This window comes from Metabacillus sp. RB-C-LZQ-3-1 (assembly GCF_058315175.1).
In genome coordinates this window covers 115,344-173,014 of record NZ_JBZFLI010000006.1, presented here as the reverse complement: position 1 = coordinate 173,014, position 57,671 = coordinate 115,344, and the positions used below count along the sequence as shown (strand labels likewise).

Genomic DNA, 57,671 nt, shown 5'->3' with positions numbered 1-57,671 from the left:
TCTATTGAAGAGTATGAAGAAAAACGTAGAACAGCTCAAGAATCCACCTCTTCAACTACACAAGAAATGGAAGAGGAATTATTACGTGTGAACACAGAAATATCTGCCATATTGGGTGAAATTAGTTTATTAACTCCTAATTCTGAGAAATATCATGTACTTGATCAAGCTTTCAAAAGCTTAACAAAGAAAAAACGAGAATTATTAAATAAAGCGGAGATCTAATTTCTCCGCTTTTTTATCCCACTCTTTGCGGCAGTAAAATCCCATTTCAAGCTTCTGAGTTGATAAGAAGGTAGGTGGGGGATAACTGCCCGTTATAAAAGTCCGATTGGTTCAACTAACTGTCAGTGGGGATGAAGAACCCCCACTGATGGAAGTTTCCCTTTATTATTATTTCGTTAATTCTTGTTCCTCTTGATATGGATGAGCCACCCATCCTTCTGTTTCAATAAACAAGCGTACAGCCACAACTTGGCGGTCTTCCATTAATGTAAAGAAATGTGGATTGCCTTCTGGTACAGAAATAACATCGCCAGCTTCTAATTCTACATCAAAGTATCCAGTTTGATCATCACCTTTAATAATGAAAATCCCATGTCCTGCTGTAATCGCACGAACTTCATCTTCAGTATGTGTATGAACATTTTCAAACTTCTTTAAAAGCTCTTCAAGATTAGGAGTTGCATCAGATAAAGCAACGATATCCCATGTTTTATAGCCTCTTCTTTCTGCTAAATCTTCAATTTCAGCTTTGTAGGTTGTTAGAATTTCAGATTTTTCCTCATCACTAAGAACAAACTTTTCAACTAAATGTGATGGGAGCTTGCTCATATCCCAGTGTTCATAAAGTACACCTTGTTTCTCTAAGAATGATGAAACCTGCTCTTGACCTTCAATTACTTCATTTGTGTTTCTAACTTTAATGACTGCCATTATTTTCTCCTCCAATTTATATTTGATTTTTGAATTTCTATCTAGCGATATGCCTTCAATGTCATTAGTTTCAAATGATAAGAAAATAAGAATTCGCTAGCCTCTAAATATTTCTTTGCCTCCAAAGCATCTCTTCCCCATACAGTAATTCCGTGATTACGAATGAGGACTGCTCCTGCATCCGCTTTAACAAATTCACTAAAATCACTTGCTAGTGTAGGGATATGGGCATGATTGTAAATAATCGGAATTGTAAACTCAGCATCTTCATCCCACAATCCGTAGGCTTTAATAATTTCTTGACCTTTAAATGTTATCTTTCCTTGATCTCCATAAAGTTCTGAAATCACATTGTTATCAACGGTATGAACATGAAGACTGCACCCGGCATTGGTTTTATTAAAGATTTCAACATGTAAAAGAGTTTCTGCTGATGGCTTTAAATGTGTGTTATTAACAGGCAGTCCCTTTCCATTGACTAGTAAAAAGTCTTCATTTGTCTCTTTTGTTTTATCCTTTCCACTTGCCGTTACAAGAAATGAAATAGGATCATCCTCCACTTTGATCGCCAAGTTACCACTTGTCCCTGGGAACCACTCTCTCTTTGCCAGCACTCTCTTAATGTCTGCTAATTCTCCCCATCGTTGCTCTAGTAAACTCACACACTTACCTCCTCTAGATGATCAAGAATGTCCATTACATCAAAAAATGTTGTAAACGACTGATGTGGCAACTGTAACTCTTTGCATTTTTCTAATAACAGATCTCTAGCAATCACAAAATCAGCTAATTTGGCGGCCTGTAAATCTGTAATTGAATCTCCAATAACAATTTTCTTTTGATTCGTATTTGTAAGCTGTCGAATGAGTGACGGCTTACAGCATCCACATTCATTCGTGCATTGTTCGTCACAACTGTTTGGCCATTCAATCTTGATTTGCTCATTTGAGAAATTAGCCACATTACAGTAAATCTGGTCTTCATTAACCAGACCTTGAAGTAGAGGATATACAAAAAAGTCAATTCCCCCACTAACAATATAAAGCGGGATATTGTTTTCCTTTGCGTATCGCACAAAATCTTGAAAACCTGGACGAATCTCAGCATGCTGAAGGATAAACTCCACAATTTGTGTTTTTGATGAAGAGGGAAGTAATTGAAACATCTTCCCAACTCCTTCTTTAATGGAGATCTCCTGTGAGAGAACTCCATTTTTAAGAGCATCCCATTCTGGTGGTGCAAACTCTTTCATGATCGCAATAATATTATCTGTCTCGGTAATTGTTCCGTCGAAGTCACAAATAATTACTTTGTCACTCATTTGCTCACCTCTTTGGCACCCCATAAATCAATGGCAAGCTTAAGATCTTCACTCTTTTCAGCTGCTTCTTTTAGTGTGATACCGGAAAGAGTGGCATCAATAGCAGCACGGAATGCTTGTCCTCCCCCAATTGCTCCATTTGGATGACCATGAACTCCGCCACCAGCATTAATGACTGAATTCACCCCAAAATCATTTACTAATATTGGAACTAATCCTGGATGAATACCAGCAGATGGAACCGGGAATGCTTGCTTAAATCCATCTTCATTTAAGCAGTTTTCGGCAATCCCAAGTGCTACATTTCGATCTAATGCAACACTTCCATATGGTGATGGGAATAAAGAGAAATCAGCACCAGACATACGAACTAGCTTCCCTAATAACAATGAGTTTGAGAATCCGTATAAGCTTGATGCTGTTGATGCACCACTAACTGCTGGATGCGCCATTATTGGGACAGCTATCTCTGGATCTTCCACTAAGCTTTGCATCACGTCTAAACCATATGCAAATACATTAAATAGCAATACACTGGCTCCGAGCTCAGTTGCTCTTTTCGCTTTTTCTTTTAAGTCAAAGGTTTTCCCTGTTAAGTTAACCGCATATAACGCTTTATGACCTGTTTCTTCAAATACTTGCCTCAATACTTCTTTACCAACTAAAATGCGGTTTTCAAAAGGTGTTAAAGGATTATCAAAAAGAATCTCATCGTCTTTTACTAAATCTACTCCACCTAAAATCTGCTGCTTTAATTGGTCCTTTAAATACGAAATATCTCTCCCGATGACACCCTTAAAAATACTCATTAAGAGTGGTCGATCGTTGACTCCAACTAATTCACGGATACCTGCTACACCGAATTTGGGTCCCGGAAAAGTTTTTTTCATCTCATCCGAAAACTCTAAATCAAGCAGCTTTACCTCACCATCAAGAGATAATTTACCGAAAACAGTCGTTAAGATTGCTGGCAGATCGTGGCTATAATTTAAGCTTGGATAAGCAATCTTGATTTCCCCTCTTGTAACAGGCTTTCCAAGATATCGGTTTGTTTTCTCACAGCTTTCTAGTTGACTGACTTCTAATACACGACCTTTATGTGCTTTTAATTGCTCTTGTTCAAGTAAAGGGAGTTCTGTCCAAGAGCCAACTGTTAGACCTAATGCAATACCCTCAGCTTTTTTGTGTAAATCACCTTTTGCATCGTGTACAAGATATGTAGCAATAACTTCACTCACTAAATAACCCTACTTTCTCAATACATATGACATTTTCTGAATCTTTCTATTTATCATACTAATTTTAACATCATTTATTTGCTAATGCATTTGATTCCTTTAGTCAATCTTGAACATTTCGTTTCAACATCGAGCCTTCTCTCTTAATTTAAGATCATGTTTAACTAAAGCGAAAAAAAAGCCCCTTTGAATAGATCAAAGGGGCTTTTTTACGCACATAAGTAATAAGCAATCTCCCTTATCTATCAGCATATGCTGCAAGAATTAGCACCGTGCTTAACAGGATGTCAAGTCGGTTGCCGGGCTTCATAGGGCTAGTCCCTCCACCTGCTCTTGATAAGAACGAAACGTTCATTTTTTGAAATTAATAAGAATTATGACAGATCACATATAGCATGTCAAGGCTAAAAGAATAAAGTAAGATACATGGTAAATTAGAAAATGTTTAATCGTTTTATTCTTTCAACTGCTTCTTTAAGTCTTACTTCTGTTGTTAATAATCCAACCCTAACATACCCTTCACCAAATTCTCCAAACCCAACACCAGGAGCTACGACAACATGAGCATTCTCAAGCAAATAATCTGAAAAAGCCTGTGAAGATTCAAATTGACTTGGGACTGGGAGCCATGCGAAAAATGATCCGGCTGGTGCAGTTACTTTCCACCCAATTTCATGACAAGCAGATATAAGTGCATTTCGTCTAGACTCGTACATAGCATTTAGTTCCTTAACGCATGTTTGCGGGCTTAAAAGTGCATGTGCAGCTGCTTCTTGGATTGCGCTAAATACACTCACATACATATGATCCTGTAACAAATTAAGTGCCTCTATTACAGACGGATTACCGACAGCAAACCCAATTCTCCAACCTGCCATATTATAGGTTTTTGAAAATGTGTAAATTTCAATTCCGACATCTTTTGCTCCATTCGTCTCCAAGAAGCTCACCGGCCTTTTTCCGTCAAATCCAATCGCGCCATACGCGAAATCATGAACAACACAAATATCGTGTTTTTCTGCAAACTGAACAGTCTCTTCAAAAAACTCTTCGGTTGCCGTTGCCCCAGTAGGATTATTCGGATAATTAATAAACATCAATTTCGCTTTATCGATCACTTCTTTTTGCAGGCTTCCGTAATCTGGTAAAAATTGATTTTCCTCTAATAATGGCATGAGTTCCATTTTTGCACGAGCTAATTCCACTCCAGACCAATAATCAGGATAACCAGGATCTGGTACAAGCACAACATCTCCTGGATTCAACAAACATTGCGGAACTTCTACTAGACCTGCTTTTCCTCCAAAGAGAATGGCTACTTCTGACTGTGGGTCAATATTAACTCCATATTCTCTTTTATAAAATGTAGCGACCGCTTCCTTCAAAAATGATTGGCCACGAAACGGTGAATATTTATGATAGTTTGGATTTTTTACTGCTTTTTCCATTGCTTCAACAATATGTCCCGGTGTTGGCTGATCGGGATTCCCTTGACCTAAATTAATGACATCGTGACCTTGCTCAATTATGTTATTCACTTTTGCAACAAGGCTCGCAAAAAACTGCTTCGGTAATGTATTTAATAATTCCGATTGTTCAAATATTTTCATTTTCGACACCTTCTCAAAAAATTCTTGAAATTCTAGTCACAAATCATATATTGTTAGTAACAACTTGTAAAGTAAAAAATTTTAAAAATGAAGGTGTGAACCAAATGAAACCTATCATTACGTGTATTCAATTAGATATCAAATTCGGTGATCCGGACTTAAATTACCAACAAGTTGAAGAGAAGATTGCCTTAGCTGTAAACCGGGAAAAATCAACGACGATCGTTCTGCCAGAACTATGGACAACAGGATATGATCTGACACGATTAGATGAAATTTCTGATCAAAATGGTGAGAAAACAAAAATGTTTTTAAGCGGCCTTGCACAAAAATATTCTGTTCACATCGTTGGCGGTTCCATTGCTAAAAAAAATGAAGGTCACGTCACAAATACAATGTTTATTGTCGACAATACTGGTCAAGTTATCCACGAATATAGCAAACTTCATTTATTCAAACTGATGGACGAGCATCATTACTTAACAGCAGGAAGTGAAAAAGGACTATTTGAACTTGGCGGAATAAAAAGTGCGGGTGTTATTTGCTATGATATTCGTTTCCCAGAGTGGATTCGTACTCATACAACCCAAGGTGCAGAAGTGTTATTTGTTGTAGCAGAATGGCCAATGCCCCGTCTACATCATTGGAAAACACTTCTACTCTCAAGAGCGATAGAAAACCAATGCTATGTTGTGGCATGCAATAGAGCAGGCACTGATCCTAATAATGAATTTGCGGGACATTCCATTATCATTGACCCTTGGGGAAATATCCTAGCTGAGGCAGATGAAAATCCAGGCATGATATCAACTGAATTGGATATTGAGTTAGTTAAGCAAGTTCGCAGTCAAATTCCAATCTTTGATGATCGTCTTCCTGAATATTATTAGAAAATGGCGAAGGCGCTTAGCTTAGTATTAGGCGACAAGTATAGGAGAAGCAGGAATAGAAGGTGTTCTTTACCTTCAATTTCTTATAGTCAAAACATTGGTTTTTTACTACTACCCTTAAATTAAATACATTTTGATCACACAAATAAATTCACAAATATTTAGGCAATTCTATAGATTTTCTATTGACAAAATCTTAGGAACATTGATAATATGCTAATCAAGCGTTATATTTTTCTAGGAAAGCATTAAAACCTAAATAAAATAAAAAAATCTATTATTTTTAAAAATAATCTCTTATCAAGAGTTGGCAGAGGGACTTGGCCCAATGACGCCGCAGCAACCGACCGTATTTCAACCGTTATGAAATAAATCTGGTCTATGACCAGTAGGGCACGGTGCTAATTCCACCAGAAAGGAAACTTTCTGAAAGATGAGAGGTGCGAAGCTATGACTTCAAGCCTCTTTCAATCTGGAAAGAGGCTTTTCTTATTTTAGAAAAGCCTCCAATCATAATATTACTTGGAGGTCATTCAAATGTGCGCAAATAAAAAATCTTCAGCTTATGAACCATTAAATGAAAACGGAGCAATCGCTTTAGCAAAAAAGCTGCAGCTTTTTGATGAGAACAGTCAATTAACTTGTAATGAAATAGGGGACGGGAATTTAAACCTAGTTTTTAAAGTGACACATAATGAAAATGGTGAAAGCATCATCATTAAACAGGCTTTACCGTATGCAAAGGTTGTTGGTGAAAGCTGGCCATTAACGTTAGATCGTTCAAGAATCGAGACAAATGCTCTTCTTAAGCAAGCAGAATTTGTTCCACAATATGTACCAAAAGTGTTTTATTCAGATGAATCCCTTGCCATCACCATTATGGAAGATCTGTCACACTTACAAATCGCTCGAGCTGCTTTGATAGAAGGTAAGGACTTACCACTTTTATCTCAACATATTGGAGAATTTTTAGCTAAAACATTATTCTATACATCTGATTATGGGGTAAATCAACATTATAAAAAAGCTTTGGTCAAACAATTCATTAACCCTGACCTATGTAAAATAACAGAAGACCTTGTCTTTACAGATCCCTTCTTTGATCATGAAACAAATGAATATGAGACAGAACTTCAACAAGATGTGGAAAAGCTTTGGGAAGATCAAGCCTTAAAATTAGAAGTAGCAAAGTTAAAGCAGCTTTTTCTAACAAAGGCTGAAGCACTCGTTCATGGTGACCTACATACGGGTAGTATTTTTGCCGATGAAAACGAAACAAAAGTTATTGATCCAGAGTTTGCTTATTTTGGGCCTATTGGTTTTGATGTGGGGCAAGTATTTGCTAACCTTCTCTTTAATGCACTAGCTCGTGATCCAGAGAATCAAGAAGTCATTTATAACCATATTGAAACAACGTGGAATGTATTTGTGGCAGAATTTTCTCTAGCATGGAACAAAGATGCCCTTGAAATTTTCACCAAAGTAGATGGCTATTTAGAATATGTTTTAACTGAAATATTTGAAGAAGCCGTTGGATTTGCCGGTTGCGAAATTATTCGTCGTACAATCGGATTAGCACATGTTGCTGACTTAGATACAATCGAACCACGTGAAAGAAGAATTGCAACAAAGCAGGTTGCTCTCTCTTTAGGAAGTGAATTAATCAAAAACCGAAAATCGATTACATCTCCAAAGCAATTTAAAGAATATGTTAAACAAACCGCCGTACAAGTCAACTAATGAAATAGCAAACTAAAGGAGTTTTTATAAAAATGACTGCACAAAATTTCGTTATACCTCGTTCTGTTCTTTGGAAGGGTGAGTATATTTCATTATTAAATCAACAAAAAATCCCTAAGGTTACTGAATACCTCGAACTAAAAACAGTTGAAGATGTTTGGGAAGCTATTCAGTCTTTAAAGGTTAGAGGAGCTCCTGCAATCGGCATTACTGCAGCATATGGTTTAGCATTAGCAGCTAAGCTTGATTCTTCACATACTTATGAAGGTTTTCTTCGTAATCTAGAAAAACATCGTAATTATCTAGCTAGTTCAAGACCAACAGCTGTAAACCTTTTTTGGGCATTAGATCGATTGATGAATAGTGTTAAAGAAGTAACAGATATTGATAAGGCAAAGGCAACACTCCTAAGCGAGGCAAAAGCAATTGAAGCTGAAGATGAACAAGTATGCCAATCAATTGGTGAACATGCTCTATCTGTTTTTAAAGATGGAGATCGAATTATGACGATTTGTAATGCAGGTTCTATTGCAACCGCTAAATATGGAACAGCTCTCGCACCTTTTTATCTTGCAAAGGAAAAGAATATACATTTAAGTGTATTTGCATGTGAAACCAGACCTGTTCTTCAAGGAGCTCGCCTCACCACATGGGAGCTGATGCAAGCAGGTGTTGATGTCACATTAATTACGGATAATATGGCGGCACACACTATTAAATCAAAGAACATCTCTGCAATGATCGTTGGTGCTGATCGAATTGCTGCTAATGGTGATACAGCAAATAAAATTGGAACCTTTAATCTTGCACTACTCGCAAAAGCCTTTAACATTCCGTTCTATGTAGCAGCACCATTATCAACGTTCGACATAGCCATTACAGACGGAAATCAAATACCAATTGAAGAACGTCACTCAGAAGAAATTACGCATATTCATGGAGTTCAAGTAGCCCCAGAAGGTGTAAAAGTATTTAATCCAGCATTCGACGTCACACCGAATGAATTAATTGCTGGGATTATTACTGAAAAAGGTATTTTAACTGGTGATTATACGAAAAGTATTTCAACATTATTCCAAAAGTAACTAGTAAGTGAAAGTTTGTTGCGAAGTCCTAACAATTCTAAAATAAGATAAAAAGAACAAAGTGTTCACTCCTGTCTCGTGCCACTTTGTTCTTTTTGATTATCTTACAATCAGTTTTCGGGATTTTTTTGAAGAAGATTGCTTTTTTCTTGCTCTGTTAAGACGTGTAGCTTTGACAACAGAATAGAATAAAAATACACTTTTTGATAACGTTTGTTTGGCCAAAACATATGACTTGCCCCTTTCTTTACCTTACGCAACTTTTTTCTCTTAATGACATAATATGTTACGAAGTCAATAATGTGACAAGTCATGAGTTACTCTTGAAATAATACCTTTTCATGAGTTAGCAAAATAGCTTTTAACTCGGTTTTTGTCCCAGCATATCCCGTTAACTTTTTGTTTTTACCAATGACTCGGTGACATGGAATCAAAATAGGAAGTTTATTTGCTTTATTTGCTTGTCCAATTGCTCGAACGGCATTTTTTTGACCGATACCAATCGCTATATCTTGGTAGCTGCAAACCTTCCCAAAAGGAATATCTCTTAGTTTATCCCAGATCCTTTTTTGAAAGTCTGTTCCAATAAGCTCCAATGGTAAATCAAATTCTTTTCTCCCTTCATGAAAGTACTCATGTAATTGTCTGATCGCATTCTGTAATACATTACATCGCTTTTCATGATCAAAGAGACAAGTTTTTCCTGACCGAAAAGAATCAAATTTTTCTGTTGTTAAAAACAAATTCGTTATTTTTTCACCATTAGAAACAATAGTTAATTTTCCTAATGGTGAATCATAAAAACCATAATAAATCATAAAAACCCTCATTTGTCTTTTTCTTATTCTATAAGCTCACGAAAAAATAACCTATTAACATGTTATTGTCTAATAGGTAACGTTATATGAAAAGTTGTTCCTTTTCCTTCTTCACTTTCTACATCTACTTGCCCTTGGTGCTCTTCAATAATTTTATAGCTAACCATTAAGCCAAGACCAGTCCCTCTTTCCTTTGTTGTATAAAAAGGTTGCCCTAGCCGTTTGATTTTATCCTCTGGGATACCTGACCCTCTATCTGTGATGGATACCAAAAGATTATCCTGATCCTTTTGTTTAATCTTCACATCAATTTGACCACCATTTGGCATAACTTCAATTGCATTTTTTAACACATTAATAAACACTTGCTTTAATTGATTCGGCTCACAATAGATTAAAGGAAGATTCTCTTCGATTTCAAGTATCATTTGAACATTGACGAGTATAGCTTGGGCGTTCAGCAATTCGGTTGTTTCTTTCATGATGATGCCGAGATCTTTCTTTGAAAATTTAATTGCCTGGGGTCTAGCAAGGATGAGAAACTCTGTAATGATAGATTCAATTCTACTTAGCTCTGACGTGATGACATTAAAATACATAGAAAAGTCCTCTTTCACACTTCCTTGTAAAAGTTGAATAAATCCCTTTAATGCTGTCATTGGGTTGCGTATTTCATGTGCAATTCCTGCTGCAAGTTCTCCAACAACATTTAATGTATCTGATTTTCGCAATTGTTCTTCTAATTCCCGCTTTTCTGTTACATCCCGAAACACTGCCAGATTCATATCTTCATTTATATGATGTTTTAACGAAATCTCTAATATTTTCTCTTCCCCATTATCAAAGGTATAGATTGCTTCCTGAGTTTTAGCCTCATAGAAATCTAGCTCTTCTTCTTGATAGAGATCATCCATCCTTGAAAAAAGGATATCACAAATTTTATACGATTTTATATCACTTGACGAAAGATTCAATATTTTCCTTGCAGTAGGATTTGCTTCTATAATTTCATAATCATTATTAAATAAGATAATACCATCCATTGCTGCGTTAAATATATTCCTAAATTTATGCTCGCTTTCCCTTAAGACCTTTTCCATTCGTTTTCTTTCACTTACATTACGAAAAATTGTAAGATGATGTCCGTCTAAAATGTCCATTTTAGACGTAAACTCAAGTTCTTTATTTTGACCATTTGGCATATGAAAAAGCAATTCTTCTCTGATAGCCCCTGTTTGAAAATATTCCTTTTTCACTCGACGAAAACTAGATGAACTTTGATCCACAAAGTCTAAAATATTTCTTTGAACAAGTTCTGTTTCACTAAGTTCAAAGGTTCGACTTGCAGCTTGATTGACTTTTAGAATTTGACCATTCTTTTCCCAAATCACAATAGCATCAATGGCGTTTTCAAAAATTTCTCTAAAACGTTCCTCACTTTTATATAGCTTCATCTCCATTGATCGTTTTTCAGTAATATCCCGCATAATAGCCATATAGAAACCATTAATAATATTTGATGTAGTAGTAAACTCAAAAACCTTTTTACTTCCATTTTTAAGTAACACTGGGAGTTCTCCCTTTGCACTCCCATTTTCTTTTAACATATTCCATAGTCGATCCAATTTATATAGATCAGGTTCATCAATAAAATCTCCTAAAACAAATGATTTCAATTGGTTTTTATTAATTTCAAAGCTTGTACAAAAGGTTCCATTGGCATCGATAAATGCTCCATCTTGATCAAAAATGACAATTCCATCTACTGCTCGGTGAAAGAGGTCTTTGAAAAGCTGTTCATTGATCGTTCTTTCGCGCTCAAGCATTTTTTTAAATGACACATCTTTGATCATAGCCAGGTCATATCCGTTTATCGCCTTTTTGCGTACAGAAATCTCTAAAAACTTAACCTGTCCATTCTCAAGCTTTACAATTAGTTCATTTCTATTAGGATTATCCTGATAAATTGTATCCAACATTTGGTTCAATTGATTTTTTGGAATCAATGATAAAAAATCGTACAGGCTTTTTTGACATAACTCTTTTTTCTTTAATTGAAACATGTGACATGCAGCAGAGTTCACATCAATAAATCTCATATTTTCATCAAAAATAGCTACCGCATCTAATGCACCTTCTAGAATATTTTCGTGCTGCAGTAACTTAGATTTTAGCATTTCATTTTCTTCTTCTAATTTAGCTAATTGTGCTTTTAAGGTAACGATTTCGTGATCCTCCATCGTTTGTTTCAATTCATTCACCCCTATTGATGACAAACTTTCTTCTATAAGTTCTATTCTACAAGTTCTTTCATTGTCCTTCACCTATCTACAAAATGATAGAAATTGTTTCTTTTTTACTGTAAAAGGTGTAATATAATAAGATGTTTTGTATAATCTTTGTTGTAATAAGTAGTGGGAATAGTTGTGCAGCTCGAGCATGCTCTGTTCTTTCAATTGTACAAAGGTCCTATTTTAAAACAATTTCAAAGCGAATATTCACAAAAGCTGTCATCTTTTTACAACTAGATGACAGCTTTATTACGTCCCTAATAAAAAAACAATCTCTATCGAAAACACTGTAATAAGTACACTAAGTTTATGTGGGAAAACAATGTTTATTTCCATCACGATTAGGGAATAAAAAAAGATAATTTTACGATTTACTACTTCAAGGGGAATGATAAATTAATGAAAAATCGTTTGAGTTATTTTGATAATGCAAAATTCTTTTTGATTTTTTTAGTGGTTTTTGGGCATATTATCCGGCCATTTATCGATGAAAGTGATATTATGCTGACGATTTATAAATTTGTCTATACATTCCATATGCCGGCATTTATTTTAATCTCTGGTTATTTTGCAAAAGGTTTTAATAAAAAGGGGTATGTAGGGAAAATTGCGAAAAAGCTTATTTTGCCTTATCTTATCTTCCAAGGAATTTATTCTGTTTACTATTTTGCAATTGCAAAACAAGGGGCAAGTGTTCTAGATCCGTTAGATCCTCACTGGTCATTATGGTTTTTAGTCAGTTTATTTTTCTGGAATGTTTTCTTATTTGGAGCAACAAAGCTTTCTCCTAAATGGGCGTTATTTGTTGCATTTACAATCGGAATTGCCATAGGATATTTTGACATCGTAAGTAATTATTTAAGTTTATCAAGAACATTTGTGTTTTTCCCATTATTTTTAATTGGTTTTTATTTAAAGAAAGAGCATTTTACGTATATCACCAAACCAAATATTCGAGTTATTGCTGTGATATTGCTAACCATTACATTCGTTTCTTATTTTTATCTTGACTTTGATTATGAATGGTTATTTGGTTCAAAGCCTTATTCACAGTTTGGGGAGATTTCGATTTTTAATGGTTTTATTCGAATGGGCTTTTACACGTTAACATTGATTACATCTCTTAGTTTTTTATCGTTAATCCCTACCAAACATGCTTTTTACACAGAGTGGGGAACGAGAACATTCTATGTATACCTTCTTCATGGGTTTATCATTCAGTATATGAGAAATAGCGAAGCCATTCAGTGGTTAGGTGATTATCAAAGTATTGCCTTGCTTACTATCCTATCAATTTTGTTAACAACAGTTTTGTCAACAAAAACAGTGAAAGAAATTACGAGCCCGATCATTGAGTTGAAGCCGTCTCATTTGTATATAAAGCCCTTTTTATTAAATAAATAATGTTCATTTCTATTGAGGCATTTTCCTTTAAAGGGGAATGTCTCATTTTGGTTTAAAAGCCTGGAATTCCTTCCATACTGTGGTTATATACCCAATTGAAGCAATATGGTAAAATAAATAATTGATTGCAACGCTTTATGCAATGTTTTTATAAAATCAGATAGAAGTGGTGTGAAAATGAAAACTGTTTTATCAACATTAAATGCTAAATATATTCATACTAGTTTGTCAATTCGCTATTTAAAAGCATATGCAGAGCCTGAGTATGCAGTAGAGTTAGCCGAATACACAATCAAAGATCCCGCTATGAATATTGTCACTGACCTTCATGCAAAAAAGCCAGAGGTTATCGGGTTTAGCTGCTATATTTGGAATATTGAAGAAACAATTAAAGTGGTAAAAATGTTAAAAAAGATCAATCCTTTATTGACCATAGTTTTAGGTGGGCCAGAAGTTACTTATGATACGAGAGAGTGGATGGAAAAAATTCCTGAAGTTGACTTTATTATCATTGGTGAGGGAGAACAATCCTTTAAACAACTATTAGATGAATTGCATGGTGAACAAAACTTTGCAAATGTTAGTGGGATTGCCTATCGTGAAGAAACGACAATACACATTAAACCACAACGTAATAAAATTGACTTAAAAACATTACCTTCTCCATTTCGCTTTAAAGAAGATTTACCTCAGCTCTCAAAGCGCGTTACGTACATTGAAACTAGTCGTGGGTGTCCATTCAGCTGTCAATTTTGCCTTTCCTCCATTGAGGTAGGTGTTCGCTATTTTGATCGTGAAAAAGTAAAAGAAGATATTCGCTTTTTAATGGAACATGGTGCAAAAACGATTAAATTTGTTGACCGTACATTTAATATAAGCCGCAGTTATGCAATGGAAATGTTTCAATTTCTAATTGATGAACACAAGCCAGGCACCGTATTTCAATTTGAGATTACGGCCGACATTATGAGACCAGAGGTTATTCAATTTTTAAATGACAATGCCCCTAAAGGATTGTTTAGATTTGAAATAGGTGTTCAATCAACAAATGATGCAACAAATGAACTTGTCATGAGAAAACAAAACTTCAGTAAATTAACGAGAACCGTTACAATGGTAAAAGAAGGCCAAAAAATTGATCAGCATCTTGACTTGATTGCTGGTTTACCTGAAGAAGATTATCATTCCTTTAAGAAAACCTTTAATGATGTTTTTGAATTACGTCCTGAAGAGCTTCAGCTTGGATTTTTGAAAATGTTAAGAGGTACTGGTTTAAGATTGCGGGCAGAAGATCATGGATATGTTTACATGGATCATTCCCCTTATGAAATTCTGAAAAATAATATTCTATCCTTTGAAGACATTACAAAAATTAAGCATGTAGAAGATGTATTAGAAAAATATTGGAACGATCATCGAATGGATGAAACAATTGAATACTTGGTTTCAGAGGTTTTTCCAACACCATTTGATTTTTTCCAGGACTTCGGAACATTTTGGGATGAAAAAGGCTGGAGCAGAATTGGTCACCAGCTAGAAGATTTATATAAACATTTATTTGAGTTTCTTGAAAGCTCTAAACGAGAAGAGGTACAGATTGTCACTGGTTTTATGAAATACGATTACTTGCGCAATCAAAAATACAAACCGCGTAAACCATGGTGGGATGACTCATTATCTAAGCAAGATCGCAGTAAAATTTATCACTCCATATTAGACAATCCGCTTCTCTTAGGCGAAGATTTTGCGAAAAAACAACTCACAGAAAAGGATTTATTCAAACATACAGTTCTTGAAACCTTACCGTTTAACTTGAACCACTACGTTAAAACAGGAAAAATAGTGCAAGAAGACTCCTTTATTCTTGTCCATTATGATGCTATTAACACAAAAACATCTGTTTTTACAGCTTTATCTCGTGAAATCGAATCAAAGGTAGGATAAAGAACAAAAGCGCAAGCGCCTTGATCAGCCTAAGGCAATAAGACGATTTAGAATAGAAGGGTTCTTCGCCTTCTATTCTAAATTAGCTAGTCCCTAGAGGAAGTCTTAAATCGAGACGTCAATCTCCACGACTGCACTTGCACGTCCCTGTGCTTCGGAGCTGGATGTCAAAGCGATAACTATAGTGTTCAAAAATTTCATACCAAAAAAAAAGTGAGAGAAGCCCTCTCACTTTTTCTTTTCTTTCTTTTTATTCCCTTCTAGAGCACCATAAATTTGAGATGCATTTACGTCTCCCATTTCATGCCCGAATTCCTCTTGCAGCAAATCTTTATCAGTAGGAATTTTATGATTTTGCATATCTTTGCTTTTCATTTTATTACGTGTCATGATGATTTCCCTTGCTTTCCATGTTTCGAATTTCGATTTGCACCCTTAATTGGATTTTCATCATCATTAATTTCAGCAAATTCCACATCTGGAAGACTTTCTGTTGGCGTATTATTATGTTTTACAGCCTGATTTCGAAAAGCTTTTCTCTTCAATATACTCACCTCAAATGATAAGTTTCAAGATACTACCTTTTTATTTTCTCGTTATTTCCGATTTCTATTAGAGGAAGAAATCGGAAAGCACACTCCCCCTATGGTTGGATATCCTAAAAGTAAATAAAGAAAGAAAGAAAGGTGATATATGTGAAGAAAGAAAACGAAGACAAATTTTCACTTGATGAAACATTACCACATCAAATCCATGCACCCTCTTGGAAGGGTACTGGTATGAAAATGGAGAAACCTTTCGTGAATGACTACGGAGTGATGATCGGAGATAGCTTTTATAATTCAGAAAATTCTCCTTTAAATCATTGGAGTGATGATATTGATCCCGCTATTATGGCCGGAGATCAGTGGGTACACCCTACAAATGATATCGGATGGAATACACCTGAAAATAGAGAATTACTTGAGGAAAAACGAAAACCTAACGGAGTTCCTTTTATGCACCCTGATAAAGATGTTAGTTATGATAGTGACTAACTTTCATGTAAAAAAAGATGACTCGTAATGAAAATTCCCTTTTCATTTGAGTCATCTTATGACGATTTTATTCATTTGTGAGATATTGCTTAAATACTTCTTTTACCTTAGGAACCACGAAATGGCTTCCGCCTCTATCTTTTACATCTTCGATCATCATTGTAACGAGAAGTTTTGGATTGTTTGTATTTACGCCTACAAACCAGCCATTTTCTTTGCCTGTTTGATCATCTTTCGATTGTTTCAGTTCAGCTGTTCCTGTTTTTCCGGCTAATTGAAGTCCTTCTACTATCGGCTTATAAGCCGTACCGTTTGGATCATTGACAACTTCTTCTAAGTTTGTAAGGATGATGTTTGTATTGTCTTCTGAGATGATCTTTTCTTTCGAAAAAGTTGTATTTGCCTCATCCTTCACTTCAAGATATGGTTTTACCATATTTCCGTTGTTCACAAATGTTGTATATGCTGCAGTTAAATGAAATGGACTCATTAAAATCTCTCCCTGACCATAACCGGAATCAGCCAATAGCTGTTCATTTGAAAGATTTTCATTTGAAATAGTTGAGGTTGAGATTGGAAAAGGAAAGTCGATTTCTTCTTCAAATCCAAACTTTTTCAATCCATTTACCATTCCCTCTGCTCCTATATCCAGAGCTAATTGAGCAAAGTATATATTATCTGAGTAGATTAGTGCATCTTTTAAATTTACGTTTGAGTCAGTCTCTGACACTCTTGTAATGGAATAATTCCCCCAGCTGCTATTTTTCCTCCATGTTTTTCCATTTATTTGTTTCTCCTCTTCAGGATTTAATACACCTGCTTCTAAGCCTATAGATGCAATAATTGGTTTTAATGAAGACCCAGGTGAAAACGTTTTATTAAACCGAGCCATTAACGGCTTAAGTGGATCCTTTGATAATGCAGTGTATTCAGAGGATGATAAACCATAGATAAATTCATTCGGGTTATAAGAAGGACTGCTTACTAATGCTAATGTTTCACCAGTTAAAGGATCCATTGCAACCGCTGTTCCTGCTTCACCTTTTAACTGATCGTATAATTGTTTTTGCAGCTTTCCATCAATTGTTACTTTAATATCCTCCCCGTTTACTGGCGGTTTTTCAGCAATAACCTTATCTGTTCCTTCGATGTAAATCGTGTAACCTGTCTCACCTTTTAAACGTGATTCAAATACTTGTTCCAATCCAGCCTTACCAACAAGTGACTGACTGGAATACCCTTCATCTTTTAATTCTTCAAGCTGCTCAGCTGTAATACTCCCAATATACCCCGTTAAATGAGCAGCCGCTTCACCATAAGGATAAAATCTTGCTGGGACATCTTTTTTTTGGACAGATGGAATCGCGATTAATTTCTCTAGTAATTTCTGGTTTTGTGGATCAATCTTTTTAATTGGAACGAAATATTCAGGTTGGACCCAACTTTGTGATAGTTTATCTTCTACCTCTTTCACTTTTAATGAAAGTAATTCAGCGATAGATTGAATCGTCTCATCCCGATTTTCCGGAAGATTACCTGGTACAATGCCAATTTCATATGCCAATCCATTTACAGCAAGACCATTATTTTTTTCATCAAAGATTTGGCCGCGTTCAGGTGCTATACTTCTTACTCTAACCTCCTCATTCCCTTCTAATTCCGGAAAAATCATCGATGGTGACCATTGAACAAACCAATCTTCTCCATCTTCAGTCTCTTCTTTGACAATATCTACATCCTGATCAAAAGTGATTGGACCTGCTAATGTTTCCATTGAAAGTGAAAACGGATAAGTGGCCTTTGTTGCCTCTTTATCGATCTCTTCTTCTTCTGGCATCTCAAACTCAATCTTTAGATCTTTTACAGACACTCCTTCGTAAATACCCTCATAACGACTAACAAACTTGTCTTTTGTTATGGTTTTCTTGGAACTTGACGAAAGTTTATCGTACATTTCTGAAAACTTTTGTTCATTCCATAGTTTTATGTATTCAGAAAACCGGTCTGCAGCAGTTGGTGCTTCTGTACACGCACTTAAAAGCATCATCAAACCGAAAAAGACAAGTGCCGCTAAACCTTTTTTCATTGCGCTCCCTCCTTCTTACATATTGTACCAAAGATTACGTTGTCATCAATTCATAACAACTGACTTTTTTTCGAAAAGAACGTAACAAATCTCTTAAAAATGAAATCAAAAAAGAATCATCCAAATATTGGTAGACCTGATTTTAAATAGTTAGATTAAATTTTACAAATTCATAAGTTGTTTCATTATCATTTTTGTAGACAACTAAAAAACGCAGAAGTTATAATGCCTCTACGTTTTACCATTTTTAAATATTACACCGGTTTATTCATTGAAATGTAATTTGCAGCTATTCAAAATCAACAACTAATTTTCATCGGCTTCTCTTTTATTACTTGTCTTTGTGCCATTTTGATTCTTAACGCCTTTACTTTTATATGGTTTGGCACTTTTTGCTTTGTTAGCACTAGCTTGCCAACGATTCCAACCTTTTTTTCCTGTTCCTCTGCCTGTTCCGCCTTTACCCTTGGCTTTACTCATTAAATCACTCCATTATCTTCGTTACTATTATCAATTAGTTTTATCCACTTTAGCTGGAAAAACTATGCTAACTTCTGCCTGACTCTTATCATTTATTAACCAAAAACGAAAGGGCGAATCCCTCAAAAAATTCGCCTTATAGTTAGTATTTTCAATTATATCTACCCTATAATAACTCTTTCCTTAGGATAATGAAAGTTATCTTTTTTCTCCTTTGTTCCTAAGAGATAGAGAAATGTTAATATTCCAATACGACCGATAAACATTAAGATCATGATAATGATCTTGCCGATTGTACTAAGCTCCGGTGTAATTCCCATTGATAAGCCTGTCGTACCAAAAGCAGAGCAGACTTCAAATAATATGGCGATAAACGGGAAAGTTTCTGTTCTCGTTAGAATCACAACTGCACTAAAACAGATTAGAAGGGCCATCATTGTGACAACAACAGATTTATTTAAATCTTCCACATGAAGTTCACGCTTAAATATCTTGATTGATTTATTCCCTCTTGCAAAATGAAAAAGAAATAATAAATTTAAGGCAAAGGTTGTTGTCCTTATTCCCCCTCCCACTGAACTTGGAGAAGCTCCAATAAACATTAACGCACACAAAATTAATAACGTCGTCTCTGTAAATAAGCTCACATCCATTGTTGCTAAACCAGCACTTCTAGTAGCTGTTGATTGAAACAATGAATAAAAGAAGGTTTCATGCCACTCTTTTCCCTTAAAGAAATAAGAGTATTCTAGGCATGCAATTGCAATCGTTCCAACGAAAATAAGGGCAAAAAATGTAATGGTTGTTAACTTTGAAAACAAAGTAAATCGATATCTTTTATTTTTACTAAATAAAAAATCCTTCACTTCAATTAAAACCGGGAAACCTATTGCACCTAATACAATTAAGATTATAACGATAAATTGGACAAAATAATCGTGAGCAAAAAGAACCATGGACTGTCCAGTTATATCAAATCCGGCATTTGTTGTTGCACTAACTGATGTGAAGAATCCTTGTAAATATGCTTCTTGCCAAGTGGAGTAATATTTTAGAAAATAAGTCCCCAGTACTAATCCACCAAGAAATTCTATTAGTAGGATAAGAACAATGATTTGGCGAATTAAGTTCACAATCCCAGATAAGTTAACTTGATTTTGGTCTGTCATGATCAATTGTCTTTCTTTTAACCCAATTTTTTTCCCCATTATTAGCCACACAAATGTCCCTAGTGTCATAATGCCGATTCCACCAAACTGCAACACAAATGCCAGTATAAATATACCGGGAACACTAAATGTGTCAGCTGTAGACATGACGGTCAACCCCGTTACACTAACAGCACTTACCGCAGTAAAAAGTGGGTCAATAAATGCAAATTCAACGCCTGGCTTATGCGCCATTGGCAAACTTAACAATAAAACAGATACCGTCACAGCTAAAAAATAATAGGAAACGATTAATTGCACAGGTGTTAACGATTGTAATCGATGCTTTATTTTACTCATATCTCATTCATTCCTATCCTATCGTTCAAATTACAGTATAAACAGGCACCTTGATGCACCCATGTTTCCTATCATAAAGAATATTGTATGAATTGAAAAGGTAAATTTCTTTTGTAATGGTTTCAAAACTTACCATCTCTATGTATCAAATATATCTGTTGATATAAAAAGGAAAAAGGATGACGACTAAGCCATCCTTCTCACCTTTATTTTGCTTCTAATCTGCTGATACGATCATCTAAATCAGGGTGTGTCGAAAATAACGACATTCCTTTTTTACTGTTAATTTTTAATGTAGATAACGATGCCTGGTCATCTGTTACACGCTGTGTATACAGTTTAAGGGAACGGAGTGCATGAATCATTTTATCCTTACCAGCTAAATCTGCTCCCCCTCTGTCCGCATGGTATTCGCGATATCTTGAGAAGGCAAACACCACTAAGCTTCCAAGAATTGAAAAGACCAATTGGAATATGATCACAGCAACAAAATGAACGATTGGAGCTAAATCCTCTCTTACAAAGCGAGATACAAGCCAAGCTGCAATACGTGCGAAGAATACAACAAAAGTATTGACGATTCCCTGTAATAACGTCATTGTCACCATATCACCGTTTGCAATATGTGCTACTTCATGAGCAACAACCCCTTCAACAGCAGCATCGTCCATTTCATGTAAGAGTCCAGTTGAAACTGCCACCAATGAGCGGCGCTTTGAAGGACCTGTAGCGAACGCATTGACCTCTGGAGATTGATAAATACCTACTTGAGGCATTTTTGTAAGACCAGCTGCTCTAGATAATCGATGAACTCGATCGACTAACTCTCTTTCAGCTGGAGAAAGCGAGCTATCAGGATTTAACACTTTTACCCCCATCATCATTTTGGCCATCCAGCGTGACATCGCTAATGACACAAATGAACCTGTAAAACCAACAACTGCACTAAAGATTAGGAGGCTAACTAAATCCAGGCCACCTCCTGCTGTTTGATATGGTGATACATTTAATAGGGATAAAACTATACCAATAGTGGTGATAACTAAAATATTTGATAAAAGAAAGAGAAAAATTCTTTTCGCCATACAGACCTCCATATTTCAAGTTCACATGAACTTATATTATAATAAAAATTATAGAAACATTTTTCATAAAAAGCAAGGAAGAAAATTTACATTTAATAAATCGTTCACGATTTTGTTAAATCCTTTACAATGATATTCGAAGCAAACTTTAGATTCTCGAAATGAGGTGTCATGATGTCTTTCCAATTATCAAGAGTACAAATGACAAAGCTTTTATATGCCTTAAAAGGTGAGTCACAACAAACTCCATTACATATTATTGAAGAAGCTTTAAAAAGATCGATATCTAATGAAAAGAACATTCCCAGTTTCATAATAAAGGCAAGTAAAAGAAAAAGCCATCTTGAATATGGTTTATCAACAAATGAAATTGTATCTTTAGCCAATCTTTGTGAATTAACCTCTTTAAAGTCCACCTCCATTCAAAATTGGATTAAACGGGATATAAAAGAGTTAATTGGACAACCTGAACTTGGTAAAAAATATTCAATAGAACAAGCCGCTATGCTATTAATTGTAAAAGATTTAAAAACAACTTTTGACTTTGAAAAAATTCGCAATGTACTAACAGAGGTCTTTAATACGCTTTCAGATCGTAGTGATGATTTAATGAGTCCGATCACTTTTTATGGAATATATGGGTCTATTCTAGAAAGCTTGGACACTTTTTCAGAAAGTGATTCAACACTTGAAGAACAGATAGATAACCAAATAAAATTTTCACCCCGGATTTCTTCAAACTTAACAGAAGACCAATTTCATACAATTCGAAGGATCTTAGTGACAACAGTTTTAGCTGTATTGGCTTCACATCTCCAAACGAGGGCTCAACTATATATAAATGATCTATAGGTATCTCATTTATCTAGGCTCCTCTAAAGATTTCCAGTATAGATATCCATACTTAAAGAAACCTTAACAGTAAGGATATAAAGGAAATCTTTATATGCTATTAGCAATTACAATAAAAGGAGTGCTTAAAATATGGCTAGAAGCAGCAATAAATTACTTGTCCCAGGGATTGAACAAGCTCTGGATCAAATTAAATATGAAATTGCTCAAGAATTTGGGGTACATTTAGGCTCAGATACTGTGTCTCGTGCGAATGGATCAGTGGGTGGAGAAATCACAAAACGCCTTGTAGCACAAGCACAGTCGCAGTTAAACGGACAAAGAACTGAATAACACATGGCAAAAAGGCTGATCAAATGGATCAGCCTTTTGTATAGACATTCGATTAAGCCCTTATTAATCTTCTCGATTCTTTTTATTATGGTTGTTTTGTTCACTTTGATTTTGTTCGTTATTGTTTTTGCGCTCTTCTTTAATTGCTTTATTTTCTTTGTGTGAGCCATTATTTTTTATAGTTTTATTTTCTTTGCTTGAGCCATTATTTTTTATAGCTTTATTTTCTTTGTGTCCGTTATCTTTGTTTACGTTATTTCCAAGATCATTATTCGTTTTTTTTTGCCCTTCCTTACGTTCCTGTTGCTTTTGTTTAGTAATTTGGCCATTATTATTCTCTTTGTTTTGATTTTTGCTTTGTTTTTTTTGAAAGTCTTGATTGCTTTTTGAAGCATTCTCTTTTAGCTTTTCCTTAGCTTCATTCAATTTTCCCTTCGTTTCCGGAGTTATTCCTTCTGTCTCAGTAACGATTTTATCGGGCTTATTGCTTTCTTTTTCGAAGTTAAACGGAGTACTACTTGTTCCTTGTTTTTTTTCTTGAACAGTTGGTGGTAATAGTTCTGTCTCTTTGTTAGGAGCCTGTTTACTTTCTTCCTGTTTCTTTTGTTCTACAAGTTCTATATATTTTCCGGTCGAAACCCCTTGTTTTTGTGCTTTATCTCTTGTTTCTAAATCTGATTCAATCGTTTTTACGACCATTTCCTCTTCTTCAATCGTAGAACTGATTTCAGTTATACCTTCTTGAAGCGCATCTTCAATATTCTTATCAGCTTCATTCATTACCGTAGTGATGACAATTTCTTTGCCAGGATAAACGTATCCATCTAACTTACATTCATTCACAATTATTTGTACCACTTCATTAAGCGGCTTTTTTTTCCAATCGCCAAGGTTATTAATTATGCTGTTCGCCTCTTCATTAAGCGGTACTAATGAAATCACCTTTAAATCATCATCAAGACTCACTTCAAAACTAGGGTTTATGTCAATTGACATGTATGCATAAACTTTATCATTGTTAAAAAAAGGTAGAAAACTAATCATAAAAAATATGATGGCTACTGCTGATAAAGCTCCCACCCTTGCTGTACGAGTACGAAAATGATCGAAAAAGGTTTTATTGGTTGCCCTTTTTGTTCGTGATGCAGCTTCTTCACGTTTATCCGCTAAAGGAAAAAAAGAAATTTCTTCACCTAATTTATAATTACCCTCATTATTTGAAGCCTTTAAAAATTGCCCATCTGGGGTAAGCAGTGTAACAAAGTCATCATCGAGCTCTACGACGACCCCTCTTTTCATGAATCTAGCACCCCTTTTATATAATCTTTTAAATAGACGAAATTTCCTGAAAGAATGATGGCCATAGCTATGATGTATTTTCTATTTCTCTCTATGGTTTTACGACTAACTGATACTTTCGCTTCAAGCTGTTTCACTGGCAGCTGTTTTTTTGCGAAAAGAATATTTCGCAGTTTCTCATCATTGACCAATTCTGCAGCGACTAATATCGCATTTTGTCTGGCATCAAAGTGTTTTGGAGATTGGTCAACAATTTCAGCAAATGTTAATTGAAAGTCTTTTAAGCAGTGCTGAAAATAAATAATTTCTTCTCTTCGATGTTCTTGTTCAAGTTCTTTTGTATATTCATCAATTGATAAGTCCGATTCAATTTTGCTCTGGGAAAATTCTCCCTCTTCATGCTCTTGTAACTCAAGATGAACCGTATATGGATGACGAGCTTCCTTACGTATATAGTCAATAACTTTTCTTTTAATGACAAGTTCTGCAAAAGCTAGTAATGAGCTCCCTTTATCAGTTGAATATTTTTCAATAGCATCATTAAACGCAATTAGACCAATGCTAAATTCATCATCATTTTCACTAATGTATCGTTTACAAACAGATGAAACTGTTTTAGCTACAAATGGTTTATATTGTTCAATTAATTCATTCTGTAAATGTTGATCTCCCTTTTGTATTTGGAGAACCGTTTCTTCTAATGTTCGTTTCTTTTTACCTAGTCTAAACAAAAGGCTAAGCATTGGGATGTTCACCTCTGTTTCCCCTTTATTACTTTGTTAATAATAGCTAATTTAATAGGGGATCGCAAAGGAAGAAATATGAAACTATTTTTCTGAATTCTACAAAAGGAAGTCAATTATTACAAAATAGAGTACTTTAGACCTATTGATTTTAAACCGATCGATCATACAAAAAAGCAAAGACTTTTTCATTTAGAACACCACACAAACTCACACAACATGTTGAATGGACACGGAAAGACCTGAAAAACATTAATCAATTTCAGCTTTATCGCTTTACCTCCCTCACCTTTTCTTCCGTTCATTAAATAGTTACGTCACGATAATTTAACTTAAGGGTGTTAAAATCATATTTCACAAAAAAATATGCTGAATGTGAATTTAGACCTATAAAATGTTACACATTTGATATATTTATTGTCCTTTCTATATTGATGCTGCTTTTAATCCCTTAAAATTCAAAAAAAAGAATCCGACCTACTATCGGATTCCTTACTCTTTTGCTAACTTAAAAATCATTGCTTGCTTTATTTATTGTCTCTTCATCAATTATCTTTTCATTATTTATATCCTTTGATAAGAACCATCCTCCAACAGCAATTGCAGCAAGGATAATCCAGAAAATGATTTTCCAAGTGGCAGATTCAATAAAATGTTTTGAGATGACGTCGATTTGCGGGTGTGCAAGTGTGTATAAAGCAAGCTTTACACCTACCCAGCCTACAATTAAAAAAGCAGCAGTTTCTAGATTTGGTTTTTTCTTTAAAAGTTTTACAAAGTACGTTGCTGCAAATCTCATGATCACAATTCCGATAATACCACCGGCTAATATAACTAGGAATTGTCCTCCGTCAAGACCGCCTATTACAGGTAAAGTTGTTGCAGGTAAAGTAACTGCAAGTGCTACTGCAGCCAAAATTGAGTCAACTGCAAACGCTAAGTCTGCAAGCTCCACCTTAAGGACTGTGCCCCAAAAGCCTGATTCCTTTTTCACGACCTTATGCTGCTCGCTTTTCTTTACCACAAATTTTCTCACGATATGGTTGATCGAAATATAGAGTAGATAAATTGCCCCTATTGCCTGAACTTGCCAAACATTGACAAGGAATGAAATGAGGAACAATGCACCAAATCGTAATACAAAGGCACCTGCAAGCCCATAAAATAATGCCTTCTTTCTTTGATCCTCAGGTAAATGCTTAACCATGACAGCCATAACTAATGCATTATCTGCTGCTAAAATCCCTTCTAATGCTACTAAAACTAATAATACCCAACCGTATTCCAATAGTAATGCCACATCCATTTTTTTCTCCTCCTATGCCTAAGTAGTATTTTCTTCTTATACCCTTTATTTGCAATAGGACAACAAAAAAAGACCCTTGCCAATAAAGGCAAAGGTCTTGCTAAGCATGTTTAACCGTTCCGATCATGCCAACAAAGCCGATGGAAGAGATCCATGAAATGACGACTTTGTTTTCAGGTTTCCCTGAACGCTACTCCCCTTTGAAAGAAGAATATGAAGTTACTTTTATCATACGTGCTTCTCTGTTTAATTGTCAAATATTTTTCTTCGTTTCTTATTAAATTCGTTTAATAAATTGTTCTATAAGCAGATCTATTCTTCATATTCATGAATAAAGACAAGCATTGTTTTTGAGGGGGATGAACATGGATTGGGTACAGGCAGTCATTTTAGGAATTATACAAGGTTTAACGGAATTTATTCCAATAAGCAGCACTGGACATCTATACTTAGGTCGACATTTTTTCGGATTGGAAGAAGCTGGCTTATTTTTAGATACTATGCTTCACCTAGGTACTCTTATAGCATTAGTTGTCTATTATAAAGATATTTTGATGAAATTAGTAAAAAACCCCTTTAGTCGGATATCAGCACTTTTAGTTGTTGGAACGATTCCTGCTGTTATAGCAGGTGTGTTGTTTAGTGATTATTTTGACAGTCTCTCAAAGTCAGGAATTTCGATTGGTTGGGAATTCTTAATTACCGGGTTCTTTTTATGGTTTGCTGATTCGATTAAAAATGGAGCAAAAAAAGTAGACAACATTTCGTTATTTGATTCTTTTTTTATTGGAAGCTTTCAAGCACTGGCCATTTTTCCAGCTATCTCTAGATCCGGTATGACGATCGTCGGTGCACTTCTAAGAAAAATGGACAAAGAAGCAGCTGCTTATTTTTCATTTTTATTGTCTATACCAGCTATTTGTGGAGGAGTTATTTTTCAATTAAAGGATATGGTAGCAGGTACAGTACCACAAATTAGCCTTCTATCAATGTTTATTGCTACTTTATCATCCGCCCTTTTCGGTTATATTGCTGTGAAATTTATGATCACTTTTGTTAAATATAGATCATTAAAAATCTTTGCTGTTTATGTATGGATTCTTGGGATTATCATTATTATCCTTCAGCAATTATCGATTTTCTAATTCAATTGGCAGCTATTTCTACTTATGAAATTCTTGCCTAAAGCTGAAAATAAAAGCAGGAAACTTACAACATAAGGCAGGGGATTATGATGCATACAATGTGGAAAGGCTCCATTAGTTTCGGGTTAGTAAACATACCTATCAAACTTTATGCGGCAACGGAAGATAAAGACATTAAACTAAGAACGCTTCATAAGAAATGTCATAGCCCAATACAATACGAAAAAAAATGTCCAAATTGTGATGAAGAAGTAAAAGCTGATGATGTTGTAAAAGGCTATGAATATGTTAAGGGAAAATATGTGGTGCTAACAGATGAAGAGCTCAAGGAATTAAAAGATGAGCACGAAGATAAAACAGTTGAAATTATCGATTTTGTAAAAATGGAGGATATTGACCCCATCTTTTTTAATCGGTCTTATTTTATAGGCCCTGGGGAAAATGGAGGAAAAGCATACGGTTTACTTAGAGAAGCTCTAACAAAATCAGGGAAAATTGGAATCGCTGAAATTACGATCCGCTCCAAGCAGCAGCTTGCAATGGTCCGTGTTTATCAAAACTGTATTGTGATGGAAACCGTCCATTATCCAGACGAAGTCCGAAATGTAAAAGAAGTGCCTAGTGTTCCAGAAAAGGTTGAGGTTGGTGACAAGGAGCTAGAAACTGCTATTATGCTTATTGATCAATTAACAACAACGTTTGAACCTGAAAAGTACAAAGACGATTATCGATTAGCCTTACAAGAATTAATTGAGAGAAAAGTGAACCAAGATGAAGGCAAAACACCAACTGAAACTGCACCGCGGCAAAATGTTGTTGATTTAATGAGTGCCCTCCAAGCAAGTATCGAAAAAACGAAAAAACCACAAACAAAGGCAAAACCAAAAGCAAAGCCCGCTAAAGCTGTTGGAGATGACACCCCATCCCCAAAGACAGGTGGGACAACTGAAAAGAAAACAAAAACTGTTCGAAAGAAGGCTTAGTTTGTTTTGAATGGCTTTCTCACTTCATATAGATTATGAAAAAAACTTGGTGATAGCTATCTATCACCAAGTTTTTTATTTAAACCAGCATTTATGCTCCTAATTACAACTTGATATAAATAAGTTGTTGCTGTTGAAGAAAGTTTGTCATTTATGTTTGTTTCCAGGTTTATTTTTCGGCTTATTAGCTCCTGGTTTATCACCTGGCTTTTTCCCTCGATCTTTTCCCGTTTTTTTGGATACAAATGTTAAAACAGCTGTTCCACCATTCTCCTTTGACGGAAGTTTAATAGTTACTTCTTGCTTATTATTTACAACATATTCATTATTATTGTATAGGTCTGTTAAAGTTGTATTGACAGCATAGTCAACCTTGAACGTTATTTGTTTTTCTTCACTGGCAGTATTAAGACCAACTAAGACACTTTCATCTTTATATTCTCGTTCAAAAACAAGATATTTTTCTGCATCTCCACCTGCAATCTTTTCACGTGTTCCTTTAGAAAATACTTTTGAGTAATCTTCACGAATATTTAGCAGTGTTGCATAGTGGCGGTGAAGCTCTATTGCTTTAGGGTCTTCATTTTCATAAAGTTCCCATGGCATGTCATCCCGGTTTTGGCCAAATGCTATTACATTGCCATTAGCATCTTTTTCCCAATCAGATTTTCCTGATCTACCCAGTTCTTCACCATAGTAAATAACAGGCTGACCTTTTGATGTAATTTGCAGAGCTGATGCGACTTTTAATTTTCCTACATCACCTTGGACATATTCTGATAAAAAGCCATTTTGATCATGGCTGCTAAGAAATTGGCCTAGTGTTGCAGTATTGGTTAGTTTATTGTTTCGATCTTGTAAGTATGTTTCAACTTGATCGATATTTCCTTCCACAAAGGATTTGGCTTTTTCCTTGAATTCAAAATCTAGTAGTGAGTCCATTTGACCTGTCCCTAGATAGCCACCATTATTTGTTATGCTCGCTCCCCAATATTCCCCAATTATTTTGAAGTTTGGATCTATGGCCGTAAGATCGTTTTTCAGCTCCTGCCATGTTGCATCTTCTACATGTTTTACCGTATCAATTCGGAAGTAATCGATTGTGTCTCCACGATCTGTTCTTGCCTTCTCAAGCCAAGCTGTTTGCCAGTCAATGATTTTTTGACGGACTTTTGGATCTTCCGTTTTGAAGTCTGGTAAGTTATCAAGCTCTCCTCTAACAGTTGGATCTTCATCAACTGTGCGTAACATTCCTTTAAATGGAACTAACTCTTCCACTGTAGGAAGATTTTCGCTATCACCTTTCCAAGTTTCCCAAAAATCTCCATCCATTCCATATCCAGCATGATTCACAACCACATCTAGCATAATTTTAATTCCACGATCATGTGCTTTTTCAATTAGCTTTTGGAATGTTTCGATATCACCTAAATGTTCATCTAAAGATGTAAAATCTTTTGCCCAATAACCATGGTAGCCATATTGTTTTGACTCTATGTTGCCAGCGGTTTGAAAATCTAGGCCTTTGTTGAAATCAATATTATCCACAATTGGTGTGATCCAGATTGTATTGATGCCCAGATCGTCAAGATAATCTAGTTGATCAATAATTCCTTGGAAATCACCGCCATGATATGCTTCTGAGTGAGTAGGGTCATATTCCTTCCCACCGTTATTTGATGGATCCCCATCTTTAAAACGGTCTGTTAGCATAAAATAAATTCTTGCTTCATCCCAATCAAAATTTAGCTTTCCACCAACCGATTGTTCAGGTTTAACAATAATATTTACTGTCTTCTTATGAGTGTTACCAAATTCATCAATGACGATGATCTCAAGCTCTTTTTCACCTGCTGTCACAGATTGACTTGCACCAACTGATATCGCTCCAACAGTTGGGTCAATTTCAACTTTTTCCTTGCCACCTAAAGGTGATAAATTCGCATATATTTCTCTAATGTTTACGTTGTCCTTAGATGTTACATTTACCGATAGGATTGTATGTTCATCATAAGAGATTTCGGAAGGAGAAGCATCAGCTTCGATTGTAAGATCCGGGCGAGTATACGTAATGATTGACTTTCCATTTTTCGTATTTTTTGGATCTGTTACTTCCACGGTTTGACCATCTTTTGTTACTAAGAATGAATACTCATACGTTCCTTCTGCTAATCCTTCTAGTTTATATGAAAAATACTCATTTTTATCGCTATATTCCATTGAATATTCCTTACCATCGATTTTTACTTTTACATCATCTATTGTATGCATGTCATCGTTTTGGAAAAGCTTTTCATTTCTATAGAAGAATGAAACATTTCCATCTTGTAAAATAGGTCCTTTGACAGAAGGTACAACTGTTTGTCCTGGAATACCAGTAACAACTGTCACTTTTGTAATGATATCATCCCGATTAATTTGCACATTGTGATCATCACTGTCAGGAGAGATTTTAGCCGTATTCCAATCAGTTCCTTTTCTAACTAAGAATCCGATTGATTCTGTTTCAGGGGCGATTTCTACATTCGCTATCGCTGTATCACCCTCAATTGTCTCAAAATCGATTTGATCATTTTTCACACCGGTATTCCATACCCAAAGATTCCAAGCACCGAAGTCACCTGTGAAATCACCATCTGGGCGAATATATTTAATGCGAACATAACGTTTAACATTTTTCTTTACTGCCATATCTATGGTTGCTTCTGAATCACCTGAAGTAGCAGTAAGTACAACATTACCTGGTTTGATTCCTGTAACCTTACCAGTATTATCAATGGTTGCAACTGATTTATCCGATGTTGACCATGATACTTTCGCGTGAAGCATATCTTGGTTAAATTGATCTTTTACATGGGCTGATAGCTGAGTAGAATATGTTTCAAACACAGAGTCATGACCAACGATTGTGATTGTATCCGGAACTAATGTTTCTACTGTTACATCAATCAATGCCTCAATGTCACCAGCTTTAACGGTAATTGTTGCTACTCCTTCAGCTACACCAACAACTCGCCCATTGCTAACTGTTGCCACTTCATGATCAGATGATGTCCACGTAAACTCTTCTCCGAGCATAACACGTCCTTTTTGATCCTTTACATAGGCTGTGATCCCTTTTGTGTCACCTGGATTGATCGCAAATGAATTTGGATTTACCTCAATACTAGTTGGTTCAGGTGTATACTCTTCCTCTGACTGATCATAAAGCACCATCATCGAAAGTCCTTCAACAGTAACTTTATCAGCGTTAACGGTACGAATTATTTCTGTTCCTGCTGAATTATGATCAACAACAACATTCCAATTTCCATTTGTAGGAAGAACTACTTCCTTTGCTGATTTATTTGCGTTATAGATTACAACAATATTTTTCCAAGAATCATTGTTTGCATTATCTTTTAATTGGTAGACCACAACATTTTCATTCTGCTTTAATACCTGGAGATGTTTTTCAATCTCTTCTTTTGAGTCCATTTTAAAAGCAGCATGTTGTTTACGTAATTCAATTAAGCCTTTGTAGTAAGTAAAGACTGATTGATATTCATCTTTTAATTCCCAACGAATTTTGTTAATCGTATCTGGACTCTTGTAACTGTTGTGAACTCCATACTTGCTTCTTAGGATTTCTTCCCCTGCATGTAAGAAAGGAATCCCTTGAGATGTTAAGACGATGCCATTCGCCAGTAGACTGCGTTTTACCCATTCATTGTTTAATACATTTTCTTCGGTGATGACAGCATGGGGGTCATAGTGTTCAGAATCATGATCACCATCTGTACCTGCTACTCTCATTAATTTATCCCAAAGATTTAAGTTATCATGTGCTGTAACATACGTAATACTTTCTTGTGGTTTACTTGTAAACTGGTCAATTGCCCCTTTCACACCAGCTACGATATCAGCTTCTTTACCGGAAGAACCTGTTGCAAAGCCAGTTCCAGCTCCATCACTGTCTCCTTTAATGGCCCCGCGAATATTATCGTTAAACACAGAATATCCTTGGTCTTTTTGTGATCCTTTCACATGTTGCATTGATGAAGGTAATCTTGTCGAGCCTCCTGTCCAAGGTTCACCATAGATTAACATATTCGGATCAACTTTATTTTTCAATTCTTTTGTTAATTCTTGCATTGTTTTTTGATCAATCAAGCCCATTAAATCAAAGCGAAAGCCATCAATACCAAACTCTGTTGCCCAATAATGGACAGAGTCTTTAATGTATTTTCGAACCATCGGGCGTTCAGATGCTACTTCATTTCCTGTTCCTGAACCATTTGTAATGTTACCGGCATCATCTGTACGATAATAATAACCAGGAACAATTAAATCAAATGGAGAGCTACCTTTTAGTTGTGTTGATTCATTCATATATGTGTGATTATATACAACGTCAGCAATCACACGAATTCCGTTATCATGCAATGATTGAACCATTTGCTTGTATTCCTTGATTCTGCTAGTAGGATCACTAGGATCGGTAGAATAGGAACCCTCTGGAACGTTAAAATGAATCGGATCATAACCCCAGTTGAATTTTGCATCAGTAGAGTTTGGATCATCTACTGTCAGTTCATTAACTGAACCAAAATCATAAGTTGGTAGTAAGTGAACATAATTTACACCTAGTTCTTTTAATGAATCAATACCCGTTTTCACACCGCCCAGTCCAGTTGTTCCTGTTTCCGTAAAGGCTAAGTACTTTCCTTTATGGTGCATTCCAGACTTTTCATCAATAGAGAAATCCCTTACATGTAACTCATAAATAATAGCATCTGCAGGAGATACAATAGCCGGCTTATCCGAAGGGTCAAACCCTGCAGGATCTGTACTATTTAAGTCAATGATAGCCGCCCTTTGACCATTAGCAGAAGTGGAACGAGCATAAGGATCTACAGCATAATGGGATGTTCCATCCGCAAACTCAAGCTTGTACATATAGTATTTATTCTTTAGATCTTGGTTAATAGAAATAGACCAAACACCATTACTTGCTCTAGTCATTACTGTTTCATTACCACCGGTGTGGTCAGTAACAAAGGGACCTTCGTATAGACCTGCTTCATCATAGATTGCTAGACTTACCTTTGTTGCTGTAGGAGCCCAGAGCTTAAAGGTCGTTTTGTTAGAAGAATAGATGTAACCTAAATCATCACCATTGTAATAGAAGCTGTCATCGTTAAGGACATTTCTCATCGTTACCTTTTTTCCTTCTGTCTGACCTAAAGAGACTTGGTACACGTTTCGAACGTCGATATTTTCACCATCAGCAATTGATAGTTTAGCCTTTTTATCACTAATTTTTGTCGTTGTTGTTTCTATCATTTCATTAGCAGCTATATCTGTAACGACAAATTCTTGCTCTCCAATCGCCTTATTTGTTGTCACTAAAATCTCACTTAAAGAATCCATTAAAGCTGATTGAACCTGGACTGGTTCAGATGACTCAATTGTAAAAATTGAATTTCCATCTGCTGTATTCGGATTAAGTGGATCAGTGCTATTTTCATTCCAGTTTCGGTTATTAAAAATATACTTATACTGATAATTTCCTTGTTCAAGATTAGGTAGAGTAGCTGTAAATACCCCATCATTCAATGTCATTTCAACAGCTGTTGTTAAATCCCAATTGTTAAAACTGCCAATCAAATATACTGCGTTTTCCCCTTTACTCACATAATTAAAAGTAACTGAACCATCATCATGAATCACTGGACTTGTTACTTCTGCGCTAACGTATTCATTTGGGACAAAACCTAAAAACAGTTGTAAAAAAAACGAAAAAATGACAAATAACGATAGCACTCTCATGTTTGACCTTTTCAAATTATGTTCCCTCCCCTTAAAAAGAATTAGTTTAGCGAAAACGATTGCACAAAAAGTAAAAAAGAAAGACTTCAAAGTTTAAATACTTAAGCCCTTTTTGCAACCGCTTTCAACCTCTTTATTAGAATAGCACCTTCAAAATCGTGTTGCAATACGAAATATGGATCAGTTTTTATACTTCTTTACCTTTTCTGAGCAATCAAATTTACACTGATTGCTCATGTTGTGCTGTAATCCATTTAGCTGCATCATATAATGTCGGAAATTGATAATCAGCTAACCCTATTTCATCACCAATTAATATTGTTTTTGTTCCTGCCTGCTTTCCAGCCAAAATATCGACATCTCGGTCCCCTACCATAAAGCTTTTCTTTACATCCACTTTATACTTTAACGCTAACGTATGAAGCATTTCTGGCTCCGGTTTTCGGCATGCACAGCCTGCATTAGGTTTATGCGGACAATAGATTATGTCATCAATCCTCCCTCCACTTTTTGCAATCTCTTTCTTCATTTTTTCATGAACCTTTTTAAGCATGTCTTCTTTCATGTATCCTAACCCAACACCACCCTGGTTTGTGACAACAAACACAAGATAATCTGCCTCGTTCAACAGCTTAATCCCTTCACCAACCCTTTCTAATAAATACATTTGTTCAGGCTTGTTGACAAATTTTACTCGCTTAGTTAATACCTCATTTATAACACCGTCTCGATCCAAAAATACAGCTTTTTTCAACTTATCATTTCTCCTTTCATGAATTATCTTTTAACGGTTCATAATATTGAATATCAAGATTGAAGGGTGATGCTTATTGAAACCTATGCTTCCCACATTACATACTGATATACCTGCGGGCTCTGATTGGGTTTATGAAACAAAGTACGATGGATTTCGAGCGATCTTAATCATTTCTGAATCTTCAATTGATTTAATGAGCCGAAACGAGAAATCACTAAATAAACAATTTCCAGAAATCATTGCAAATATAGAAGAAATGTATGAAAGTTTAAAGCCTTTCTTGCCTCTTACTTTGGATGGCGAAATTGTCTATCTCACCTCAACTTATTTCGCAGACTTTGAACAACTTCAAATTAGAGGAAGATTAAAAAATCAGGATAAAATTGAGAAAGTAGCGGAAAAACATCCTTGTCGTTTTCTAGCTTTTGATCTTCTAAAGGTAAGCGGAAAAAGTCTGCTTCAAGAGACATTTAAAGTTAGAAAAGCAGAGCTCAAAATGCTTTTTCAAGCTTTAGGATTGGAGCAGAATGTAAATCCTGTTTCATCCAATCTTGTACAGTACGTACCATTTACTACTCATCATTCCAGTTTATGGAGAGAAATGCGCCTTGAAGACGGGGAAGGACTCATTGCCAAACATTTAAAAAGCAAATGGGAAAGTGGAGTACGTACAAAACAATGGTTAAAAATTAAAAACTACAAATATGCTCATTTTTTTATTACTGGTTACGACAAAGAGAATGGATATTTTCATGTTGGAGTTTTTCAAGATGAACAAATTGTACAGGTAGGGAACTTCTCACACGGCATTTCAAGTAATGAACGTGAAGCACTTCTTACAATTGTACGAGATAATAAAAAAGCTGAAACAGCATCTTTTATTGAAATCGAGCCTGCTATTGTAGTAGAAATTCAATTTTTATCTATATATAAAAACCAATTACGTGAGCCTTCCTTTTCGACATTTCGATTTGATGTACATGTTGAAGAATGCACATGGGATATGCTGTTAATTAAAACTGCTCCGATTGATGAAGAGATAACAATCACACATCCTGATAAACCATTATGGGAAACAATTGACTTAAAAAAAGAGAAGTTTATAAGCTACCTTTATCAAATATCACCACTTATGCTTCCTTTTTTAGAAAATCGTCTGTTAACTGTTATTCGATTTCCTCATGGAATGTTTGGCGAACCATTCTATCAAAAAAACTGTCCGGATTATGCACCTTCATTTATTATGACAAAAAATCATGAGGATATTGATTATATTATCTGTCAAGATCTATCAACCCTTATTTGGCTTGGGAACCAACTTGCCTTGGAATACCATATTCCCTTTCAAACCATTGATACACCGCACCCTACAGAGATTGTTTTTGATCTTGACCCACCATCTAGAGAGTTTTTCTCTCTTGCCATTAAAGCTGCATTAGAAATGAAGAAGGTATTTGATCAATTTCAATTAAAGACGTTTCCAAAGTTATCAGGAAATAAGGGACTGCAAATTCATATCCCTTTGGCAAAAAATTCATTAACTTATAAGGAGACTCGTGTGTTTACAGAGTTTATTGCGAATTTCCTTGTGACAAGTTTTCCAGACGATTTTACGATTGAACGAATGAAGAAAAATCGTGGTAATCGTCTCTATATTGACTATATTCAACATGCAGAAGGCAAAACGATTATTGCCCCCTACTCTCTTCGAGGAAAAAGGGAAGGAGCGTTCATAGCTGCACCTCTTTTCTGGGAAGAGATCAGTGAAGGTTTATCAGTCGAACAATTTACAATTGATGCTGTCCTGCATCGATCAAAAACAATTGGTTGTCCTTTTCAGGATTATTTTGAATCACCTCAAGATGACAACCTACGTACATTAATTGATCAAATAAAGTGAAACTTCCAGGGAAAATGGACAGTCCATTTTCCTCACTTCTTTTTCTCCTTAACAATTTCAATCATTTGCTCAAGCATGTTAACCATATCATCCCTGTCGTATTTAGAAGGTTCCGGTAACTTTTCTTGCCTTGTTTCTAATTTTTCCTTTTCCTCAGAATATTCACGATTAATACGATCTTCAATTAAATAGGCTGGAATTAGTTGACCTTCTGGAGTGACATATTTTTTGTTCATTCTTCTCGTTTCCCGATCAAATAAGCTATAGATAATCGGGATAATGAACAACGTTAGGAATGTGCTTGAAATTAATCCGCCAATTACAGTTATTCCCATTGGACGATTGATTTCGGTTCCTTCCCCTAAACCGAGTGCTAATGGCACCAATCCTAATATGGTAGTGAGTGCTGTCATTAAAATTGGCCGTAACCTTACTTTTACTGATTCAACTAACGCATCATATGTTTTAAAGCCTTGTTCTTTTTTCTGGTTAATAAAGTCAACGATGACGATCGCGTTGTTAACAACAATACCAGCTAACACAATAAGGCCAATCACAACGGTTAAACTAATTGGAGAGTTTGTCATAACAAGAGCCACGGCTACTCCAATTAACATTAAAGGTACAGTAAACATGATGACAAATGGATATTTAAATGATTCAAATTGTGCAGCCATCACGATGTAAATAAAGATAATCGCCAATATAAACGCAAGCAGCATATCATCCAATGTAGACTCAAGAAGCTCTCGATCACCACTGAAGCTAATTTCTGTTTCATCAGGTAAATCTAGCTCTTCAATTTCTTTATCGACTAATTCAGAAATGTCCCCTAAATTTGTTGAGTTACTATATCTTAATGTGTATTGTACAGCGGGCTGTTTATCAATTCTTTGTATCGATACAGGCCCTTCTCCCACTTGGATCGTTGTGAGTTCCCCTAGCTCAACAAAGCTATTATCTGGTTTTTTTAACAATAATTTTTTGAGATCATCAACATTTTCACGAACAGTTTCGTCATACCGAACATTAACCATATAAATCTTATTATCACGTTCATTTGTCATCTGAACGGCGTCTATACCTCTTGTTACATCATTCACAACCATACCTATTTGAGCAGGTGTTAGGCCATTTTCGAGGGCTTTTTCTCGATCTACAGTTATCTGAACCTCTTCGACGGTTTCTGTAAGGTCATTTGACATCTCTTCAACATCGTTTATTTCAACTAGAGCTCGGTCGATTTTTGCAACAGATTCTTGTAAACGTGTTTCATCCGTATTTTTCACATGAAATGTTAAAGTGTTTGGTGTTGAACCTGTTGAAGATTGAGTATTAAATGAGAGCTCAGTGGTATTATTTTGAGCCTTAGCTACTTTCTCCAATGGTTTTTGAAGACTATCGATCAAATCAAAGGTAGACACATTTCGATCTTCAAGACCTTTTAATTTCACATAAATTTCAGCAATATTTGTACTCCCTGTTCCTCTAAAAGATTCTTCTTGAGTAGAACCAATTAAACTTACAAATAAATCGACATTCTCTTCTTTTTCAAGCTCCTCTTCCATTGCATCAATGACTTTACTTGTTTCTGATAATGCAGTTCCATTTTCTAGATTAACGTCTATTGTAAAAAAGCCTTCATCTGTATTTGGTAAAAATACTGCCCCGACTCTGGTAACCCCATATAAACTTCCTGCAAAGATAACCAATGTTAATCCTAAAACCACTGCACGATTACGCAGTGCCCATTTAATTGTATTGTCTAAAGAGAGCATGAAAGCAGACTCTCTTCTTACTTTTTCTAAATTCCTATTAGGACTTTTTAATAGTTGACTTGCTAGCATCGGGACAATTGTTAGCGCAACAAATAAGGAAGCAAACAAACTAAAAGCAATCGTTAAGGCAAACTCAGTGAAAAGATCACCAATAATTCCTGAAATAAAGACGACTGGAATAAACACAGCCACAGTTGTTAATGTGGAAGCAATGATCGCTGGTCCCATTTCTTTTGCGCCTTGATAAGCAGCTTCTTTAGGTTTTTTCCCCATCGATAGATGACGATATATATTTTCAATGACAACGATGGCATTGTCGACAAGCATGCCGATTCCTAAGGCTAATCCACCTAGTGTCATAATGTTTAGTGTGAAGTTTGAAAAATACATTAGTACAAAGGTTACAATTACAGAATATGGAATTGCTATCCCAATAATAAGAGGACTTTTGACACTTCTTAAGAACAAAAAGAGAATCAACATCGCGAAAACTCCACCGATTAAAAGGGTGTTAACCATATTCCCTATCGCTTGGTCAATATATTCACCTTGGTCAAAGATGATTTCAGCATCAACGGATTCATATTTCTCCTCTGAAAGGATGGTAGATAGCTTTTCTTGAAAAGCATCTGATACTGCAGCAGTGTTAGCATCAGATTGTTGCAAAACACTTACTAACAAGGATGAATCTTTATTTGCACGTGTTATTGTATTTGAGTCTTTTTGTGTAATAGCAACAATTGCAACATCTCCAATTGTAATATTTTCACCATTCACTAGGTCTTTCTTCAAGACAAGACTTTTTAACACATCAATTGAATCAATAGAACTTATTACTCTAGTCGTTAATTGCTTTCCATCAGTCATCACTGGGTCGCCAGGCAATGTGACTGAATTAGCTCTGATTGTATCAACAATTTCTGATTGACTAAGTGAAAATTGCTCGAGTTTTTGTTGATCAATCTCCACACTTACCTCATCTGTTTGTAAGCCTGATAGATTAACACTTGCTACACCTTCCGTTTTAGTTAATTCTTGTTCTAATTCCTCTGCCAAACTTTGAAGCTGTTCTTCTTTATCTGTTGATGTTAATGATAGCTGTACGATTGGAAATTGTGATGGATCAAACGTTAAAAAACGTGGATCACCAGCGTCATCTGGAAGAGGTACATCTTCCATTATTGTTCGAATCTCATCTTGAATATCATCAATATGGGTTGTCCAAGAAAATTGCATAATGACTAAGCTTGCATTTTCCTGTGATGTCGAAGTAATTGTATCTAATCCTTGAACAGTTGAAAGAGCTTCTTCTAAAGGTTTAGAGACTTTTTCTACAACTTCACTTGGACCTGCCCCATCATAATTAGTGACAACTACTCCAATAGGTGGGTTAATTTCGGGTATCAGCTTTAACGGAATGTTTATAACTGAAACAGCCCCTAGTATTAACACTAGAATCATTGTCACAAGAGTAAACACCGGTCTTCTAATCGAAAAATGACTGATTTTCATTCTGTATTCCCTCACATCTTTCACTATATGTATACCCCTAATGGCTTTACCGCAACTCACCACAAGGATAAAGGTAATAGGTAATGATTTCAAGTTTTAACATGTTTTTGACATTCCATTCCTCCCTTCCTTCCAGTGAAAAAAAGAGTGACCAATTTTATGGCCACTCAGGTAAACGTTTACAATCAAGTTGTTTTGAAATCTATCTAAATAGTAAATGCTGGCTATGCACTCCCGCCTTCTTTAGTAGCGCTTTCAATTCTGCCTGTTCTTCTGCATTTAGCCCTGAAAAAGCACGAGCAATTCGAATTGCATGAATTGGATAAATCTCATCCAAGTAAGACTGTCCTTTATCAGTTAACTTTGCATAAATTGAACGCTTATCTTTCGGATCCTGTTCACGATATATGTAGCCGTTTTTTTCCAGCTTATCGATCACATACGTCACATTGCCACTAACTAGCAGTAATCTTGAACCAATTTGCTGAAGTTTTTGTGGTCCCTTCGTATATAATAATTCCAGGACTGCAAATTCTGTTGGGTTAAAGCCATGCTCCTTACTATCACGGATAGAATGCTCAGATACACTCTTGAAAGCCCTTGCAAAAACTCGAAACAAATCTAACGCATTCTGTAATTCTTCTTCAGTAAATGATCTCATCCCATCGCCCTCTTGTTTAAAATTATCCAAAGATAAAATTATTAAAAATAGCACTTCCTGTTCATTTTACTATTAATTAACCTAAATTTGAAGGTTTTAAATAAGAAAAGTATGTAATTATAATAATAGTCAAGTAGAAATGAGGTGCAGCATGAAAGATGTCATCGAAAATATCTTAAAAGAACTTGAAAAACAGGAACATATTCACATTCTTTTCGCCTGTGAATCAGGAAGCCGCGCGTGGAACTTACATGAAAAGAACAGCGACTATGATGTAAGATTCATCTATAAGCATGCAAAAAATTGGTATTTACAATTATATGAAGGACGCGATGTTGTTGAAAAGAACTCATTTAATAAATTTGAATTTGTAGGCTGGGATCTCAAAAAAACTTTGCGCTTGCTGAATAAGTCTAATCCTACAATACTTGAATGGTTATCCTCACCTATCGTTTATCGAAATGAGCCAATATTTACAAAAGAAATAAAAGCTTTGGCCCAAAAATCGTTTTCGCCGTACACTGTTCTTCACCATTATCTAAGTATGGCTAAAAAAAATTATTCTCGTTTAGCACAAGCAGACTCTTGTACTGCTAAGATGTATTTAACTGTCCTAAAGCCATTACATATTTGTGATTGGATTATTGAAAATGATGAATTCCCACAAATCGGCTTACACATCTTCGAGAAAGGTCACCGAAGTACCATAATTCAAGATGAAATCCAGAGGGTTTTTCAACATAAACAAGCTGGTCATAACTACTTCTCAGACATTCTTCGCCAATACATTGAATCTAGTATACGTACACTAGAAGACACTATAAAAAAAGGTCGAAAAAATGATTTAAACCAAACAACGTCATTAACAGAATTTTTTATCAAGACAATAAATAAATAAAGGCTGTTTTCGCAGACTTTGTTGCTTTGTAATAAGTGTTGGAAGTAGTTGATTGGAGCTCCAGGATGCTCATCTTAAGTGGGGCGTGCGGTGAGCCTCCTCGGCGCCAGCGCCTGTGGGTCTCACCTGTCACGCTACTCCCACAGGAGTCTCGCACCTTCCAGTCCAATCAACCTAATCAGTTTATGTCCAATAATATTATAAAAAAACAACAAACTTTTAGAATAGAGCCTAAATAAAGAGACCCCATCAATGGGAGTCTCTTTTTCATCCTGTTGACGGCCCCTTTCTCCTTACCTTTGGAATGTTGTGATAAAAATAGTTATATTCATTTTTCAATTCAGTTAACGTCATTTTATTCATTACCTGGCTATTATAAACACCAATTGCCAGTAGCTTTTGTGAGTAGTAATTTCTTTGCTCTTCAAGTGCAGTTTGTAACATTTTGCTCATAGCACTCATCTCCATTTTCATTTTTATACATATTCAATTTACCTTAAAATTGTTATGAGACAATTAACGTAATGTTAAGATTTTTTTTCGAGATATTAAGATTGTATAAATTTGATTAAATATTCAAACTTTTGTCGATAATAGTTTCAATAACGTATGGAGTTGAAACGAATGATAAAGGTAATCGCGATCAAAAAGGGACGTACTTATACAAAAATCTATTACCTCAATCTATTGGAACCAAAAAACAAACAATTATATATGGCTATTTTTAATAAAACGGAATTATCTATTTTAACCATATTCAATTCACTGACAGATCAATATGAAGAAGTTACTTCTTTATTCCCGGTATCTTTTCTGCAAAACCTATCAGAACAAATCTTTGCACAAATAAATCGTAAGTCCTACGGCAAAGAACATAAAGAAACCAAACATAAATCTATCCCCTAATAAACTTCATTATATCAATGATTGTTTTTCCTCTACCTTTTATCTAATTGTATTCCCCCTTCGACTCGTTTACATTTATCCTGTTAAAAAACCTAACACCTTTTTACAAAACAATCATTTTTATGTTAGAATTTCTAACATAACAGAAGCCTTCGACGACAAAACAGGATATACTTGTAAAAAGAATTGTTTAAGGGGTGGAGAGATTGAATCATCAAGACCGCTCTTATAAGGATAAAAAGGTGATTTCAATTGGAACAGTCAGCGAGTTAACCGGCTTAACACTACGGCAAATTCGTTATTATGAAGAAAGAAAACTAATTGCTCCGTACCGAAATGATCGTGGTACGCGAAAATATTCGTTTTCTGATATCGAAACATTAATGGATATTGCGGACAAACGGGAGGACGGTGTACAAACAACGGAAATTTTAAAAGAGATGCGTTTAAAGGAACGAAAACGAGAAAGTGAAGCAGATGTTAGAAAGAAGATGCTACAAGGTCAATTAAACGCACAATTCAGATATGGACGTGGAGGACATTAAGAACAAAAGCACAATCGCCTTGGTCACAACCTAGGGCAAATAAGCCGCAACGTCCTGTTGCAACGACTGCACTTGCACGTCTGTGTACTTCGGATCTGGAAGTCGAGCGCTTATCCACAATACAAGAATTTTATCATTTCCAAGACCTAAAAAAAAACGCTACAGCAAATCATATTCGCTGTAGCGTTTTTTATGTTGTATCATCCCCTCTAACTAGGACATTTTTCTTAACAACCGTTAGGTCTCATACTAAATCTCCAATCAGTAAAACACAATATCTGCAACCCTCTTTTTTTCCGATCACTAAATATAGTATTTCGACTTTTTTTTATAAAAAAAGGAAAAAAAACACAGTATACTATTTACATTCTCCTAAAATATCAGATAATAAAAGTACTAGGATCATTTTACCTAGATGTTTATTGCGAGGTGTTCATTGTGAAAACTTTAGATACCGTTATTGAGGAATACCGAAACAAGATGTTTCTAATTGCTAAGAAAGATGGCTTAAATTCACATCAAACATTAATTGCAAGTCAACACTTAGATGAATTACTAAATATAAAAATGACTGAAAGCAATTCAAAAGATAGACAAAAAGATAAACACCAATAATATCATTTGATGGAATATGTTTATGTTGAAATACATCAAAGGGTAAAGCCTTGGTGTATTTTTTATCTCTTTATAAGGAAGTGAATGAAATGGATCGTCAAATTGTTTGGTTAAGTAAAGGAACCCCTTCTACCCTTACATATAAAGGAAAGGAATTTCGGTCAGGTATAGCAAAAAATCAAGTGAATGAGCTAAAGGTTACGTCAAAGGGAATAATTGGGGATGATGTTGAAAATCATGATTTTCACGGCGGAACTGAAAGAGTGATTTGTGTATATGCATATGAACACTATAAATATTGGGAACAGCTTTATCAACAATCACTCCCAAAAGCTGCCTTTGGAGAAAACCTTACTCTAATAGGAATGACAGAGGAGGATGTTTGTGTTGGAGATATATACCAAATCGGTGAGGCTGTTATTCAAGTTTCTCAAGGTAGGTTTCCATGCTCGACCATTAATAAATACACAAACATTCATACTCTATTAAACAAAATAATTGAATATGGTTACACCGGATACTTCTTTCGAGTATTAGAAGAAGGTGTCATTTATTCTGATTCGGCCATAAAGTTACTTGATAAGCATCCAAAGGAAATTTCGATCAGCACCATTCATCATACTTATTTTCATGAAAAAAATAACCTGGAAAAGATTGAATTGATATTATCATTAGATGCACTTTCTAAAGAATGGATGCTTCGGATGGAAAAATTACACAAATCTATTACTAAAAAATCTCGCTAGTTAAATAAGAGAAAGCATTCATTTAATGATCTATCTCACATTCTAATTTTTTTAAAGAAAAACTAGTGCTTTTACCAGCCACTAATGGTTTATAAAATAAAATTCAGATAGTACAAAAGATTCTGTTGACTTACCTTTTCATTGTGATATGATAATACATGGTTATAAATAAATTACCATTATCTACTAGGGGAGTCCATTAGCTTGGACTGAGAGAGGAACGCGCTCGAAGTTCTTTGACCCTTTGAACCTGATCTGGATGATACCAGCGTAGGGAAGTAGGAATAGTCTAAAGAAGGGTCTTTATGTGCACCCCTTTTTATTATATTTCCTACATCTAACGAACGGGTTCTGAAAATCAGAACTCGTTTTTTTATTTCCTTCCGTTGTTGTCAAGTAGATGAAATTTCAAGGAGGAGATTAGATGAAGATTAATGTAAAACAACCATTCCCAGGCAGCAAGAAAATTTATATGCAAGGAAGTCAACCTGACATTCAAGTGCCAATGAGAGAAATCTCACAAGGAAAAACTCGGAATACATTTGACGAAAAAGAAAATCCACCCGTACATGTTTATGATACAAGTGGCCCCTATACTGATCAAAACGCCGAAATCAATATCTTAAAAGGATTACGAAGAATAAGAGAAAACTGGATCAAGGGTCGCCATGATGTTGAGCACTATGAAGGACGGAAAATTAAACCTGAAGATAACGGATATAGAGCGAATACTTCTTCCGCAGTCGAAGTATTCCCATCAGAAACGTTACAACCGCTCATTGCGAAAAATGGCAAGAGAGTTACCCAGCTTCACTATGCTCGCAAGGGAATTATTACGCCTGAAATGGAGTTTATTGCGATCCGTGAGCAAATGGATCCTGAATTTGTTCGAAGTGAAGTAGCTGCAGGTCGGGCTATTATTCCTGCAAATATTAATCATCCTGAAAGCGAACCAATGATTATCGGAAAAAACTTCCATGTTAAGATTAATGCCAATATCGGAAATTCAGCTGTTACCTCATCTATCGAAGAGGAAGTTGAAAAGATGACATGGGCAATTCGCTGGGGTGCTGATACGATTATGGATTTATCAACAGGGAAAAATATCCATACTACAAGAGAATGGATTATTCGCAATTCCCCAGTACCTGTTGGAACTGTACCAATTTATCAAGCATTAGAAAAGGTAAATGGGATTGCTGAAGATTTAACATGGGATGTATATCGTGACACTCTCATTGAACAAGCCGAGCAAGGAGTCGACTATTTCACCATCCATGCTGGCGTTCTATTAAGATACATTCCATTAACTGCCAATCGCACAACAGGAATTGTGTCAAGAGGCGGTTCCATTTTAGCACAATGGTGTTTAGCCCATCACCAGGAAAACTTCTTATATACTCACTTCCATGAGATATGTGAGATCTTGTCGGCATATGATATAGCTGTATCTTTAGGTGATGGTTTACGTCCCGGATCTATTGCTGACGCAAATGATGAAGCACAATTTGCTGAACTTGAAACATTAGGAGAGCTTACGAAAATTGCCTGGGAATATGACGTTCAAGTGATGATAGAAGGTCCAGGTCATGTTCCAATGCATCTTATTAAAGAAAATGTTGAGAAACAGCAAAGCATCTGCCAGGAAGCACCATTTTACACTTTGGGACCATTAACCACAGACATCGCTCCTGGTTATGACCACATTACTTCCGCAATAGGTGCAGCAATGATTGGTTGGTTCGGAACAGCGATGCTATGCTATGTGACACCAAAGGAGCATCTCGGCTTACCGAATAAAGAAGATGTTCGTGAAGGAGTGATTGCCTACAAAATAGCCGCACATGCAGCTGATTTAGCTAAGGGACATCCCGGTGCCCAAAATCGTGACGATGCTCTATCAAAAGCACGATTTGAATTTAGATGGCATGATCAATTTAATCTCTCTCTTGATCCTGAAAAGGCCTTGGAATACCATGATGAAACATTACCAGCAGAAGGCGCAAAAACAGCCCACTTTTGTTCGATGTGTGGACCAAAGTTTTGCTCAATGAGAATTTCCCAAGATATCAAGGAAAAAGTTGCAAATCAAGAAATAGAAAAAGGGATGGAAGAAAAAGCAAAGGAATTCGTTGAATCAGGTTCTCAAATTTATAAATAAAATATGGGAATCGTTCAGTTCAAAGCAGCAAATGACTAGAAGCCATTATTAGTTTTTTACTTTGGGATTTATCTAAGAAAGATAAATCCCTTTTGTTATTCCCATGAATTCTGCCCCTTTAAAATCCTACTAAAAAACGGGTCTTCCCCAACTATTTCAAGTGTTCTACCTGAAAACGTGTGATCATGCTTCGGACGTTCCCCCTCCCCATATGTCACACCACCAAATTGTGAAAAAGTAGCCTCATCATAGTTATAGTAAGTACGACCTTCAAATAAGTGAAAATGGCCGCCATTTTTAAGAGGAATCGCAGGACCAGTTTCTCCATAAAAGCGATGATAATGATTATTTGAAGTGGTTGTCACACCTCTAAAATAATGGCGATGGCGATCAAAGCTATTTCCATTTACTATTATTGTAAAGCCATCTATCATATGATAGTGTCCTTTCGTTTCAATTGTTTTTGCTTCGAAACGATGTGCGTGATGAGGCTTAACCATACCTATATGGATCAACTTTTTTCATCTCCTTATTAATAAGTCTTAATTACTTATTATGAAAGAAAAAAGAGTTAAGAAAGTTGTCCATGCTTTTCTAATCCTAAAAGAAAAGCAGCTATTCTGGATATCCATCCTGATCTTGAATCGTTCCAACATTTTTCATTTGAATATTTGCATTAACCTTAAAATTTGCTGATTGATAGATAGAATCCCATTCCCCTATTTTTGTTTTTTCCTTGCCAATATGTGATGCACGATACCTTAAACCAAACCCAATTGGGTCAACTTTTTCTTTTTGAAAAAGACGTAACAATCTTTCAGTATGGTCTTTTACCTCATCTTCAATGATTTTTTCATACTCTGTTTTCTTTTCATCATCTAATACATCAAAAGCCTCTTCAACAACTCCGCTAATTTTAATATTAAACACAATTTTAGCGGGGGTGTTTTCTGTATCTATTCGATAGCTTGATTGAACTCTATCTGTCGAAAAAATAAAATATGGTGTTTCATTTTCTTTTTCCGCCTTTATTTCTGTTTTAGTTGCATCATTGGTGATGATATTAAAATACTTTGTTTGCTCATCATTGATCGTTAAGACATGTCTTAGGTTCGAGAAAACACCTACCTCATTAATCGAATAGTCTTTTTCCTCAGCTTCTATTATTGGTAGTATAGGATCAATTCCTCGTTCTGCACGGAGTTTTATTAATTCAAATAAATAGACAGAACTAATATAAGGAGTTTCTGTCCCAACGTTTCCAAAGGATAGAAACAAAGAATTTGAAGGAAGTCGTTCTCCCACTGGCTCTGCTTCAAGAATTTTCAATGCATTTGGACGTCCAATTGCGGTCCATGCAATTTCTTGGATATCGCGTCTTCTACTAAACCAATCTACAATGTTGTCTATATCTTCCTTTACTAGTTGTTCTCCAAAGATAATCATCTTTGAATGACCAAAATCTAGCTCTTTATCAGTTTTGGATTTAATAATCCTGACCGCTTCAGAAATTGTTTCTGCCGATTCCGTTATAATTTTCGATTCATCACTTCCCGTTTTCACCTCACCACTCGGAACAGCTAGCTTTAATGAAATGTCATACAAATCATCTCGACCTTTGTCTACACCGATTGAAACAACAAAGTATCGCCTGTCTATGTCTTTATAACCGCAGCTGGATAAAAAGAAGATCGAACATAATACAAGCAATAATAATACTCTCTTCATTTTGATAGCTTATCCCTTCTTTTCAAAATGACTTTTAAAATAACGATGCCAATGAGTTGCGCTGGTAATAAGATCACCATCCAAACCTTTGCAATATTCCCAAGCATCTCTTCATCTATAAATAAAACACCTATAATTCCTAATAATGCAAAAACTCCTAATATAATTATTGGGGTTATATTTTTTTTCTTTCTTTTGAATTTAGGAAAAATGGCTTTTAATTGCTCCATCCCTACATGCCAATGTAAGGTTACGCTTGCAATCGAAATATTGATATATAATCCTAAGAAAAGAAAACTTATTCGTTCAATAAAACCAAGCTCAATTCTTAGTGCTTCAGTTGTCGCAATCCACGGGAATGTATAGAAACCTACTCCATCAAATCCATGAATTCCAATTGGTATGATAAAGGTTGTCAGTAATGTAAATAAGCCAAGCGAGCCTATTATGATAATTGAATACCCTACTTTCACATCTTTAAAATATCGATTAAAGATCACAATATTGGCATAACCTGTGTAAACAAAGGTTGCTGTTGATACGATCTCGAAATTCGGGATTTCCTGATAATACGTAAAAGCTACACGTACTGAATCCCAAATTAACTCTTGGTTTGTATAAGACTTAAAAATAATAAAAGCAATAAATGGAAGATTTAATAACAGGATTATTTCTATTGCATATAGTACATTTCTAGATTGCATTAATGCTCCAAAAACGATAATAAGTAAAAATAAAAGCACAATAACAAGCTCTTCAATATCAGGATTAATATATTGTTTTGAAATGTGTGTAAATGTTATTAGCGTCACTAATCCTGCTATAAGCCACAGTACTCCATGAAAGAATAAAAAACAAAAGCGAAACCATTTCGGTGTATATCTTTCAAGAATTTCAGGTAACCCGAGGTTAGGAAATCCACTCATATATTTTGTGTAAAAATAAATAATGAGCATTCCTATCGGCACAGCTAAAAAAATAGCCTGCACGGATCCCGCACCCCGGTTTTCAATTAACACCATCGGGACAAACGCCACAATATTCGTTAGCATATTTAAAATTAACATGACATAAATAAAACGTTTCGACATTATCAACTTCCTAATCTATATATAAACTTACTCCCTTTAGGAAAGCACCCTTACACTTTTACTAGTCCTTAAACTGTTCATCAATAAAAAAAGCTAGATAGGGTTTTCCAAAACTATTTAAACTGACCAAATAATAAATGATCCCTACTAAGCCGACAATAACACCTATTAATCCTGTGAAGGTAGCAAGTAGTAATAGCAAATACTTTGTGACTCTCATGGCAAAGCTCATTTCGTTAATAGGAATCACAAAGTTAGAAATTGCAACTGCAGACACAATAATAATCATAATATTACTTACTAGACCCGCCTCTGTTGCTGCTTGTCCTAAAATAAGTCCACCAACGGTTGTAGCAGTTGGGCCAATCGCTTTAGGCAATCTAATACTAGCTTCTGTTAGCAATTCCATCATGATAAGCATAAACAATACTTCAATATATGCTGGATATGGGACAGACATCCGACTTCCTGCAATTGATAATGCAAGTTGGACACGGAAAAACTCCGGGTTAAAAGCAGTTATCCCCACATACATAGCCGGCAGTAATAGCGCAGTTCCTAACCCCATATATCGTAAAATGACTAAAAACTTTGCTATCCAGGAAGGTAAATAAAGGTCATCCATTGAACTCATAAAATCATAGAAAACAGATGGCAGAATTAATGCAAACCTCGTCCCTTCCATAATGACGATAATCTTACCCTTTGAGAGATTATAGGCAATCCGATCTGGACGTTCTGTTATAACAATGGTTGGGAATAAAAAAGACCTATGTCTAGTAATCATTCTTGATAATTGTGAAACAGATTGAATAACATCCTTATCAATTTTACCTAATCTTTGGTGTAACTCTTTCAAAACTTCAAGGTCTACTTCCTTAGCATCATATAGAAGCTTTAATCCCATCTGCGATTTATTTCCAATTTTCCTATCTTCAATTGTCAGAGACGATTGATGATATCGATGCCGTATAATATTCAAATTTGTTTCTAAATCTTCACTTAATCCTGTTTGAGGACCTTGTATAGTTGTTTCAATTGTTGTATCTGGAATTGTTTTGTTAAGATAATTTTTAACCTCCAGGGTTAAAATAAAATGATTTAAAAAAATTAGGACTGAACCTCTAAGTAATAACTCAACAGGATGGTCCCCATCCTCAATTTGGCGGATGCTGGATAATGATAATAAATAATCTTCATATTCCTTTTTATCTCTTTCCTCAAAAAAAGGTACATAAAGATCTTTATGTATTTTCTCACTATCACAAACGCTACTTATATACCACAACTCGCAGACTGTCCCATTCGCTTCAAGCATTTGGTTCACCAAATCAGGAGAACCATGTAATTCATTTTTTATAAGGTCGGTGATTTCTTCTTTAGATCTATTCATAGCTGAAACTCCCCACTTGGTCATCCTAGAGTATAGACTTTGCTCTAAATTGGAAAAACATACATATAACTCTAAGCCTTTACATTACTTCCTTATTTATGTATAGATCCGTTCATAGATAACACATACTACCAACATCTATGAATGTTGGAGGGAAATGAAATGAAAAAGTTCTTTATAGTAAATCTTGTTTTCCTTTGTTTGTTATGTCAAACAGTACAAGCTGCACCACCACAAGAGGAAGTAAACCAAATCCTATCAGAAATAAATTGGTCACATCAACAATTGATTGATTATCTCGGTTACTATGAATTAACTCTTGATGACTTTGAAACTGGTGAAGATCTACGCATGATCCTCGGAACTCCTATTACACCTGAAAATTTAGCGGAGCTTTTACATCAATATGAAATCACTAGACAAGAAATGGATGTTGTCCTAGCTGAATTTGGAGAAACACTTGAAGATTATAACTTTATTGAAGACCTTGATGTAGCCTTAAGTTTTTATTTAGATCATGATGGTGAAATGGCTGAAATAGAGGAATTCTTATCCTTAATCGGGCTAACAGAGGAAGAAGTAGATGCCCTGTTTACTCATTTCATGGAATTAGATGAAAAGAAACTAGAACAACAAATGGAAAACATCATGACTCGATTAGATCCTTACTTAATGATGGATGATATGACAGAATTAACAGAAGCTCAACAGGATGAATTAATCGCTGTTTTTCAAGAAATAATGGAAAGTCTACACCTTAAAGCACAATTTATATTAATAGATGACAATCAAGTAGAAACGAACGTTACATTTAAACAATTAATGAATATGGAGGAACTGTATCATAACGATCTGCTTATTTCTCTTTATAATCTTCAAGGTGATCTTATCTTAGATATGCGTTTATCTGAGGATATGCTTAGCTCAGAGTTTTTTATTGAATCTGGAATCGAATTTGCCGAACTAGGAAATTTAGCTGGGGAATTAACGAATGAGTTGCATGACCGATTACCGGATACTTCCTCATCCTTATGGGGAAATATGTTATTCGGATTTATCATCTTATGTATCGGTATTACTAGTTTCTTGTTAACAAAAAAAGTGAAACAGGTACAGTAAATGCTCACACGATTTATTCCATATCTTTCCTTGGGATTTATAATTGTTGGATTTTTAATAATTATGTATCAATCCTATTGGTTATCAATAGGGTTTCATAACGAAGTTGAGCAAGAAGTGACCGCATCCTATCCATCACCTAAAAATGGAGAGTCATTGAAAACAACTGCTCCCCTTACAGTAGGTGAAAAGATCGGTGTTCTAACAATTCCCAAGCTAGACAGAACTCTTCCTATTTATGAAGGAGTTGAAGAAACAACATTAAAAAAAGGAATTGGCCATATACCGTCAACCCCCATACCTGGCCAAAAAAGTAATTCTGTTTTAGCTGGTCACCGTGATACATTTTTTCGTGGTCTTGACCGCTTGAAAATAGGTGATACCTTAATCGTTACAATCACAAGCGATTCATTCATCTATAAAATCAAGAAAATCCGAATTGTTGAAAAGGATGACCAGACCGTTATCGTTCCAAAGCCAAGAAGTACGTTAACTCTTATAACATGCTATCCATTTACCTTTATTGGTCCTGCTCCACAACGATATATAGTTGAAGCACAACGAATAACAAAGCCAAAAATTGAACAATCCATAAATCCAGAAAGCTAAGAAGAGAAATGGTCCCTCTTCTTTAGCTTTTTTTCTATGCCGATTCGTTTTTTATGCCATTTACTGATAAGCTCCCTAAAAATTGGCATACTAAATAATACTATTTTTAGGGAGGACTCATAAAATGACGACAAAGGAACAATTATCCATTTTTGCTTTAGGTGGCGTGAATGAAATCGGAAAAAATATGTATGTAGTCCAATATTCAAATGAAATCTTTGTCATTGATTGCGGAGGGAAATTTCCTGATGAAAGTTTATTAGGGATCGATCTAATTATCCCAGACCTTACCTATTTAGAGGCTAATAAGGATAAAATTAAAGCACTTATCGTGACACATGGTCACGAAGATCATATTGGCGGCATCCCCTATTTTCTAAAAAAATTGAATGTTCCTGTATATGGAACACGTTTTACCTTAGGATTAATTGAATTAAAATTGAAGGAGCATAACCTTTTAAGAGATAGTCAACTAATCCAAATTGAATCTACATCACTCGTTTCTTTTGATCAGGTAAAATTGAGTTTTTTTAAAACAAATCACAGTATTCCAGACTGCCTAGGGATCGTTTTTCATACTCCAGAAGGAAATGTTGTACACACAGGAGATTTCAAGTTTGATTTAACACCTGCGAATAACGAGCATTCAGATATTCACAAAATGGCTGAAATCGGTAAGCAAGGCGTTCTTGTGCTATTATCTGAAAGCACAAATGCAGAACGCTCAGGCTTAACTCCCTCTGAACAAATGGTAGGTGAGCATATGGATGAGGCATTTATGAAGGCAAAGCGAAAAGTAATCATTTCTACATTCGCATCCAATGTAAACCGTATTCAGCAAGTTGTTGATGCTGCAATAAAAACAAATCGAAAGCTGGCATTACTCGGAAGAAGCATGGTCAATGTTATCGATGTTGCCATGGAACGCGGTTATGTAAATATACCAGAGGGAATGTTGATTCAACCTCAACAAATTCAAGAATTCGCCCCTGAAAATGTGGCAATTCTCTGTACAGGAAGCCAAGGTGAGCCGATGGCTGCGCTTGCCAGACTTTCAACTGCCAATTATCGTGATGCAGAAATACTTGCAGGTGATACAGTTATTTTAGCCGCTTCACCAATTCCTGGAAATGAGAGAAATGTATCTCGAATTATTGATAACTTGTTTGCACTAGGAGCTAAGGTAATCTACGGATCTGGAAGCTCAACTGGCATGCATGTTTCAGGACATGGATATCAGGAGGACTTAAAGCTTATGTTAACGTTAATGATGCCTAAATATTTCATTCCTATCCATGGAGAATACAGGATGCTCCATCAACACAGTCTATTAGCTGAATCAGTTGGAGTAGAAAAAGGCCATACATTTATTATAAACTTGGGAGATGTTGTTGACATTGAGAACCAAGAAGCACGTCAAACGAGAAAGGTTCCTGCGGGCAATACATATGTCGACGGAATAGGTGTTGGAGATGTAGGAGACGTTGTCTTGCGTGATCGTAAACAACTTTCAGAGGATGGTATGCTTGTAATCGTTGTTACATTAAGTAAAACCGATCGAAGCATCATCTCTGGCCCTGACACGATTTCAAGAGGGTTTGTATACGCAAGAGATTCTGAAGCATTATTGAGGGACGTGAATCGTCAAGTCGAAAGAATTATGAAGGACTTTCAGAAGGAACGAGTACATCAGTGGAATGTCATGAAACAGAATATTAGAAAAACATTAGGCCAATACCTATATAAACACACGAAAAGAAAACCAATGATTCTTCCTATTATTATTGAAGTATAAAGAGGCAGTTAAGAACTGCTTCTCAGTGTGTAGACAATGTAAAATTGCTGACCCCATCAGACTGATTGCTAACGCTTGCCTTTCGAGGCACGAAGCCTTGTGAAGAGCGGAGTTACCGGGGTGGTAATGAGCACCGCAGCAAGGTGAGTAAAGAAGAAAGAAAGCGTTTGTCAACAGTCTGAGAGGCAGTTAAGAACCGCTTCTTTCTTTTTTATTTTTTATCAACTCTACTATGACCATTTCGATATATACTGCTAAATATTCATCTTTCACCGGGATTTTAACAAGGTTCCTCTTCTCTCTACCTCCTAATGAAGAAATTAACTTATGATTTAATCAACACTATCAAAATAAAAAACTTATTCCCTCTTACTATATTGACTTTCACTATAATACTCTTTATAATATTACACTGTTTGTTATTAACATTTATGAATTTAATGAATAAACTATTGAATCATCGGTTATGAGAGGAGTGGAGAAAATGTATAAACTACTTGAAGCCGATCATCGTTCTAATAATCCTGATGAACTAAAGGAAGAATTAGAGGATCTGGAGTTTCAGGTGTTTCGCATGCAAGATAATTTAAAAGAGATTGCTAAAAAAAGTAAAGTATTAGGGGTTGACCAATCAAAGGATGAAAACCTTGTGATTGTTTACACACCCGAAGACGATCAATCATGTAAAATTATGTTATGTGATTGCGAAACGTCCTATAAAGGAAAATGGGATTTTTCGATTCAAGCAACTTACTCAGATGAAAATACGATTCACATCGGTGACATTAAAGGTCCAGCTGATAAAGGATACGGATCAATCTGTATGGATTATTTAAAAGAGCTGGCAATAGAGCAAAACATACCTAAGATTACTGGTGATATCGCTGAAAGAGACTGGGATCATGTTGACCGACTTGTCCATTTTTATAAAAAAAATGATTTCCACGTTAAAGTGAATAATAAAAATAAGTCAGGCGAAATCATTTGGGTATCGAATCGATAAAAAGGAATGGATCATTTTGAATCAGTTCATGTCTTCAACTGAATCAAAATGATCTATTTTCGAAAGTTAGAAAATTTGGCCGCTAACACCCCACTTATACGATCATCCTTACATTTTTTATTCAGCATCAAAAAAACTTTTCAAAATTGAAACCTTCCTATATCATTATCCGTAATACATATATATCAAAAATAGTTAGATAACTAGGAGGAAATTGGCAGCATGTTAAAAAAATTATTTTCAGCAATGGTAGCACTTACTTTACTACTCACACCCGTTGGCGGCTTTTTGCTAGGAGATCAGGTTTCAACTGTCCAAGCAAAAGGCTATAAATCGGGGAAAAAATCTTTTAATTCTAATACTAACTCTAATAGTCCTTCTTTATTTAAGAAGGATGATACGCAACAAAAATCTTCCACTACAACAAATAGTAAGACAACAACCAAGCCTAAAACTGGCGGAATTATGAAAGGTTTATTTTTAGGTGGACTTGCGGGTTTACTACTTGGCGGTTTATTAACGAATCTTGGGGTTTTAGGTTCCATTATCGGCTTCATCATTAATCTGTTAGCTATTCTGGCGGTTATCTTCATTATTCGGAAGATTTTCACGTATTTTATGAAAAAACGCAAGGATAAGGAAGAAGCCGCATGGGGCAAATAAAAATTTCCGAGCAAGATATTGTAAATGCATTATGCTTACACATTGCCTCTAAAAAACAAATTAAACCTCAAGAGGTTGAAATCGAGTTATTGTATGATGATGAATATGGTTTTTCTGCAGAATCCTATGTATATGATCGCAAACAGGTTTTAATTACCGCTAATATCATTGAGGCACTAAGATTCTGGCTTGAAACTGAAATGAACATTGACCCTTACTCAGCAGCTATTGAGCTTGTTTTAGATGATAACGAAGGGATTATCGCTTATATTAAATAAAACAGAGTCAATATTAGACTCTGTTTTTTTACATCATAAAACGGCTATACTGGTGTTAGAAACTATTATTCAAAGGAGCTATTCACATATGAGGTCCCCAAATATCCTTCTTATCGGTTCAGTTATTACTGATATTGTTTTAATTATCTATCTTTTTACATTAATTGATGAAATCGGAATTGGCTTGGTCATTTTATTATCAGCTCTTCTTTTAGGAGGAACTTTTCTTACCTATAAATTAATGTCTAGAATATAAAGTGAAGCTTCCATCAGTGGGGGTTTTCTTCATCCCCACTAATGGTTAGTCGAACCAATCGGACCTATACGGGCAGTTATCACCTACCCGCCTACTTTGTTTATTCATAAGCTTGAGGTGGGGGTTTTACTGCCTGTTAAAAGTATCGGATAAATTTGCAAACATTTGTGAATTGGAAGATTAGGCTTATTTAAACCATTCACCTTTGGCAACACTTACCACATTACCTCCTACATGTATCGAATATTCACCATTTTTTTCTTCCGCATTAATATAGATCAAAGACTCTCTCTGAATCTCATACCCTTGTTCAACTTTAATCGTAATCGAAGAAGAATCAAAATAACGATACTTAAGTAAATAGCCTGCTAAACAACCATTTGCACTGCCTGTTGCAGGATCCTCCGGAATTCCAAACACATCTACAAACACACGAGCATTTAGATGATGGTCTTGATGATAAGTTTCCCTGCTAAATACAAGGATCGCCTTGGCTCTAGTATTTTCTGTCAAAGCCTTTAGTTTCTCAAGATTAACCCTTGCTTTCTTCACCTCTTTTAATCCCTTTAATGGAACAATAATAAAAGGCAGGCCTGTTGATACATCTTCAATTGGGTAATCTAGATCAAAATCCGAAATATCTAAATTCAACACTTCACTAAGTTGTTGACATGATAAAGTTTGATCAAAAGTAGGTGAGTTTTGCTTCATCCAGAGAATTCCTGATTGATCAAATGTAACTGGAATATCTCCGACCTTTAGTTTTAATACAACTTTTCCTTCCTGATTTTTCATGATTTTGTTCCTAATGATATAGGACGTTCCTAAAGTTGGATGTCCTGCAAATGGAACTTCTTCATTCGGAGTAAAAATTCTTACTTGATATCCACCATTTGCTTCCTCAACTGATTGTATAAACGTTGTCTCAGAAAAATTAATTTCCTTCGCAATTTTCTGCATTTCTTCACTCGATAAATTCCCAATATCCATAAAAACTGCTAGCTGATTTCCTTTATATTTTTCTTCAGCAAATACATCAACTATGTAGTAGATCAAATGAAACTCTCCCTTTTTTTGAAAACTATACCATACAAAAAGAAGAAACTTACTTCTCACTAATCAATGTCCTAATTCTCCAGATAAAAACGTTGGGTCAATCATATTCCATATATTTCTACAATTTTAAAATTAAAACAGTTAAAAACAAAACTCTGTAGTTAACATAAAATACAGAAATCCTCTAGAATGCTAAAAGTGCAAAACCCCTTAAAACTTCTCATAGACTTTTATATTTATCAGGATTTAACGTGTC

General features: G+C 35.4%; 52 protein-coding genes and 4 riboswitches (2 of these 56 cut by a window edge). Of the genes, 25 read left to right on the top strand and 27 right to left on the bottom strand.

The genetic code is table 11. The features are described 5' to 3' along the window. On the top strand, nt 1–225 hold the 3' end of the coding sequence (abc-f, locus tag AC4GZ8_RS11895) for a ribosomal protection-like ABC-F family protein (RefSeq protein ID WP_491082062.1). Its footprint begins 1,479 nt before the window's first position; the window shows 225 of its 1,704 coding nt (coding positions 1,480–1,704); its start codon lies off the left edge, out of view; it ends in the stop codon at nt 223–225. 168 nt (nt 226–393) lie between these two features. Here abc-f and AC4GZ8_RS11890 read toward each other — a convergent pair whose 3' ends face one another. The 5 genes from AC4GZ8_RS11890 to AC4GZ8_RS11870 form a co-directional block, all read right to left on the bottom strand. Further along, nucleotides 394–936: a 1,2-dihydroxy-3-keto-5-methylthiopentene dioxygenase gene (locus AC4GZ8_RS11890; RefSeq protein WP_491082061.1), complete on the bottom strand. Its 543-nt coding sequence runs from the start codon at nt 934–936 to the stop codon at nt 394–396. A gap of 41 nt (nt 937–977) precedes the next feature. Continuing rightward, nucleotides 978–1,598, bottom strand: a complete 621-nt coding sequence (locus AC4GZ8_RS11885; RefSeq protein ID WP_491082060.1) for a methylthioribulose 1-phosphate dehydratase — start codon at nt 1,596–1,598, stop codon at nt 978–980. Beyond that, on the bottom strand, nt 1,595–2,257 hold the full coding sequence (locus AC4GZ8_RS11880) for a 2-hydroxy-3-keto-5-methylthiopentenyl-1-phosphate phosphatase (protein WP_491082059.1): 663 nt from the start codon (nt 2,255–2,257) through the stop codon (nt 1,595–1,597). The genes AC4GZ8_RS11885 and AC4GZ8_RS11880 overlap by 4 nt, the downstream gene beginning before the upstream one ends. Then, nucleotides 2,254–3,495, bottom strand: a complete 1,242-nt coding sequence (gene mtnW, locus AC4GZ8_RS11875; RefSeq protein ID WP_491082058.1) for a 2,3-diketo-5-methylthiopentyl-1-phosphate enolase — start codon at nt 3,493–3,495, stop codon at nt 2,254–2,256. Before mtnW ends, AC4GZ8_RS11880 begins: the two co-directional genes overlap by 4 nt. Before the next feature lie 235 nt (nt 3,496–3,730). Then, a riboswitch (SAM riboswitch) is annotated at nt 3,731–3,838 on the bottom strand. 91 nt (nt 3,839–3,929) lie between these two features. Continuing rightward, entirely contained in the window at nt 3,930–5,105 is a 1,176-nt protein-coding gene (locus AC4GZ8_RS11870) for a pyridoxal phosphate-dependent aminotransferase (RefSeq protein ID WP_491082057.1), read from the bottom strand. Between AC4GZ8_RS11870 and AC4GZ8_RS11865 the strand changes: the two genes are divergently transcribed. The 3 genes from AC4GZ8_RS11865 (at nt 5,069) to mtnA (ending at nt 8,820) form a co-directional block, all read left to right on the top strand. Continuing rightward, nucleotides 5,069–5,995 carry a carbon-nitrogen family hydrolase gene (locus AC4GZ8_RS11865; protein ID WP_491082056.1) on the top strand — a complete coding sequence of 309 codons (927 nt, stop codon included), beginning with the start codon at nt 5,069–5,071 and terminating at the stop codon, nt 5,993–5,995. The genes AC4GZ8_RS11870 and AC4GZ8_RS11865 overlap by 37 nt on opposite strands. A gap of 294 nt (nt 5,996–6,289) precedes the next feature. Beyond that, a riboswitch (SAM riboswitch) is annotated at nt 6,290–6,435 on the top strand. Nucleotides 6,436–6,532: 97 nt separating this feature from the next. After that, a complete protein-coding gene (gene mtnK / locus AC4GZ8_RS11860) occupies nt 6,533–7,735 on the top strand; it encodes an S-methyl-5-thioribose kinase (protein ID WP_491082055.1) in 1,203 nt (400 codons plus the stop codon). 32 nt (nt 7,736–7,767) lie between these two features. Next, a complete protein-coding gene (gene mtnA, locus AC4GZ8_RS11855) occupies nt 7,768–8,820 on the top strand; it encodes an S-methyl-5-thioribose-1-phosphate isomerase (protein WP_491082054.1) in 1,053 nt (350 codons plus the stop codon). Between the two features lie 317 nt (nt 8,821–9,137). On the opposite strand, the gene AC4GZ8_RS11850 is transcribed toward mtnA, so the two are convergent. Both AC4GZ8_RS11850 and AC4GZ8_RS11845 read right to left on the bottom strand, forming a co-directional pair. After that, on the bottom strand, nt 9,138–9,638 hold the full coding sequence (locus AC4GZ8_RS11850; RefSeq protein WP_491082053.1) for a methylated-DNA--[protein]-cysteine S-methyltransferase: 501 nt from the start codon (nt 9,636–9,638) through the stop codon (nt 9,138–9,140). A gap of 62 nt (nt 9,639–9,700) precedes the next feature. Next, nucleotides 9,701–11,890: a PAS domain S-box protein gene (locus tag AC4GZ8_RS11845; RefSeq protein ID WP_491082052.1), complete on the bottom strand. Its 2,190-nt coding sequence runs from the start codon at nt 11,888–11,890 to the stop codon at nt 9,701–9,703. 438 nt (nt 11,891–12,328) lie between these two features. Here AC4GZ8_RS11845 and AC4GZ8_RS11840 point away from each other — a divergent pair, with 438 nt between their 5' ends. Then, on the top strand, nt 12,329–13,333 hold the full coding sequence (locus AC4GZ8_RS11840; protein WP_491082051.1) for an acyltransferase family protein: 1,005 nt from the start codon (nt 12,329–12,331) through the stop codon (nt 13,331–13,333). A 177-nt stretch (nt 13,334–13,510) separates the two neighbouring features. After that, the gene (locus tag AC4GZ8_RS11835; protein WP_491082050.1) at nt 13,511–15,277 is read left to right on the top strand and encodes a B12-binding domain-containing radical SAM protein; all 1,767 of its coding nucleotides are present in this window, start codon (nt 13,511–13,513) and stop codon (nt 15,275–15,277) included. 228 nt (nt 15,278–15,505) lie between these two features. Here AC4GZ8_RS11835 and AC4GZ8_RS11830 read toward each other — a convergent pair whose 3' ends face one another. Both AC4GZ8_RS11830 and ykzP read right to left on the bottom strand, forming a co-directional pair. Next, complete coding sequence (locus AC4GZ8_RS11830) at nt 15,506–15,667, bottom strand: hypothetical protein (RefSeq protein WP_491082049.1); 162 nt, start codon at nt 15,665–15,667, stop codon at nt 15,506–15,508. Further along, entirely contained in the window at nt 15,664–15,831 is a 168-nt protein-coding gene (gene ykzP / locus AC4GZ8_RS11825; RefSeq protein ID WP_491082048.1) for a protein YkzP, read from the bottom strand. Before ykzP ends, AC4GZ8_RS11830 begins: the two co-directional genes overlap by 4 nt. Nucleotides 15,832–15,972: 141 nt before the next feature. Between ykzP and AC4GZ8_RS11820 the strand changes: the two genes are divergently transcribed. Beyond that, nucleotides 15,973–16,314 (top strand): DUF3905 domain-containing protein, encoded by a 342-nt coding sequence (locus AC4GZ8_RS11820; protein WP_491082047.1) that lies wholly within the window; start codon nt 15,973–15,975, stop codon nt 16,312–16,314. 67 nt (nt 16,315–16,381) lie between these two features. On the opposite strand, the gene AC4GZ8_RS11815 is transcribed toward AC4GZ8_RS11820, so the two are convergent. From AC4GZ8_RS11815 to htpX, 4 genes are all read right to left on the bottom strand, one after another. Beyond that, complete coding sequence (locus tag AC4GZ8_RS11815) at nt 16,382–18,400, bottom strand: penicillin-binding transpeptidase domain-containing protein (RefSeq protein WP_491082046.1); 2,019 nt, start codon at nt 18,398–18,400, stop codon at nt 16,382–16,384. A 306-nt stretch (nt 18,401–18,706) separates the two neighbouring features. After that, on the bottom strand, nt 18,707–18,880 hold the full coding sequence (locus AC4GZ8_RS11810; protein ID WP_491082045.1) for a DUF3934 family protein: 174 nt from the start codon (nt 18,878–18,880) through the stop codon (nt 18,707–18,709). A 161-nt stretch (nt 18,881–19,041) separates the two neighbouring features. Further along, complete coding sequence (locus AC4GZ8_RS11805; RefSeq protein ID WP_491082044.1) at nt 19,042–20,388, bottom strand: TrkH family potassium uptake protein; 1,347 nt, start codon at nt 20,386–20,388, stop codon at nt 19,042–19,044. Between the two features lie 206 nt (nt 20,389–20,594). After that, nucleotides 20,595–21,473 carry a protease HtpX gene (gene htpX / locus AC4GZ8_RS11800; protein WP_491082043.1) on the bottom strand — a complete coding sequence of 293 codons (879 nt, stop codon included), beginning with the start codon at nt 21,471–21,473 and terminating at the stop codon, nt 20,595–20,597. A 174-nt stretch (nt 21,474–21,647) separates the two neighbouring features. Here htpX and AC4GZ8_RS11795 point away from each other — a divergent pair, with 174 nt between their 5' ends. Further along, on the top strand, nt 21,648–22,325 hold the full coding sequence (locus AC4GZ8_RS11795) for a DUF1836 domain-containing protein (RefSeq protein ID WP_491082042.1): 678 nt from the start codon (nt 21,648–21,650) through the stop codon (nt 22,323–22,325). A gap of 132 nt (nt 22,326–22,457) precedes the next feature. Then, complete coding sequence (locus AC4GZ8_RS11790) at nt 22,458–22,658, top strand: alpha/beta-type small acid-soluble spore protein (RefSeq protein WP_491082041.1); 201 nt, start codon at nt 22,458–22,460, stop codon at nt 22,656–22,658. A gap of 63 nt (nt 22,659–22,721) precedes the next feature. On the opposite strand, the gene AC4GZ8_RS11785 is transcribed toward AC4GZ8_RS11790, so the two are convergent. The 3 genes from AC4GZ8_RS11785 to AC4GZ8_RS11775 all read right to left on the bottom strand — a co-directional run bounded on the left by AC4GZ8_RS11785 (nt 22,722) and on the right by AC4GZ8_RS11775 (nt 26,006). Then, nucleotides 22,722–23,957, bottom strand: coding sequence for an anti-sigma factor domain-containing protein (locus AC4GZ8_RS11785; RefSeq protein WP_491082040.1), 1,236 nt, complete (start codon nt 23,955–23,957; stop codon nt 22,722–22,724). Then, the gene (sigI, locus tag AC4GZ8_RS11780) at nt 23,954–24,700 is read right to left on the bottom strand and encodes an RNA polymerase sigma factor SigI (protein ID WP_491082230.1); all 747 of its coding nucleotides are present in this window, start codon (nt 24,698–24,700) and stop codon (nt 23,954–23,956) included. Before sigI ends, AC4GZ8_RS11785 begins: the two co-directional genes overlap by 4 nt. Nucleotides 24,701–25,208: 508 nt before the next feature. Continuing rightward, nucleotides 25,209–26,006 carry a TerC family protein gene (locus AC4GZ8_RS11775; RefSeq protein WP_491082039.1) on the bottom strand — a complete coding sequence of 266 codons (798 nt, stop codon included), beginning with the start codon at nt 26,004–26,006 and terminating at the stop codon, nt 25,209–25,211. Between the two features lie 47 nt (nt 26,007–26,053). Then, nucleotides 26,054–26,217, bottom strand: a riboswitch (yybP-ykoY riboswitch). Between the two features lie 154 nt (nt 26,218–26,371). On the opposite strand from AC4GZ8_RS11775, the gene AC4GZ8_RS11770 reads away from it, so the two are divergent. After that, the gene (locus AC4GZ8_RS11770) at nt 26,372–27,151 is read left to right on the top strand and encodes an undecaprenyl-diphosphate phosphatase (protein WP_491082038.1); all 780 of its coding nucleotides are present in this window, start codon (nt 26,372–26,374) and stop codon (nt 27,149–27,151) included. Nucleotides 27,152–27,240: 89 nt separating this feature from the next. Next, nucleotides 27,241–28,134 (top strand): non-homologous end joining protein Ku, encoded by an 894-nt coding sequence (ku, locus tag AC4GZ8_RS11765; RefSeq protein WP_491082037.1) that lies wholly within the window; start codon nt 27,241–27,243, stop codon nt 28,132–28,134. Between the two features lie 147 nt (nt 28,135–28,281). Here ku and pulA read toward each other — a convergent pair whose 3' ends face one another. Continuing rightward, the gene (pulA, locus tag AC4GZ8_RS11760) at nt 28,282–33,960 is read right to left on the bottom strand and encodes a type I pullulanase (protein WP_491082036.1); all 5,679 of its coding nucleotides are present in this window, start codon (nt 33,958–33,960) and stop codon (nt 28,282–28,284) included. A gap of 205 nt (nt 33,961–34,165) precedes the next feature. Beyond that, complete coding sequence (locus AC4GZ8_RS11755; RefSeq protein ID WP_491082035.1) at nt 34,166–34,699, bottom strand: D-glycero-alpha-D-manno-heptose-1,7-bisphosphate 7-phosphatase; 534 nt, start codon at nt 34,697–34,699, stop codon at nt 34,166–34,168. An 85-nt stretch (nt 34,700–34,784) separates the two neighbouring features. Here AC4GZ8_RS11755 and AC4GZ8_RS11750 point away from each other — a divergent pair, with 85 nt between their 5' ends. Continuing rightward, entirely contained in the window at nt 34,785–36,602 is a 1,818-nt protein-coding gene (locus AC4GZ8_RS11750; protein WP_491082229.1) for a DNA ligase D, read from the top strand. A gap of 32 nt (nt 36,603–36,634) precedes the next feature. Here AC4GZ8_RS11750 and AC4GZ8_RS11745 read toward each other — a convergent pair whose 3' ends face one another. Both AC4GZ8_RS11745 and AC4GZ8_RS11740 read right to left on the bottom strand, forming a co-directional pair. Then, nucleotides 36,635–39,892 carry an efflux RND transporter permease subunit gene (locus AC4GZ8_RS11745; protein WP_491082034.1) on the bottom strand — a complete coding sequence of 1,086 codons (3,258 nt, stop codon included), beginning with the start codon at nt 39,890–39,892 and terminating at the stop codon, nt 36,635–36,637. Nucleotides 39,893–40,094: 202 nt separating this feature from the next. Beyond that, nucleotides 40,095–40,553, bottom strand: coding sequence for a MarR family winged helix-turn-helix transcriptional regulator (locus tag AC4GZ8_RS11740; RefSeq protein WP_491082033.1), 459 nt, complete (start codon nt 40,551–40,553; stop codon nt 40,095–40,097). A gap of 151 nt (nt 40,554–40,704) precedes the next feature. Between AC4GZ8_RS11740 and AC4GZ8_RS11735 the strand changes: the two genes are divergently transcribed. Continuing rightward, entirely contained in the window at nt 40,705–41,451 is a 747-nt protein-coding gene (locus AC4GZ8_RS11735) for a nucleotidyltransferase domain-containing protein (RefSeq protein WP_491082032.1), read from the top strand. Nucleotides 41,452–41,718: 267 nt separating this feature from the next. On the opposite strand, the gene AC4GZ8_RS11730 is transcribed toward AC4GZ8_RS11735, so the two are convergent. Beyond that, nucleotides 41,719–41,904, bottom strand: coding sequence for a stress protein (locus AC4GZ8_RS11730; RefSeq protein ID WP_491082031.1), 186 nt, complete (start codon nt 41,902–41,904; stop codon nt 41,719–41,721). Nucleotides 41,905–42,075: 171 nt separating this feature from the next. Here AC4GZ8_RS11730 and AC4GZ8_RS11725 point away from each other — a divergent pair, with 171 nt between their 5' ends. The 5 genes from AC4GZ8_RS11725 to thiC all read left to right on the top strand — a co-directional run bounded on the left by AC4GZ8_RS11725 (nt 42,076) and on the right by thiC (nt 46,424). Further along, the gene (locus AC4GZ8_RS11725; protein WP_491082030.1) at nt 42,076–42,357 is read left to right on the top strand and encodes a hypothetical protein; all 282 of its coding nucleotides are present in this window, start codon (nt 42,076–42,078) and stop codon (nt 42,355–42,357) included. Nucleotides 42,358–42,563: 206 nt separating this feature from the next. Further along, nucleotides 42,564–42,902, top strand: a complete 339-nt coding sequence (locus AC4GZ8_RS11720; protein ID WP_034332213.1) for a MerR family transcriptional regulator — start codon at nt 42,564–42,566, stop codon at nt 42,900–42,902. Nucleotides 42,903–43,340: 438 nt separating this feature from the next. Continuing rightward, nucleotides 43,341–43,517, top strand: coding sequence for an aspartyl-phosphate phosphatase Spo0E family protein (locus AC4GZ8_RS11715; RefSeq protein WP_491082029.1), 177 nt, complete (start codon nt 43,341–43,343; stop codon nt 43,515–43,517). A gap of 89 nt (nt 43,518–43,606) precedes the next feature. Next, on the top strand, nt 43,607–44,263 hold the full coding sequence (locus AC4GZ8_RS11710) for an MOSC domain-containing protein (protein ID WP_491082028.1): 657 nt from the start codon (nt 43,607–43,609) through the stop codon (nt 44,261–44,263). A 178-nt stretch (nt 44,264–44,441) separates the two neighbouring features. Continuing rightward, a riboswitch (TPP riboswitch) is annotated at nt 44,442–44,557 on the top strand. A 130-nt stretch (nt 44,558–44,687) separates the two neighbouring features. Continuing rightward, the gene (gene thiC / locus AC4GZ8_RS11705) at nt 44,688–46,424 is read left to right on the top strand and encodes a phosphomethylpyrimidine synthase ThiC (protein ID WP_491082027.1); all 1,737 of its coding nucleotides are present in this window, start codon (nt 44,688–44,690) and stop codon (nt 46,422–46,424) included. A 95-nt stretch (nt 46,425–46,519) separates the two neighbouring features. Here thiC and AC4GZ8_RS11700 read toward each other — a convergent pair whose 3' ends face one another. The 4 genes from AC4GZ8_RS11700 to AC4GZ8_RS11685 form a co-directional block, all read right to left on the bottom strand. Then, the gene (locus AC4GZ8_RS11700) at nt 46,520–46,939 is read right to left on the bottom strand and encodes a YmaF family protein (RefSeq protein ID WP_491082026.1); all 420 of its coding nucleotides are present in this window, start codon (nt 46,937–46,939) and stop codon (nt 46,520–46,522) included. A 100-nt stretch (nt 46,940–47,039) separates the two neighbouring features. Beyond that, on the bottom strand, nt 47,040–48,152 hold the full coding sequence (locus AC4GZ8_RS11695) for a Ger(x)C family spore germination protein (RefSeq protein ID WP_491082025.1): 1,113 nt from the start codon (nt 48,150–48,152) through the stop codon (nt 47,040–47,042). Next, nucleotides 48,149–49,243 carry a GerAB/ArcD/ProY family transporter gene (locus tag AC4GZ8_RS11690; protein WP_491082024.1) on the bottom strand — a complete coding sequence of 365 codons (1,095 nt, stop codon included), beginning with the start codon at nt 49,241–49,243 and terminating at the stop codon, nt 48,149–48,151. Before AC4GZ8_RS11690 ends, AC4GZ8_RS11695 begins: the two co-directional genes overlap by 4 nt. Nucleotides 49,244–49,304: 61 nt before the next feature. Then, nucleotides 49,305–50,636 (bottom strand): spore germination protein, encoded by a 1,332-nt coding sequence (locus tag AC4GZ8_RS11685; protein ID WP_491082023.1) that lies wholly within the window; start codon nt 50,634–50,636, stop codon nt 49,305–49,307. A 162-nt stretch (nt 50,637–50,798) separates the two neighbouring features. Here AC4GZ8_RS11685 and AC4GZ8_RS11680 point away from each other — a divergent pair, with 162 nt between their 5' ends. The 7 genes from AC4GZ8_RS11680 (at nt 50,799) to AC4GZ8_RS11650 (ending at nt 56,359) form a co-directional block, all read left to right on the top strand. Beyond that, the gene (locus AC4GZ8_RS11680; RefSeq protein ID WP_491082022.1) at nt 50,799–51,755 is read left to right on the top strand and encodes a processed acidic surface protein; all 957 of its coding nucleotides are present in this window, start codon (nt 50,799–50,801) and stop codon (nt 51,753–51,755) included. Nucleotides 51,756–51,818: 63 nt separating this feature from the next. Then, nucleotides 51,819–52,364, top strand: coding sequence for a class D sortase (locus AC4GZ8_RS11675; RefSeq protein WP_491082021.1), 546 nt, complete (start codon nt 51,819–51,821; stop codon nt 52,362–52,364). A gap of 124 nt (nt 52,365–52,488) precedes the next feature. Next, nucleotides 52,489–54,159, top strand: coding sequence for a ribonuclease J (locus AC4GZ8_RS11670; RefSeq protein ID WP_491082020.1), 1,671 nt, complete (start codon nt 52,489–52,491; stop codon nt 54,157–54,159). A 484-nt stretch (nt 54,160–54,643) separates the two neighbouring features. Beyond that, complete coding sequence (locus tag AC4GZ8_RS11665) at nt 54,644–55,162, top strand: hypothetical protein (RefSeq protein ID WP_491082019.1); 519 nt, start codon at nt 54,644–54,646, stop codon at nt 55,160–55,162. A gap of 222 nt (nt 55,163–55,384) precedes the next feature. Next, nucleotides 55,385–55,825: a hypothetical protein gene (locus tag AC4GZ8_RS11660; RefSeq protein ID WP_491082018.1), complete on the top strand. Its 441-nt coding sequence runs from the start codon at nt 55,385–55,387 to the stop codon at nt 55,823–55,825. Next, the gene (locus AC4GZ8_RS11655) at nt 55,813–56,103 is read left to right on the top strand and encodes a YxcD family protein (protein ID WP_491082017.1); all 291 of its coding nucleotides are present in this window, start codon (nt 55,813–55,815) and stop codon (nt 56,101–56,103) included. Before AC4GZ8_RS11660 ends, AC4GZ8_RS11655 begins: the two co-directional genes overlap by 13 nt. Nucleotides 56,104–56,191: 88 nt before the next feature. Next, entirely contained in the window at nt 56,192–56,359 is a 168-nt protein-coding gene (locus tag AC4GZ8_RS11650) for a hypothetical protein (protein WP_491082016.1), read from the top strand. 186 nt (nt 56,360–56,545) lie between these two features. Here AC4GZ8_RS11650 and AC4GZ8_RS11645 read toward each other — a convergent pair whose 3' ends face one another. Both AC4GZ8_RS11645 and AC4GZ8_RS11640 read right to left on the bottom strand, forming a co-directional pair. Beyond that, complete coding sequence (locus tag AC4GZ8_RS11645) at nt 56,546–57,415, bottom strand: PhzF family phenazine biosynthesis protein (RefSeq protein WP_491082015.1); 870 nt, start codon at nt 57,413–57,415, stop codon at nt 56,546–56,548. 246 nt (nt 57,416–57,661) lie between these two features. After that, a protein-coding gene (locus AC4GZ8_RS11640; protein WP_491082014.1) for a M42 family metallopeptidase crosses the window boundary here: on the bottom strand, nt 57,662–57,671 show its 3' portion. It continues 1,031 nt past the right edge of the window; the window shows 10 of its 1,041 coding nt (coding positions 1,032–1,041); its start codon lies beyond the right edge, outside the window — the gene reads right to left on this strand; the stop codon is at nt 57,662–57,664.

Bases quoted from the DNA above. Each gene is read 5' to 3' on its own strand.
- AC4GZ8_RS11890 (WP_491082061.1), bottom strand. From the start codon at position 936: ATGGCAGTCATTAAAGTTAGAAACACAAATGAAGTAATTGAAGGTCAA.
- AC4GZ8_RS11880 (WP_491082059.1), bottom strand. From the start codon at position 2,257: ATGAGTGACAAAGTAATTATTTGTGACTTCGACGGAACAATTACCGAG.
- AC4GZ8_RS11865 (WP_491082056.1), top strand. From the start codon at position 5,069: ATGTATTTAATAATTCCGATTGTTCAAATATTTTCATTTTCGACACCT.
- AC4GZ8_RS11870 (WP_491082057.1), bottom strand. From the start codon at position 5,105: ATGAAAATATTTGAACAATCGGAATTATTAAATACATTACCGAAGCAG.
- mtnK (WP_491082055.1), top strand. From the start codon at position 6,533: ATGTGCGCAAATAAAAAATCTTCAGCTTATGAACCATTAAATGAAAAC.
- mtnA (WP_491082054.1), top strand. From the start codon at position 7,768: ATGACTGCACAAAATTTCGTTATACCTCGTTCTGTTCTTTGGAAGGGT.
- AC4GZ8_RS11850 (WP_491082053.1), bottom strand. From the start codon at position 9,638: ATGATTTATTATGGTTTTTATGATTCACCATTAGGAAAATTAACTATT.
- AC4GZ8_RS11840 (WP_491082051.1), top strand. From the start codon at position 12,329: ATGAAAAATCGTTTGAGTTATTTTGATAATGCAAAATTCTTTTTGATT.
- AC4GZ8_RS11835 (WP_491082050.1), top strand. From the start codon at position 13,511: ATGAAAACTGTTTTATCAACATTAAATGCTAAATATATTCATACTAGT.
- AC4GZ8_RS11830 (WP_491082049.1), bottom strand. From the start codon at position 15,667: ATGACACGTAATAAAATGAAAAGCAAAGATATGCAAAATCATAAAATT.
- AC4GZ8_RS11815 (WP_491082046.1), bottom strand. From the start codon at position 18,400: ATGAAAAAAGGTTTAGCGGCACTTGTCTTTTTCGGTTTGATGATGCTT.
- AC4GZ8_RS11810 (WP_491082045.1), bottom strand. From the start codon at position 18,880: ATGAGTAAAGCCAAGGGTAAAGGCGGAACAGGCAGAGGAACAGGAAAA.
- AC4GZ8_RS11805 (WP_491082044.1), bottom strand. From the start codon at position 20,388: ATGAGTAAAATAAAGCATCGATTACAATCGTTAACACCTGTGCAATTA.
- htpX (WP_491082043.1), bottom strand. From the start codon at position 21,473: ATGGCGAAAAGAATTTTTCTCTTTCTTTTATCAAATATTTTAGTTATC.
- AC4GZ8_RS11795 (WP_491082042.1), top strand. From the start codon at position 21,648: ATGTCTTTCCAATTATCAAGAGTACAAATGACAAAGCTTTTATATGCC.
- AC4GZ8_RS11790 (WP_491082041.1), top strand. From the start codon at position 22,458: ATGGCTAGAAGCAGCAATAAATTACTTGTCCCAGGGATTGAACAAGCT.
- AC4GZ8_RS11785 (WP_491082040.1), bottom strand. From the start codon at position 23,957: ATGAAAAGAGGGGTCGTCGTAGAGCTCGATGATGACTTTGTTACACTG.
- sigI (WP_491082230.1), bottom strand. From the start codon at position 24,700: ATGCTTAGCCTTTTGTTTAGACTAGGTAAAAAGAAACGAACATTAGAA.
- AC4GZ8_RS11775 (WP_491082039.1), bottom strand. From the start codon at position 26,006: ATGGATGTGGCATTACTATTGGAATACGGTTGGGTATTATTAGTTTTA.
- AC4GZ8_RS11770 (WP_491082038.1), top strand. From the start codon at position 26,372: ATGGATTGGGTACAGGCAGTCATTTTAGGAATTATACAAGGTTTAACG.
- ku (WP_491082037.1), top strand. From the start codon at position 27,241: ATGCATACAATGTGGAAAGGCTCCATTAGTTTCGGGTTAGTAAACATA.
- AC4GZ8_RS11750 (WP_491082229.1), top strand. From the start codon at position 34,785: ATGCTTCCCACATTACATACTGATATACCTGCGGGCTCTGATTGGGTT.
- AC4GZ8_RS11745 (WP_491082034.1), bottom strand. From the start codon at position 39,892: ATGAAAATCAGTCATTTTTCGATTAGAAGACCGGTGTTTACTCTTGTG.
- AC4GZ8_RS11740 (WP_491082033.1), bottom strand. From the start codon at position 40,553: ATGAGATCATTTACTGAAGAAGAATTACAGAATGCGTTAGATTTGTTT.
- AC4GZ8_RS11735 (WP_491082032.1), top strand. From the start codon at position 40,705: ATGAAAGATGTCATCGAAAATATCTTAAAAGAACTTGAAAAACAGGAA.
- AC4GZ8_RS11730 (WP_491082031.1), bottom strand. From the start codon at position 41,904: ATGAGCAAAATGTTACAAACTGCACTTGAAGAGCAAAGAAATTACTAC.
- AC4GZ8_RS11725 (WP_491082030.1), top strand. From the start codon at position 42,076: ATGATAAAGGTAATCGCGATCAAAAAGGGACGTACTTATACAAAAATC.
- AC4GZ8_RS11710 (WP_491082028.1), top strand. From the start codon at position 43,607: ATGGATCGTCAAATTGTTTGGTTAAGTAAAGGAACCCCTTCTACCCTT.
- thiC (WP_491082027.1), top strand. From the start codon at position 44,688: ATGAAGATTAATGTAAAACAACCATTCCCAGGCAGCAAGAAAATTTAT.
- AC4GZ8_RS11695 (WP_491082025.1), bottom strand. From the start codon at position 48,152: ATGAAGAGAGTATTATTATTGCTTGTATTATGTTCGATCTTCTTTTTA.
- AC4GZ8_RS11690 (WP_491082024.1), bottom strand. From the start codon at position 49,243: ATGTCGAAACGTTTTATTTATGTCATGTTAATTTTAAATATGCTAACG.
- AC4GZ8_RS11685 (WP_491082023.1), bottom strand. From the start codon at position 50,636: ATGAATAGATCTAAAGAAGAAATCACCGACCTTATAAAAAATGAATTA.
- AC4GZ8_RS11680 (WP_491082022.1), top strand. From the start codon at position 50,799: ATGAAAAAGTTCTTTATAGTAAATCTTGTTTTCCTTTGTTTGTTATGT.
- AC4GZ8_RS11675 (WP_491082021.1), top strand. From the start codon at position 51,819: ATGTATCAATCCTATTGGTTATCAATAGGGTTTCATAACGAAGTTGAG.
- AC4GZ8_RS11670 (WP_491082020.1), top strand. From the start codon at position 52,489: ATGACGACAAAGGAACAATTATCCATTTTTGCTTTAGGTGGCGTGAAT.
- AC4GZ8_RS11665 (WP_491082019.1), top strand. From the start codon at position 54,644: ATGTATAAACTACTTGAAGCCGATCATCGTTCTAATAATCCTGATGAA.
- AC4GZ8_RS11660 (WP_491082018.1), top strand. From the start codon at position 55,385: ATGTTAAAAAAATTATTTTCAGCAATGGTAGCACTTACTTTACTACTC.
- AC4GZ8_RS11655 (WP_491082017.1), top strand. From the start codon at position 55,813: ATGGGGCAAATAAAAATTTCCGAGCAAGATATTGTAAATGCATTATGC.
- AC4GZ8_RS11650 (WP_491082016.1), top strand. From the start codon at position 56,192: ATGAGGTCCCCAAATATCCTTCTTATCGGTTCAGTTATTACTGATATT.